The organism is Paenibacillus sp. TAF43_2 (assembly GCF_052113545.1).
Lineage (GTDB): Bacteria > Bacillota > Bacilli > Paenibacillales > Paenibacillaceae > Pristimantibacillus.
Map to the genome: position 1 here is coordinate 1 of NZ_JBFRDK010000020.1, position 54,174 is coordinate 54,174.

Genomic DNA, 54,174 nt, shown 5'->3' on the forward strand with positions numbered 1-54,174 from the left:
TACATGTACGATGCCATCACTTCACTGGAGCCATTTGGCCCACCATCTGTCATGACATAAATCAGATCAAAGTATTTAAGCGRTCCAACAATCGCCAGCACGATCGTTACTTTAATGACCTCCATCGCCAGCGGAAGCTTGATCTTGTAGGCGATTTGAAAGGCGTTCGCGCCGTCAATCTTCGCCGCTTCCTCAAGTGAAGCTGGGATGTTCTTAAGCGCAGCGTAATAAATTAAAATATAAAAGCCCGCATACTGCCAGAGGATTGGAATGAATAAAGCAAACAATACCAGTGAAGACTCAGCCAGCCATGCGGGAGGATTTGCAAACCCAATGGATTCGAGAAAGCTGTTCAGAATCCCATTCGTTGGATGATAAATTTTCAGCCAAAGCTGTGCAATCGCTACGGACGACAGCAGCATCGGAATCAAATATATTTTGCGAAAAAAATTGACGCCCTTTAGTTTGGCGGACAACACCATAGCAATAACTAAATAGAGAATGAGACTAAGTGTTGAAAAAACAGCTAACATAAGTGAGTGACCAGCGCTGTTCCAAAACATTTTATCCTTAATTAGAGCTTGATAATTATCCAAACCAATAAATTTCATCGCTCCAATGCCATTCCACTGGTTTAATCCATAATAGCCAGTCAGAACGATTGGAATGTATACAATAGCTAATATCAGAAGCAGAGAAGGCAGCACATACAGCGCAATGATTCTTTTGTTCGACATGACCTTATCCAAATTAGCCGACTCCTTTCTCATTCTCAAGCAGTAAGCGTTTACCCGGCATCCTTTGCCGGGCAAACGGCTTCCCTGCTCCCTATTCTAGAAGCTGTCAGTTTCCTTTGGAAATGGCCGCATCATGCTCTTCAGAGAATTTCTCTGGAGTCACTGCTTTGCCGAATAACGCTTGAATTTGGTTGAGATGCGTTTCTGCGGCATTTGCTTGCATTTGTACATCTGCAAACAAGGTAATGCTGCTAGCTTTGTTCATTTCATTGAACAAATCTACATATAGCTGAGGCAGCTCAAGCTTGGAAGTATCCACCTTCGTTGCTGGAATAACACCTGCTCCAGTAACGGATTGCTCGCCCCATTTTTCCACAAAATATTCTACGAAAGCTTTCGCTTCTGCTTTGACGTTTGAGCTTTCTGAAACGAACAATCCAACGCCTGGTCCGCCTACCCAGCTGTTGATATCGCCTTTGCCGCCTTCAACCGTTGGGAACTTGAAGAAACCAACGCTGTCGCGGAACTCTTTAGGAATATCTTCATTCGTTGTAAAGTTAGGAAGCTCCCACGTACCCATCATGTACATAGCTGCTTTGCTGTTCAGAAACTCTGATTTTGCTTCTTCGTTGGACAAGCCGTTAAAGCCTTTTACGAATGCGTTGCTGTCTACAAGCGTTTGAACCTCACTAGCCGCTTTTACTAGGTTTTCATCCTTGAAAGATCCTGAGCCGCTAATTGCTTTGGACAATGCTTCTTGTCCTGCAAAACGATCTGCAAGGTACATGTACCACAATGATCCTGTCCAACGATCCTTGTTGCCAAGGGCGATTGGCGCGACACCGTTTTCAGAGAGCGTTTTCACAACTTGCTTAAATTGCTCGTAGGTTTGAGGCACTTCCAGCTTGTATTTCTCAAAAAGCGCTTTATTGTAATATACCGGTGAAATATTGAATTCGAGCGGCAAACCATACGTTTTACCGTCTACAGCATAAGCCTCTGTTGTGCCGCTGACGAATTTGCCATTAAGATTTCCGCTTAGCAAATCATCCAGCGGTGTGAACAGCTTGCCCTCAACATACGGTTGAAGGAAGCCCGCTGCCCAAGTCACGCCTACATCCGGCAGTTGGTTTGATGCTGAAAGCACTTTCAATTTATTTTTATATTGTTCGTTATCCAGCACTTCTTGTTTGATCGTAACGTTAGGGTTCTCTTTTTGATATTCAGAAATAATTTGATTCACAATTTTGTTTTGTCCAGCCGATACACCTTCAGGCCATAAGTGCATAAAGTTAACCGTTACTTTCTCGGAACCGCTTCCATTTGCACCATTCTTTGAACCCTCTTTACCGCCATTGTTCGAATTTTGACCGCAGCCTGCTGCAACAACTGCAAGACATAGAGTCAATAGGAGAATCGTCCATTTCTTTTTGAACACGTTTACAACCCCTTTTCTGCTGGTGATAGATTTGAATCTTACAAATCCATTTTATCAACACGATGTCAGCATCGTAAGGGTACATGAATTGGGGAAAATACTACTTTTATTGGATTGTCTCCTCGGAATGAGCGATCGTTCTTCGGTATTGACCCGGGCTAGTTCCTTCAAGCGAACGAAATACTTTCACAAAATATTTCGCCGTTTGATAACCAACTTGTTCAGCAATATCAGCAATCGCAAGTCTTGTCGTAGACAGTAATTCCTTAGCTCTTTGCACCCTTTTTCTCGTCAAATAATCGCTAAACGTAAGCCCCGTCTGCTCCTTAAAGAGCACGCTGAGATAGCTTGCATTCATATGCAAATGCTCTGCTGTATCGCGCATAGTGAGCGGCTTCTGCAAATTGTCTTTTAAATACTGAATCGCTTCTTGCACCTGCGGGCTGTAGCTGTCTTCTTCCTGCGCAATATCCAGCAGCTTCGGGTCCATTAGCTTCTCCATGCGCTCAATCCGGTGTTTGCTTTCTTCTCTCTTCATAGCAAGCTCTACCGCTTTAATAAGTTTAGTTTTATCCAAAGGCTTGAGCAGATATTCGACCACGCCAAACTGCAGCGCCTTCTGCGCGTAATCAAATTCAGGGTGACCCGAAATAATGATGACGACAGGAGGATGCAGCAGCTGCTCGTTTATTCGCTCCACTAAATCGAGCCCGCCGATTTCAGGCATGCGTATATCGGTGATTAGCAAATTCGCCTCGTTATGCTTCAGCCACTCCATCGCTTCTATCCCATTGGATGCGGTCTCTATCCGATATTGTCCAGCCGACCATGCTTCAAGTACTTTGCGTACGCCTTCCCTCGTTCTCGGTTCATCATCCACGATCAGTATGGTTTTCAATTGGAATTCCCCTTCCATGTTCATTCGGTATCTCAAAGGCGACGGTTGTGCCACTGCCGATCTCGCTCTTAATTTCCAAGCCTTTGGTTTCCAAATGATAATAAAGCAGCAATCTTCGTTCCACATTGCTTATGCCAACTCCAGTTCCTTTGGAGGAAGCTTGATGCTGACCCTTGTCCATTGCTGCGTATAACGCCCGAATTTTCTCCTCATCCATGCCTGGTCCATTATCCGTTACAGCGATGCGAGTATAACCCGTCCGCTCAGACGGCTCGACCCGAACAACAACGGTGCCTGCCCCAATTCGCTGCTCAACGCCATGCAGAATAGCATTTTCCACGAGCGGTTGAATAAGAAGCTTAGGAATCGGCACACTGCGGCAATTTTCATCTGATTCAACCTTCCATGTCAGCCTATCGATCATGCGCATATCCATTATTTTTAAATACCGCTGCGCATGCTCAAGCTCATCACCGATCGTTACCCATTCATCCTCATCCGCGTGTGAAATGACATATCGGAACAAACCAGACATTGCAATAACAACATCCGCCAGCTCCTCTTCGCCTTTCTCATCCAGTGCCCAATAAAAGGCTTCCAGTGTATTAAACAAGAAGTGCGGATTAATTTGCGCTTGCAGCGCCTTCAGCTCCGTCCGGCTTTGAACAATCTCCTTCTGATAGACAACATCAATGAGCTCATTCAAAGAGCCAACCATCTGATTGTACGTATTATTAAGCTCATTAATTTCCATCGTTTTGGACGTAACCGGTATCGGCTTCAAGGTTCCAAACTTCGCATTGCGCATCACTTTAATCAAATTCAATATTGGGCGAGTAATCATCGTTGATAAAATAAACGTTAAAATAAGAAATAACATGCCGCCTACTAAAATCGAAACAATAATAACGGTACGCAAAATCGAAATGCCTTCGGCAGCATACTTTATCGGCGTTAAAATAATAATTTTCCAGCCGGTCATTTCCGATTTTTTCTCAATGGCCATGAACCGTTCTCCGTCCAGCGTTACCGTCTCATCTCCTTTATTAAGCATCTTCTCAACGTCTACTTCCTTCGAAAAATCGGAGGTAATCGTCTGATTCTCGGCATCGAATAAACCCATCATTTCGCTGGAACCATTGTCAGCGTTTCCATTCGATTCGGTGAGCTCAAAATATTTTTTATCAATTTGCACCATCAAATACCCTGCATGCGAGAAGGAATGGTCAATAAGCCGAACATGGCGAATCGCAATGATGGAATCGGGGTACCTAGGGTCCATCCCGAACCAGACCAACCTGCCTCTTCCCTTGTCCACAAGGCTAAGCCAGTCCATAGATACCCGGTTGTCCAAGCTTATATCCGTGAGAGGGAACAGCATCCGATAGTCCGTTGTGTACAGCTCCAATGAGCGAATCCCCGTTGCATAAGCTTCTTGCTTTCGTATCTCCTGCTGAAGGGATTGACGCTCTTCAAAGCTGATCTTTCGTCCTTGCACCTCTTGTGCCATCAACCGCTGGATCGTTGCGCTTGTTGCTACCTGCATCGTGAACGTATCGATCTGCCGCAGCAGCACATCCAGCTTGCCTGTCGCTTGAACAGCCGTTTGTTGAATATGTTTTTCCGCATTGTTGCGCAGCAGAACCGAAACTTGATCATACGTAAAAAAGCCGACCGCCCCCAGCACGATAACCATAACGAGCATGAAGCCAAGGAAAATTTGATTACGCAATGTATTCATTTGTCCGAAACGATTCATGCCTACACTCCTTGTCCCATTCATTTCGTTTTTACTATACACAATTAAGATAATAAAAAGAAAGCCCTATCATTTCCACTGCTAATATATTAATTAATTAGATTAATAATCCATTGTTCACTGTAATCAGATATAATGATCATAAGCTTATGGCTATCAGAGTATCTGCTTACTAATCATTTTAGAGAGGGGAATTCCGATGACCGTCGATTTCCTAGTACGCAATAACGTAAAGGTTTTAGGCAAAGGTGAACAAACGATTGTATTTGCTCATGGATTCGGCTGCGATCAAGATATGTGGCGCTACATCGTCCCGGCCTTTGAAGATGATTACCGCATCATCTTGTTTGATTATGTAGGTTCTGGAGAATCGCAAATCGATTATTATGATCCCGAAAAATATAGTAGTTTACATGGTTATGCGCAAGATGTCATTGAAATTATGGATACGCTGCATGTAAAGGATGCTATATTTGTTGGCCACTCCGTTAGCAGTATGATTGGGATGCTTGCATCCATTCGCAATACGGAATATTTTAAACACATCATTATGCTGGGTCCTTCTCCGCGTTATGTAAATGACCTTCCTGATTATTATGGAGGTTTCCATAGGCATGAAATTGATGAATTGCTTCATATGATGCAAATGAATTTTATTGGCTGGGCGAGCTACCTTGCGCCAATCGTTATGCAAAATCCAGAACGCAAGGAATTAACTAGCGAATTGGAAAAAAGCTTTTGCTCTAGAGATCCCCATATTGCAAGGCAATTTGCTGAGGTAACTTTTTTATCCGATTGTCGCGCTGATCTCAGCCATGCAACCGTCCCTGCCCTCATTCTTCAATGTTCTGACGACAGCATTGCTCCTATTGAGGTTGGCGACTATTTGCATGCTCATCTTAAAAACAGTACTCTTCAGCATATGCTCGCAAAAGGCCATTACCCGCACTTAAGTCATCCCGAAGAGACGACGCAGTTGATCAAACAATATCTATCGAGCAACTAGAACTTGAAGAGAGGCAGTCGTTACATGGATACCCAGTTAAATTATGCCCCCTGTGGATTTTTCACTATTTCAAGTACAGGGGTAATTCTAGAGTTCAATCAAACGCTGTTAAACATGCTTGGTTTTGACCGGCAAGAACTGCTGAACCGACATCTTGAAACCACTATGTCTCTTACGAACAAACTGTTTTTTCATACCTATTTTTATCCGTATATCCAGCTGTATGGGCATGTGAATGAAATGTATTTCTCGTTTAAAACGAGAGACCAGCTTGATGTGCCTGTACTGTTAAACGGTATTCGTCACGAACGGGATGGCGAAACTGTTATTGATTGTGTCGTTGTGGAAATGCGCAAACGCATTGAACATGAAAACGATATCCTGCAAACCAAAACAAAGCTGGAGGAGCTTTATCGGGCAACCAATGAAGCGAACAAAAAGCTTGAACTTCTGCATGAAGAATATGAAAGCAAACAATCGCAATTGCTAATTTTGAACCACCAGCTGGAAAAGCTAGCCTCAACCGATCCTTTAACAGGGCTCAAAAACCGAAGGTTTTTTCAAGAGAGCTTGCTCGCGTATATCGCATTATTTCAACAAACTGAGCTGCCATTTTCCCTTTTAATTATCGATATTGATCGTTTTAAAAGCATTAACGATACCTACGGGCATCCGGTCGGTGATTTGGTTCTTACAGAGCTGGCACAATTACTCGTATCCGCGTCAAGAGAAGACGACATTGTGGCTCGATTTGGAGGAGAGGAATTCGTCATTATTATTCCTAATACCAATCAGGAGAATGCCATATTAGCGGCCGAAAGGTATCGCAGCAAGACTGAAACAGCTCATTGGGGAGAATATCATGTGACGGTTAGTATTGGCGCAGCAACGATTACGCAGGAGGATACCGATCAATCCTTGCTTCAAAAAGCTGATCAAGCGCTCTACAACTCCAAAAAAAGCGGGAGAAACCGGGTTACACACTACTCCAATTTGGAGGAGGTCTAATCGCTTGTTCTCCATTTTAAAAATAGGAAATAGACCGAGAACCACATTATCGAATGGTTTCGGTCTATTTTGATTTCTAATTATTACAAAAAGTGATCATACTCAATTCGCATTCTATATAAATTCAAAATTCGAATTTGTTCCTCACTTAATTGTTCATGATTCCAATACATATGCATCAAGTTGTATTCAAACAGCTGTTTCAATTTCAAAAAAAGAGGCAATGTGTCAACCATCTCCGGAGATAGCTCGTGCTCTTCTCTATACCCATCAAGGAGAGCTGCCGTAATGGACTGTCGATAGTCCTTGATGTTCCCTCCGCCTGAGAATGAGTATTCCATAGCAGAATAGATGGGGACAGCTAAATCAAAAATATTAAAATGTTTTTCACAATCTTGGAAATCAATCATCGTAATTTCAGAGCCGTCCACTAAGATGTTTTCTAGCCATAAATCACCGTGGATCAGTCCGTAGTTTGAATTATTTTTAGGTAAACCCTTGATCTTTGTTAAAAGATGATCCGCCATTTCTCGTATCGCTGTTTCTTCCTTCGGGATATGTGTGAGAAAATCGTATTCCTTGTTTTCATACCAATCCTTAAGATGTGCCGTAGACTCACGATAGGACTCGGTTACACGATGCATCTTGCCTATTTGCTTTCCAACCTTTTTAAGTACGGATTTGTTCCACTCCGCCCGTGGCAAATGAATGCCCGCCGCAGCTTTATATACAACGGCCAGCTTTTCTTCATCCAGCATGATCTTTTCAATATATTGATGATTAGAAGAGTGGACAGCTTCAGAAGCGCCAACGCCTTGATGGCATAAAAAATTCGTCCAGCTCACTTCTTCTGACTGCTCGTGATAGGTTTTATAATTCGTTATTCGAACATAAAAGGTGCCCTGCTCTGCAAGACAACGATAGATTTCATTGGTTACCGTCTCCACCTTATAACAACCAATAGAATAAGCTTCCTTAAGAAATTTCAATATTTGTTCTTCCATATTTGTATCCGCCTCGTTATAGATAGTTATCTAAACCACTTCTTTAGTTTACCATTTATAAACTTCGGGCTCCGATAAAATACAATTATACTTGTTCTTGGCATGGCCGAACTTATTGCATCTATTTTCTATAATTTATAATGCGTGAGCGGCTAGAAGCAGGCGATTCGCAGGTGACTGCGCTTGTACGCCAAGCAGGTCAATATTTGGGCTACGCTTTAACTAACCTGCTTCATCTGTATAATCCAGATGTCATCATGGTTGGCGCTAGAGAGTGGATAAGGAAACTTAAACAATAACCATATTTGCGTAGCTTAATTTATTCATAAAGAACAGAAAAGCCGGACACCATTCGATTCAATGGTGTCCGGCTCTCTTAGAACTGCTCCTTATGCTCATTCCCGCTTCCAGGAGCAGCCTCTATGCCATTGTCCTTATTTCTTGAAAAACACTTCAGCTTCATCCAGTGCCATCTTGTTTCCAATGGCTGAGTAATCCAGCCAAGGCTGCTCACCGATGACGTAGACATGTCCGTTTTTAACAGCCTTCAATCCTTTCCAGATCGGACTGCTTTGCATCTCATCATAAATTTTCTTAGCGTCTGCCTCCACATTTACAACGACAAAGATTGCATCTGCATCGAAGTCAGGCAATACCTCTTGAGATATTACTTCGTAAGGAGCTGAGGTAATCTTCTCTACACCGTTTGCAGGCGTGAAGCCGAGATCATCGAATAAGATAGGTCCCATTGGACGAGGCGTACCAAATACGCGCAGTTCCTTCGCTGTTACTCGAATAGCCATTGCCTTCGGGTTATCGCCCAGTTCCGCTTGAACCAGACCTTTGACGCGCTTAAGCTGCTCTTCATAATCCGCAATAAATTTTTCAGCTTGCTGCTCGCGACCTAGATCAGCAGCCAGCAGCTTCAAATGATCTCTCCATGTGCCTTCATCCAGATCGAACATTTTGACCGGGGCAATCGCCTCTAGCTTAGCCATATCTTGACCAGCAAATTCTTTATCGGCATAAATAACTTCCGGCTCAAGCTGCAGCAATGCCTCCATGTCTACTTCCTTCGCTACGCCAAGCTTCGCTGTGTCTTTCAAGCGATCAGCGACATGTGAAAGAAAATCCTTCGCTTTTCCGCCCAAAACACCGCCAGCCGCTGTTACATCCAGAGCAAGCAAATTATTCGTAATATGGATCGATAACGAAGCGATTTTGGGCACCTCTGCCGTCTCAGGTGTATTCGTCGCTGTGTTTTGTTCTGGTGCAGCAGTTGAAGCCGTATTGGCTCCAGACTGATTATTATTTTTTTGACCGCAGGCAGAGAGCACAAGCACCAAAGCCATACAGATAAGCAGCAAAACATTCATTTTTTTAAACATCGTTATATTCAACCTCAATTCGTTTTGTTGGGTGCTGCCAGCAGTAAATAGAGGAAATAAGGTGCGCCGATAGCCGCAACCAATACGCCAGCAGGAATTAAACTTGGTAAAAATAAGGATCGGCCCGCTGTATCAGCCATGACTAGAATGACGAGTCCAAGCATCCCGGATATAGGAATGACGTATTGGTGCGAAGAACCAACCAGTCTTCTCGCCAAATGCGGCGCAACAAATCCGATAAAGCCGATCCCCCCCGCCATCGCAACGCTTGCGCTTGAGAGGGAGACTGCCGCTATAATGAGCCAAATCCTCTTACTATGAAGTGATACACCAATACTGACTGCGGTGTCGTCTCCTAATGCAAGAGCATTCAGCGTTTTAGCATGCAGCTGCGCAAATACACCAAAGCCAATAATCCAAGGAAACAACGCATACACATGAATCCAATCTCTGCCCCATACATTTCCGACAAGCCATCTCGCAGTAAATGTGTAGGTTTCGGAATCAAGCCTAAGCGATAAGAACAAAGATAATGCGCTGAACCCAGCAGCGATTGCGATACCCACAAGGATGACCCTGGCAGGCTGCAGCCGTTGACCCCGCTCATAGGATAACAAGCCAATAAGCAGAGCGGTAAGCATCGCCCCGCAGAAGGTGAATAACGGGATCAATAGCGCGGACATTTTCTCCAGCGTTTTAAAGAAGCTGACAAACACAATAAGCCCAACAGCCGAGCCTGCATTAAGCCCAACGACACCCGGATCAGCAAGCGGATTGCGAAATACACCCTGTAGAATGGCACCCGATATGCCAAGACCAATCCCAGCCAGCATCGTAATCAAGATCCGCGGCATGCGATAATCGAACAGCACGGTCGCTTCCTTCGTTGTGCCAAGCCCAATCAATGTTCTTAGAACCTGCATAGGAGACAGCTTAATCGTCCCTGTATTCAAACTTAAAATCAGAACCGCCATACATATAGCCATTAACACAAATCCGACGAAGAGCGCCCGCTTTGTCTGCTTGCTCTCGGAATGCAACGATTTCACTCCCATTATAAATTCCTCTTCTCTTTCCTAGCCAAATAGAGGAAGAAGGGAACTCCGAGAAGCGCTACCATAGCACTTAAAGCAAATTCTCTAGGCGGATTAACCATCCTTGCCGCCAAATCCGCAAGCACTAGCAATATCGCGCCGAGAATTGCAGAAAGCGGAATAATGCCCCGATAATCTACACCGATCAGCTTACGGACAATATGAGGAATGACAAGGCCGACGAATGAAATGGACCCAGCAGCAGATACGGATACACCAGCAAGTATGACGCCCGCAGTAATAGCCAATATTCTTGCACGTTTTATGCGGCCGCCTAGATTAACGGCGACCTCTTCCCCAAGTGAGAGCAAAGAAATTGTTCTGCTCAGCGCAAATGTAAGCAGCAGCGCCGCTATAATAATGGGAACAAGCAGCTTAAGGTGCAGCCACTTGATTCCTGCAACCCCGCCAGAAAACCAGAACGCCAAATCCTGACTAAGGTCATAATAGATCGCGATGCCTGTGCTGATCGCTCCAAGCATAGCTGCCACTACCGATCCGGCAATCGTCAGCCTCAGCGGCGTCATTCCTCCCGGCACCCTTGAGCCTATTGCAAAAATAAAGATGGTGCTAATCATAGCCCCTGCGAATGAGCATCCGATTAGTCCTAAGTAAGGCATATTTGGTGCAAAAGCAAAGCAAAGCGCTACAACGAAGGTGGCGCCTGCATTCACACCCAAAATACCTGTATCTGCAAGCGGGTTACGCGTAACCCCTTGCATAAGCGCTCCAGCCACTGCAAAAGCGGCACCAACCACAGCGGCTCCGATGACCCGCGGAAGGCGCAGCTCATGAATGACCTGATGGCTGGTTAATGTCGCATCATATTGAAATACGGCTGTCCATATTACAGAAATTGAAAGCTCCTTCGCTCCATACGATATCGCTAGAAACATAGCAGCAAGAAGAGCCAGCAGCGCTAAAATAAAGATAGCTATTCGCAATGACAGCTTGGCGCTCCACGTTCTTTCCCAGCTGTTTTTACCGATATCCATTTCACCTCGCCCGTATATTGATTATCATTATCAATTATATGAAGTGTCATAAAGACCGTCCATGGCTTATTTTAAGAGTTTCTATTTGGAATATTCTTAGATTCATGTATTATCGCTCACCTGTTAGTTTTTTAACCGCCTCGTCCAACTGACTCTGGACCGACGTAGGAGCATAGACGATCCACTTATCCCATTCCAGAAAATGAACCTGACCGCAGCGAACTGCTGCATGCTGAAGCCACGCTTCCTGTGACTCTAATTGACGCAAATACTCCATCGCTTTCACATCCGGACGAACAACGATAAATAAAAAATCCGAATCATATTCGATAAGCTGCTCCATCGCGATCGCTTTCCAATTGAAATGTTTAGGACCCGTGTGCTCTGCGATATTTTGCTGAAGCCGCTTAGACGGAATAAGCTCCAGTGATTGATAAAAGACATGGCCGATATTGCGTGTTCCGTAAATTCGCAGCCCAAAGTGCCCTATAACACAAATGGTCACTACAGCCTCTCCGATCGTTTCCTTCACCTGCTTACGTGCAGCTTGTACCTTACGAGCATGCTGCTCCAACCACTCGCTCGCTATTTCCATTTTGCCCACGATTCTCGCAACCTCATGAAACTGCTGGAACATATCTAGTGTCCCCCATGGAATCGTAATAATCGGAGCGAGGTCACCAATTAATTCTCTCGCCTTGGAGGTCACATTGTCCTTGCCTAATATCAGATCCGGTTTTGTCTCCAGAAACGTTTGCCGACTTACCTGCCATACATCCGATCCGTGAAAGGGAAGCGCCAGCGTCCGCGTTGTTTCTGGAATATCCTTGTACACTTGAGCAGCTACGGGTGTAATGCCAAGTGTCAGCAAATGATCCGTATAAGCATAAGACAAAGAGATAATATTCGGCTTTGGCTGTTGTTTGTACATCGTCGGTGCATAGCCGGCATATTCCTTGAAACGGCGGCTGAAATAAAATGAATCCTGATAGCCTACACGCCTTGCTACCTCGCTCATTTTGCGATTCGTTAACAGCAGCTCTTCCTTGGCACGATTCATTCGAATGTGCGTGAGAAATGTAATAGGCGACATATTCAGCTCCTGCTTAAACATTTGCGAATAATATGAGGGGTGCATCCCTGCCAGCTCAGCCAGCTTCTCTAGTGTAAGGTCAGAGTCATAAGCCTGATGCATATATGGAATGGTCATTTGTATAGCTCGCTTTTCTCCCCCAGGCAACACGGCAGGAGTACTACCCAGCAGCAGCTCAAGCAATTCATACATATATAATTGAGTCCGTTTTTTCCCTATACTGCCTGAATGTACATTCCGATAGGCTTCCTTTTCTTCCTCTGCAATCGCAAGGACAAGCCTTTGAATTTGATACTGATCCTGCTGTATATTACCCGTTATTGGAAAAAACAGCAGCTGATCAAACACTTTTCGCAGCGCGGTTGCTTCCGACAATTGATATAAATCAAAGGTAATCCTATAGAGCTTTGTATCCTGTCCGCTCACACTTTTAGCTTCTATTGTCATGCCTGGCTCAAGCATAAATGAGCTCTTGCGATTCAACTGAATGGGAACCCCATTTAATACAAAGGTACCTTGGATTTTCTCAAAATATATAAAGGTGAACTTCTTGATCGTTTGTGACTCCAAATGCCATTCATCGGAATCTGAAAAATAGTTAACATCCACAATTTCAATAATAGTATTCGTTAAATCCAGCTGCTGTTTATGATCCAGCTCCATAACCTGCCTCCTTAAGGAGATATTCCGCCGCTTTATTTCTATTATAAACTAATTTACTTGTGATACACCTGAGACAAGCAGTCTCAGCTAGATTTAGCTGTTCAATACATGTACATTAAACATCGCAAAACGCAAAAGAAGGGGCTGTCCCATAAGCATCAAGCTCGCTGAGGAATAGCTCGCTTTGAACGGGAGTATTGGCAGCAGTACAGGAGAGCTATTCCTGTACTGCTATTTTTCTATTCTGGTCTATGCTTGCTTCATAGGATTATGGGCAAGCGAAAGCCACCCGACCTCCAGACTTACCTTAGTTACCTTAGGTAAGCTGCGAAGCAGAAACGCCGGAATCCTTGGTTAATCTTTATCTGCCCTAAAACACTTTCGGGTTCAATCATTCGTCTTACCGACAGCGAATATCCTTCCTCGCAGCTCAGTTTTTCCCTTGCTTGCTGCTTGTAGCGCATAATAACTCAGACTGACTATATCCAGCATCAGCGATGATCGTCGTATGATTGTAATGTGCGCGAACCGATAGGGAGAGTAAATAAGTGTAAAAGTGCACCTGTTTTTAACAAACAAGATTGGAATGTTGCAAATAGGTGTACTAATACCTCTAATTGATCAGATTTGAAGAAAATTTGATTAAATAAGTGCATTTCTGCACTTAGATGAAGATGCTGCAGGCGCTGCCGCAAAAGTCTTTGCATGACAGGAGAACATCCCCGTTTTCAAATGAAAGGACTTCAAATTCTACTGAATAGTGGAGCTTGAGGTCCTTTTTCTCGATGAAAATAAGTTCTAAGTAGTGCTCAAAAAATCGCAAAATGACTTTTGAGACAGCCTCTTCTCATTCAAAATACACTCTTATAATGTCGAGGCGACTTGACCGACTAACGATGTCAGTTGATCATAATCAACTGTATTCCCCTGTTTAAGTTTAATGGTTTTCCGTTCAGGAGGACCGTCAAACAATGGCTCCGGAAACGATAGTTCACTTGCGTTAAAGATCGTAAAGCTCACCGCATCCTATTTCTCCTTTGTAATTGAAATTCTACCTGACTCTATCATTACGTCGAACGAGGATCAACAAAATCGACAGCTTCATTAAAAAAAATCAACTTTTATTTAGGATGCCAATTTGGTCTCTCAAATCCGCTTCCAGTGCCATCATTCTTGAGCCTTGCAGCAATTTCATATCTTCAAGAAGCAGGCGGAGTCGATTTCGCCCGCAGCATTTACCCATGCTTTGAAGCGTGACGATTGAATCTCCATTAAAGCAACCAAACCATGCACTTCAGGCTCGGCGGGTGCAATTTCCGCAAGGATACGCCCGCCCTAGCCTTAACGCTTCCTTGCAGAGCATCGGTCGAAACCAACTGCCGCCGGAAGTCGCCAAATACCCCTCATTAAACATTAAATAGATAACTTCGAGTACAGTAGTGAGCCGTTTCTTGAGTTCATCGCCTACAGGAACCTCGAAACCAACTCGCAAGCTGCTTAACGTACGTTTCGCTCGAACAATCCGCTGTGCAATAGTCGACTCTGCTACAAGATAAGCATGTGCGATTTCATCCGTGGTCAATCCTCCAAGCAAACGCAGCGTCAAAGCTACTCTCGCGTCCTGAGATAAAGCAGGATGACATGTTGTGAAAATTAAGCGAAGGAGGTCATCTCCAAGCTCTCCGTCTATCGCAATATGAATATCTTCCTCGGTGTATAAGACAGTTCCCCGTCCAAACTCCTCGTATTTCTGGTCGCGCAGCTTGCTCCTTCTAATCATATCTATCGCTCGACGTTTCGCTGCAGTCATAGCCTCTATGTCCGCCGCCTTCTGCAAAAGAGAAGGAGCGAGGCAAATAGAGGCTCTCGTGTCCGTTAACATATGTAATTTTATGCTTTTAACAATTAATCACATCAACAGTTTAAGTGGATGCTTTGCTTTTCATCTCGCTTAAATGAATGCCTTTATTTCACGCAGCATCCCACCTGCAAATGCCTCTAAAAGCTCACGATCAAACGATTGTTTCCCTGTAACTCCGGCGTATTCGTCTAGGCACTTTCCAATCAAGTCCCGATACTCTTTTGGAAGAGCTTTGACGCCCCATTCCCCTCCTTCTTTTTTGGACGATATATTCCCTTCTCTCAGGTAGAACAGCACTCTACACAGGTTCAAGGTAACATACATCGGTTGATCCATAATGTCTTCCGAAGCCCCTTTAATATCATGATAAATGGACGCTAGAAAATACGTTTTATCGATAGGCTCATACAACTCGTTAAGCGGCTTGCMATATAAGGCAATTCCGCGATAATAAGCGACAGCCAGCTGCGATGCAAAATCATGATCCTCGTACCCGCCGCAAACATAGTTTTCGTCTGAACGATATCTCTCCTTGTGGAAGTCAGAATAATGCATTTCACAGGGCGTAGGATAGGCGAAGGAAATCAGGTGCGATTCCAGAACCATACTAAACTCCATACCTCTAGCATTTGGCATTTCATCATCCAGTGCCAGCACTAACCTAGCCGTCCTCTTTTTGTTTTCCTCGGTCAAACTCTCTTTGATCACAACGATAAAATCGATATCGCTTCTTTGGGGATGGAAGCATCCCATAGCGAGTGAACCGTGTAAATAAATGCCCGACAAATTGTCGCCGAGCTCCCCTTTAAACAAAGAAACGATTTTATCCAAGTACAGCTGCATGCTTTTGCCTCCCCCAACTCATCTGTCCGCATTATTAAATCTAAACACCTTTTATGACCGTCAAATGTCATGCCAACCGCTTCTTCAAAATGGTTTTTTGTGTAGCTTGATACTGTTTTTCTCCAAAATTTTTGCCCTGTTATATTTTGCTCCATCGGGCTTTAATTTCAAAAGAAGCTATATTTCAAACTTATACCAGCATGTAGCTGCACGCAAGGTACAGTTTGATTGTAACTAAACTGCACGTTTTTTCGGTGCTGCCTCTTCTAGAAACAAAAAAAGGTTCAGCAAAGACTAAAATCATCTTCGCTGAACCGGAACATATTAAATTTAGAGCTGTACCGTTGCTTTCGTTTCACTTGCCTTAATAATAGCATCTAAAATCTCTTGATTGCGGTAGCCATCCATAAAGCCAGCAATGCCATCCGGAATGCTTCCCTCAAGCAATGCCGTAAAATCAGCATACTGCGTCACTTTACAACTTGCAGGAACTTCGACAACCACTCTCGCAAGCTGACCAGGAGCTTCCTCACGAATCCAAATCAACTCATTCGGATTTAGCGTTGAAGCATGAAGCGTGCCTAAATCTCCATATATGGATACTTCGTGCTGATTGCCCGATCCAATCGCATTGCGAGTCGTTTGGAAGACGCCCATAATACCACCCTCCATACGAGCCTGGAAGCTTGCAAAGTCATCCACCTCGATGGTAACCATGTTGCCGCTCGCTGAATCTTGCCGCTGCGGAATAATGGTATGCAGCTGTGCCGACAGCTCTTCGAATTCCCCAAAGAGAAAACGCGCCATATCGATCATATGCGAGCCCAAATCGCCAAGCGTCCCCGTGCCGGTAATATCTTTGTTAAAACGCCAGATATAAGGGACATTATTTGGCGCTGCGCCCCATCCCTGCAAATATTGGACACTAAAGCTGCGAACCGATCCGATTTTACCCTCGCGCACAAGCTGCCGTACGTAACGGAATGCAGGTGTATAGCGATAGGTGAACGCCATCATTGCTGGAATGGGCTGCTGTTCATACAGCTGGAGCAATGACTCAGCTTCCTCAAACATGCGGGTAAAAGGTTTCTCCGCCATGAATGGCTTTCGTGCTTGCAGGCAAGCTCGGATAATGTCCGCATGGACGTTGTTCGGCGTAACGGACACTACGGCATCCACATCCGCATCTTCAATCAGATGGTTGTAGTCCAAGTAACGCTTGCCCTCAGCAACATCAAGCTGGTCGCCCACCTTGGCTAACGCTTCTTCATACACATCGCTTACCGCAATAATGTCAAAGCGGCCTTCCGCTTTCATCCACCGAATATGCTCCTGAGCCATTCCGCCCAAACCAATCAAGCCGATACGAAATTTTCTCATATTTCGGTTACCTCTCTCGAGTGCGGCTTGGATTTAATAGGCTCCAGCGGAGCTGCATTGCCATATACAGGCTCAGCCGTTTGACTTGGCACTGCCCATCGCACGCCGTTCTCGATTACCTTCTGGATTTCTTTATTGTAATAGGTCGGATAAGTCTCATGCCCCGGACGGAAGTAAAAGACTTTCCCTTGTCCGCGGTGGTAAGTAACGCCGCTGCGGAATACTTCTCCGCCTTCAAACCAAGAAACAAACACCAGCTGGTCTGGAGTCGGAATATTAAAATGCTCACCGTACATCTCTTCCTGCTGCAGCTCGATGTATTCGCCAAGCCCAGAAGCAATTGGATGAGCCGGGTCAATGACCCAAATCCGCTCCTTTTCATCCGCCTCGCGCCATTTCAGCTGTCCTGTCGGTGTGCCAAGCAGCTTGCTGAAAATTTTCGAAGCATGCCCTGAATGCAGAACGATAAGCCCCATTCCTTTCAGCACCCGCTGGTACACCTTGTCAACGATACTGTCCTCGACCTCATGATGCGCCAAATGCCCCCACCAAATTAATACATCCGTCTGATTTAATACCTGCTCAGTTAGTCCATGCTCCGGCTCATCGAGCGTAGCTGTTCCGACTTCAAAGCCTGCTTTCGTCAGGAAGTCTGCAATAGCGCCATGAATCCCATTCGGGTAAATGCCGCCTACAACCGGATTGTTTTTCTCATGACGATTTTCATTCCATACCGTTACTCTCACCATTACGTACGAGCTCCTTTACAACAGTTACTTAACACTTGTGTAGCGTTTATAGGCATCACTGCGAATCTCAACCAAACGTTCTAGTCCCATGCCGTTCAGCTGTTTAATATACGCGTCCCATTCTTGATCGATGTTTCCTTTTATAATCCATTTTGCACGGTTCGTTTTGACGTAGCTGTCGATATCCGTAGTAAGCGTTGGAAGCTCCTTGAATTCTTCTACGTTGTACATAACATTCGGGAATGGCGTCGTTACATATTCACTTACGAGCTTGTCGATTGCAAGCTTCAGCCCGTCGCCTGTCGTTTCATCCAAAATGATATTTTTCTCAAAGCTTGGGCTTACATATTTTGGACCAAAATCACGCACCGATTGATCCCAGTACCAAGCATCCGCGCTTGTGCCTTCTGGAGGATTCATCAGCGCATAGCTGCCATCGCCTTTTTTATCAATAACGGTACCGATTGCGCCCCAGAAATTTTGAATGCTTGCTTCATTCGTGTAGAACTGATCCGCCCAGCGCGCAGCGACTTCTGGATTTTCACTGAATGTCGTAATCAGCATTTCATTGCGTCTTAAGCTTAGTCCAACAGGATCGCCGGTTTGATAACGTTTGCCATCTGGTCCAGCAATGGACGGAATAGCTGCATATTCATCCTTCCACTTTCCAAAGACAGCATCCGGTATCCATTGATTCGAGAAGCCGATCATAGCCGCATCCGGATTTTGCTGTTTAGCAGAAGACATGGTATTGTCCTGAGTGAACAGCTCCTGATCGATCAAACCTTCTGAATACAATTTATGCGTCCATTTCAGCGCTTCTTTATATTCGTTTGAAGTCGGATAGAAAACGGGCTCACCGTCCTTGAGCATCATGCTGTTGCCGTTCAAATCCGTTATGCCAAATGGATTTAGAAAATCCATGCTAATATCTACCGAGCCGCTAAAAGGAATTTCATCCGCTTTCCCGTTTTGGTTCGGGTCCTTTTCTTTGAATGCTTTGAACACATTATACAAATCTTCAATGTTATTAGGAACTTCAAGGCCGAGACGATCGAGCCATGCTTTATTGATTACAGGCTGCATCGTCGATAGAGGACGTGAAGGCAGCCTAGCAGGCAAAGAGTAAATTTTGCCGTCTGGGAATGTGCTGATTTGCTTCAGCTCTGGCGTTTCGTCCATTGCCGCTTTCAAGTTCGGCATATATTTGTCGATATAGTCATCGAGCGGGCGGAAATAGCTTAGGTTGTTGACGATATCGGAATCCGAGAAGGCATTGTCTCCAAAAATAATATCAGGAAGCTTGCCGCTCGCCAGCATGATCGATTTTTGCTCGCCCCAGTCATTGGAGGACATGACCTGCCAGTTTATTTTAACGTTCGTTGCTTTTTCAAGGTCCTGCAGCCATTTATTATTTTTGAATGTATCTCCCATATTGCCCCAGCGCACAGTCAACACGTCCAGTGTGATTGGCGCCGTTACGATCGGCAGCCCTTCTGAGCTGAATTCGGAGCCTGCTTGGGCAGGTTCTTTCTCCGTTTTGCCAGAAGCGCAGCCTATAAGACTGATTAACATGCTTAAGCTTAGAACTAGTGCAATGAACAATTTTTTCTTCATTTGAAAGTTCCCCCTAGTACTTATTGTGAATGGCAAATGGCTAAATTACTTCACAGCGCCAATCATCACCCCCTGATTGAAATACTTTTGAACAAATGGATACATACACATGATTGGAAGCGTCGAGACGATAATAACCGAATAGCGCATTAGGTTCGCTAAGCGCAGGGCAATAAGCGCCGCTTCGCCTGTTCCCATGCTTGACTGCATTTGGTTCGTAATTAATATGTTCCTAAGCACAAGCTGCAAGGGATACAAATCCTGATCCTTTAAGTAAATAAGTGCATTAAAATAGGAATTCCAGTAGCCAACGGCCGTCCATAAGGCTAAAACAGACAAAATGGCTTTTGACAGCGGCAGCACGATTTGCACATAATACTTCAGGTTGCCGCAGCCATCAAGCTGTGCGGCTTCCCACAAATCGCCAGGTATGCTGGACTGGAAAAACGTACGCGCCACAATGATATTAAACACGGCAACAGAGAAAGGCAGTACCATAACTAGAAAAGTATCATACAAATGAAAGTCGCGGATCGTCAAAAATGTAGGAATGAGACCACCATTAAAAAACATCGTGAATATAAAAAATATATTGATGCTCTTGCGGCCTACAAGATCTTTTCTGGAAAGCGCATAGGCTGCCGAAACATTGATCGCCAAGCTAATGATCGTCCCTATTACGGTATACAGGACCGTATTTCGGTAGCCGATCCATATGTTTGAATGATGCAATAATTCCTTATAACCATCGAGCGTAAAGCCTTTTGGCAGAACCCACATTTGACCGTTAGCGACGGCGGCGGGATCACTAAATGATGCGATGACGATAAAATAAATCGGATAAACGATTAGGATCAGCATCACAATCGCAAACAAATAGAGCAACCATTCCATGGCGTCGAAGGAACGCCTTTTTTGTTTATGCAAAGCCGGTTTTGCTGCGGTTTCCATTGTGCCCATCCGTATCCTTCCTTTCTGTTACCACAGGCTGTTTTCGCTGTATTTTTTGGCTGCCTGATTAACTAGAATTAGCAAAATAAAGCTAATGATCGTATTAAACAGGTTGATCGCCGAGGAGAAGCTGTACTGGCTGCTCAGCATCCCGATTTTATATACATAGGTAGCAATAACCTCACTGGAGGAAATGTTCAAATTATTTTGCATCAAATAAACCTTTTCAAATCCGACACCTAGCAGTCCGCCAATTCGAAGGATCAGCAATGTGATGGCCGTCGGGAGCAGCATCGGAATATCAATGAAACGAATTTTTTGCCAGCGGCTTGCCCCATCCACCTTCGCTGCTTCATAAAGGCTTGGATCAACAGCGGATAATGCCGCAATGAAGATAATGCTGTCCCAGCCAGCGTGCTGCCAAACATCCGTCCATACATAAACGCTGGTAAACCATTCCGCTGAGCCCATCAAGTTAGGAGCTTCAGCCCCAAACAAACGAAAGATATTGCCCATTAGCCCGGTGCTCGGTGAGGATAATATGAGGATCAGGCCCACCATAACGACGGTTGAAATAAAATGCGGCATATAGGTCACTGTCTGAAACACTTGCTTAAACCGGTTCACTCGCATTTGATTGATCATCAGCGCGAGCATAATCGGTATTGGAAAAGTAGCTATGCTATAGAAGCTAATAATCAACGTGTTTTTAATTGTGCTGGAAAATTGATAGGAGTTGAAAAACTTCTCAAAGTACTTGAACCCTGCCCAAGGACTGTCCATAATTCCGAGAGCAGGACTGTAATCTTTAAAAGCAATCAGCACCCCATACATCGGCTTATAAGAAAAAAGCAGAAGCAGCACAACTGCTGGCAGCAGCAAAACATACAAGCCCCAATTCTTTCTTATCCGGCCAATCGTTTGCTGCATATTCATGTTTAATTGGCTGGTCTTCAATGAAATTCCCCCATCCTTCATTCGTCTGCGTCCATGTTGTTTCGTCACACTCTCTCTTGCCTCTTTATTATAGAGGCTGCTTTGAGAACAATTCGGACTATTCTAAATCGCTATTCGGACTTTTCATCCCATTCATCTAACGGTTTGGCAGCAGGATGCTAGAAATAAAAAAAAGACTGACACTATCCAGACTTTCTTGCGTTTTTTTCGGACTTTCATGTGAAAACGGGCTAGACCCGCCTCTCATTCTACTGCGTTTGCATTATAATTGGTTTTACTAGCAGACAGAAAGCCCGAAAAGAGAGGAAGCTAATGAGACCTATGACAAAACGCAAACCCGGCAAATCCTATCCGATTAGGCACTACGTAAAAGTGATGCTCTTGATTTTAGTCTCTGTATTAGTACTGGATTGCATTATTAGTATCGTCGCTATTTCCATGGTCAAGCAGCAAACGACACGGTATTTGCAAAACACCGCGAATATGTACATTAATCAAATCAATCTTGATTTCTCCAATATTAATCAATACATGGGCTGGACGCTTGCAAACGATGAAAACGTAAAAAAGATGAAGCAATTTCGCTCCACCGATAACGAATTTATTAAAGCAAATACAGAACTGTACAGGCGTTTCTCCGAGCTCCAAAAAAATTACGAGAAAAAGTATAATTTTTTCATCTATTTAGAAGATCAAAAATACTTTTTAAATTCCTCACCAACCAATGTGTTGTACCCTGATTATTTATCATTAAAAAAACAAATTGCAGCCTATGTACAAGATAAAAATTCGCTTGAAACCTATTATTCCAACTGGTCGCTTATCCAGCTGAATGCGAAATATTTTATCATTAATATCGTTCCGTTTCATGAAAGCTACCTCATTTGTCTCATTTCGGCTGATGAACTGATTGGTCCGCTTCAGCAAATGGATCTTGGCGGCAACGGGTTCGTATCCTTAATCGATCATACAGGCAATGTCATCAATAATCTGTCGACGGATAAGGGCACTGAGGTCCGTAACAACGAGCAAAAGAAAACGCTGCTAGGCATGATCCAGACCACAACAACCGTCAGCAAACCATTTGCAAACGCAACCTTTGGCGTTAAAATGTTCATCAAGTTTGGCGCGTTTGAGAAAATTATGATTGCCCAGCTGCTCATTATGCTCCTTGCTGCAATTGTTGCCTGTGCCCTATGCGGCATCATGGTTTATTTCAATATTTTGATTCTAAGGCCGCTCAAAAACTTTTCATTCAGCCTGACGCAGTTTAATGAAGACAGCAAACCGCTCGATCTCAAGATGAACAAAATTGTTGAGCTGGAATATGCCAATAAGCTGTTCAAAAACCTGCTGGAGCAAATTCGAATTTTCAAAATCGATATTTATGAGCATGAAATTGAAAAACAAAAGATTCAGCTCGATTATATGAAGTTACAGATCAAGCCTCACTTTTTTTTGAACTGCTTAACCAATATTCACAGCATGGCTCAAATGCAAATGTTCGAGGAAATTCAAAGCATGGCCATTTCAACGTCCAATTATTTTCGTTATATTTTTCAAAATGGGGAGGATTTCGTGAAGCTGGACGATGAGATTGATCATGTTCGCATTTATTTGGAAATTCAAAAACATCGTTACAGAAATGCCTTCTCCTATCATATTCATCAAGGCCAAGACACAGGCAAGATGAGAATTCCGCCGCTTGTGCTTCAGACCTTCATCGAAAATTCAGTGAAATATGCGGTTTCTCGTGTACAAGAGGTTCAAATTAGGCTGGATGTTGATATGGAGAGGGAATCCGAGGAGGAGGTTGCTGTTATTCGTATATCCGATACCGGCCCTGGTTTTGACCCGGATATATTGGAAAGGCTTGAAAGTGGACAGCCGCTTGATCAAGCAGACGGAAATCACATCGGCATTATGAACACGATACAGCGTTTGGAATACTTATATCACCGCRAGGCTAAAATTCATTTTTCCAATATTGATGCTGGAGGGGCTTGCGTGACGATATACCTTCCTCATCCTACGCAGGATACACCGTGAAAGGAGTAACAACAAATGAATGTACTGCTTGTAGACGACGACTATTTTGTTGTGACCGCACTAGAGAAAAAGGTCAATTGGCAGGCATTGTCGATTGATCATGTCTATACTGCTTTTAATATCGCCCACGCGCAGGAGCTGCTCAGGCAGCATTCTATTCACATTTTACTTTGCGACATCGAAATGCCGCAGGGCAGCGGGCTTGAGCTGCTCGCTTGGATTCGTGAAGAGAAATACAATATTCAGACCATATTTCTGACCAATTATGCTGATTTCAACTACGCGCAAAAAGCGATTGAACTGCAGAGCTTTGATTATTTTCTAAAACCAATTGAATTCGACAAGCTGACGCTAATTATTCAGAAAGCCATCTTCAAAGCTAACGAACAGCAGGGTGTCGCCAAGGCGGTTCAAGAAGGCTACTACTGGCAAAAAAATCAAAAAAACGTACAAGAGCATTTCTGGCGCAAGCTCGTGACGGGGAAAACAACCTATTCTACCCCCTCCAACATTTCCTATTTGATTGCCGAGCAGAATCTCCCTTACGCCTTAACAGACTTGGTACTGCCTGTCCTTATTCATGTCTTTCCTCATGAGGAAAGCCTAGAAAAAAAAGACAAGGATCTATTTGATTTTGCGCTTATGAATGTACTGCATGAGCTGTTCCAGAATAAACGTTTTACAGTCGAATCGATATTGGAGTTCAAGGAGTCCAATTGGATGGCGATACTGAAATGGAAGGAYATTCCCGACAGCGGAATTATAGAAAGCATTTGCGCTACCTTCATCCAAAGAGCAAGTACATTTCTCAAATGTGATGCAAGCTGCAATATAGCAAGCACCGGAAAACTGGAGGCCATCCATCACGTCATGAAGGAACTGCTTAGCATGAATGAGAAGATCATTAAATATCGAAATCAAACCTTTTTGCTGGAGCATTTCAATCAGCAAGAAACTTCTTATATACCGCCTAACTTAACGCTTTTGGAGCAGCTGCTGGAGCAAAATAACCCAAGCTCCTTCCTTGCGGAAACGAGCTCATATTTGCACAATATCACCCAAAAGCAAATGCTGAATGCTTCTGTGCTGAGTTTGTTTCGGCTGGATATCGTTCAGCTTGTTTATGCGTATCTCAAGAGCAAAGAAATTCAAGCACATAAAATGTATACGGGAAGAACCAACGACCAAATGTTTATGCAATCGTTGAACTCCATAGAGGATATGGAGAACTATCTTCAATATCTAGTGAATACGGCGACAGAGTACCGGAATTTCACGGAGCAGCCCAAGTCCGTCGTAGAAGAAATCAAGCAGCATATTCACAGCCATTGCGGAGATGAGCTGTCCAGAACGAGCCTGGCGGAAACCGTCTATCTTAATCCTGATTATTTGGCTCGATTGTTTAAGAAAGAAACGGGCATTTCATTAGGGAATTATATTATTCAAGTGCGTATCAAGGCCGCCAAGCATTTGCTCGAAACCACACAGTTATCGGTCAATACCATTGCCAGCAAAACCGGATACACGAACTACTCTTATTTTACCAAGCTGTTCAAGCAGGAGATCGGCTGTACGCCTAATGAGTTTAGGAAAATGCAAAATGAAAATAGATCTACAAAATAGGAAAAAAATAAATCTAAAATATAGATCTATTTTCGCCAAATGAGTCTTACTTGCAAAAATAGATCTAGATAATAGATTTATCAGCTTAAACCATCCAATGAGAGCTTTATATCATTAAAGTGGCCGATATACTCATGTTAAGAAACTCTGAATCTTCTCAAGCAGCCTATTCCATTCGATAGGCTTTGTATCAAAATCATCGCAGCCCGCTTCAAAGGCCTTCTCACGATCACTTGCCATCGCATGGGCGGTCAAGGCGATAATTGGAATATGACTTGTCCCCTCAGCTGCCTTCAGTTCCGTTGTAGCATCCCAGCCGTCAATAACGGGCAAACTCATATCCATTAAGATGAGATTAGGCGTTTCCGACTTTGCCATCTCTATCCCTTGCAGGCCATCGGATGCCATGACCACTTGATAACCTTTGCGGATCAAGCGGCGCGACAGCATATCCCGGTTCATCTCGTTGTCTTCAACCAACAAAATTTTATACATGTTCTCCCCCCTCTGCGAGCGAGAGCGCAATCAAATGGCGTACCTCATGCAAGAGGGCCTTGCGATCCAGATGCCCCTTTTGCACAATGTTCTCTACGCAGCCATTAAGCCTCCGTCGATCTTCTTCCGTTATGCTCTTTGCTGTCACAACGACGACCGGGATCGCTCGCCATTCCTCGTGCTCACGCATCGCCGCAACAAACTCAAAGCCATCCATTTCCGGCATCATGAGATCTAATAAAATTAAATGAGGCGCTTCCTCTTGCATGCGCTGCAGTGCGTGATGCCCATTGCCTGCCCTTGTCACGCGGTAGCCTTCCCGCTTCAGCAGCTTAGTCATCATATCACTTGTCACCGCATCGTCTTCGATGACCAATACAGAATGCGACTGGCGCTCAGGTATATACTTATCTAATGTGGAGATCAATCGCTCCCGATAAATGGGCTTGGTTAGAAATTCTGACGCGCCAAGCGCATAAGCCAAATGCTGCTCGTCCATCATGGAAATCATCACAACAGGAATGTGCGCAAGCTCAGAATCATTCTTTAGTGCTGCCAGTACGTTCCAACCGTCCATTCCAGGCATGAGCACATCAAGCGCAATGACTGCCGGCTTCAGCGTCTTCGCTAAGCGGACACCCTCTTGCCCTGATGGGGCGAGCTGTACGTTCCATTCCTCATTCCCCAAATAATGCTGCATTAGGCGAAGCATAGCTGGATCATCGTCGATGACGAGAATCGTTCTAGCCCCTTCCATGGGAAAGCTTCCATCACTATGTATTAAGGCACTTAGTTGTTCTGAATCCGCATTCTCCAGCAGTGGAAGCCAGATGGTGAAGGTTGTGCCCTCTCCTACTACGCTGCTCGCGCTTATGTTGCCCCCCATCATATAGCATAGGCTTTGGCTAATCGAGAGCCCCAATCCAGTACCGCCATATTTTTTCGTTGTCGACGAGTCCGCTTGTTTAAACGCTTGGAAAATTTGATCCATCTGCTCCGCGGTCATCCCGATTCCAGTATCTTGTACCCGGAATACAATGCCAGGCAGCCCCGCCTCACTCTCAAATTCCACTTGCAGCGTTACCGTTCCATCCTTCGTGAACTTGCTTGCGTTGCTGAGCAGATTAAATAGTATTTGACGGAGCTTTGTTATGTCGGTTTTGATCGAGCCTTCCGTGCATTCTACCTTGATTTGATTCTTATTCACTTCCATCAGCGGATGTACGGTCGTTACAATATCATGAATAATGCTTGGAATATCACATTGCTCCAAGTACAATTCCATCTTGCCTGCTTCGATTTTGGACAAGTCGAGTATATCGTTTATGAGTGTGAGCAAATGCCTGCCGGCATTATTAATCTTGTTAAGATCTTCGGCAAAAGCAGGTTCGCCCATCTCTTCCATGTCTTCCTTCAGCATTTCGCTATAACCGATAATCGCGTTCAGAGGAGTCCGCAATTCATGGCTCATGCTCGCAAGAAATTGGCTTTTGATTTGATTGGCTTCAACCGCTTCATCGCGGGCTTTGGACAGCTCTAGCGTCCGTTCTTTTACAAGCTCCTCGAGCTGATCATTTAATTGCCTCAGCTCTTGATTCACATAATAGATTTCACGAGTTTTTTCCTCGGCAATCTTCTCGGCAGCTTGGCGAGCCTTCTTCTCCCGTTCAAGCTGCCTGCGGACCACATCTATATCATTCATGGCATGGCTCACCCCACTTGGGTTAATTCAAAACGGGCAGACGTTCCATCTGCCAAATCGATTCTTTTCACATCTATTGCTTCTCCATAGTGCGCCACGCAGCCTAAAATAAGTCCTTCAGCCAAATCAGCGAATGGCCGTGAGGAGTTGTACGTCATAATCAAAGTACCCGCTATAGAGGTGTCATATTGAAACGCAGGAAGCTCCGCTCCTGGATAAAGCTTGCGCACTTCTACATGGATATAGCTGTCGACCTTCTGCAAAAACTCAAATACAGTGCTATTTTCCACCATAAAGTCAGGATGCATATCTAGCAGCTGGCCAAATAAATATTCGCCAAATGTTCGAATGAGGTCAGGCACAGGGATCTGGGTTCGAGCGTTAAGCTCCACGATCAATTTAATCATTTCATGGTGGTCATAAGTGCCAACCGTTGTGTAGCTTCCTCCTGAAGGCAGCTCCGCTGCTTCAATAATTTCATCTACCAGCTTTAGGGAAAACTTGTTTTCTACCATTTCCAAAAAAGAAGTGAACACCATACCTTTCACAACTGAACACCCTCTCGTTCTCTCTCATCTTCACCGTTGCTTTCTATTACACGCAAGAAGGCCTCAACGACCCTAGGATCGAAATGGACTCCACTCTGAAGCTTAATTTCAGCAATCGCTTCCTCTTGTGTCCATGCCCGTTTGTACGGACGCTCATGCGTCAGTGCATCGTAAAAGTCAGCGATCGCTACGATTCTGCCGGCAAGTGGAATATCTTCTCCGCCAAGCCCATTCGGATAACCTGCCCCATTCCATTTCTCATGATGAGACAGCGCAATGCTTTTAGCTAATTGCAGAACCGGGAACTGGCTTCCCTCCAAAATGCTTGCGCCAATTTCCGTATGCTGCTTCATCATTTCAAATTCCTCCGGCAAAAACCTTCCCGGCTTCAGCAGAATGCTGTCTGAAATTCCGATTTTTCCGATATCATGCAAAGGTGCTGCCCGTCTAATAAGATCAGCTTCCTCTGCCGGCAACCCTAGGTCGCAAGCAAGTCTTCCGGCCAAATCACCGACTCGCTGCGTATGCTGCCCGGTCTCATCATCACGATATTCCGCAGTACGACCCAGTACGTTCAAAATTTCATTTTTGGCCCGTTCGATCTCTTTGGTCCGTTCGCGAACTCGCTGCTCCAAATTGTAGTTCTGCTCTTGAAGCTTCAAATGGTAATAGCGTGTCTTCAAAAAGTTCTGAATGCGCAGGATTACTTCCATTCTATCAAATGGTTTTGTAATAAAATCGTTGGCACCTTCATGCAGAACCCGCGTTCTGGCCTCGGGTGTCACATCCGCTGTTAGGACAAGAACCGGCAAATATTCGCCTTCTTGCTTCCATTTTCGCAAATGCTGCAGTGCCGATAAACCATCCATAACAGGCATATGTAAATCTAACAAAATAATATCGGGTTGATTGGCCCGGTACAGCGTCTCCAGCTGCGTGGCATCTGTGGTCGTGAACAAATTTGTATAACCCGCTCGTGACAATATACGCTCTAGGAGACTGATATTATATTCCTGATCATCTACAATCAGAAACTTTGCGGATTTCATCCATAGCTCATCCATAATTTATCCTCATTTGTTCGTCTGTTATTAGATAATCTTTCCATACTTGCTATCATTATAGTTCATCATTCGACATTAATCGAGAGACTTCTTAAGAGCCATTTTATTTTGAAAATAGAATAAGGAAGGGGAACTCTCATATTTTGTCGAAATGTAATCATTGCCATAATGAACCGAGTAGGAGTTGGTTAGCAAATGAATCATGCTCATGGAACATACGACATCGTATTGGTTATCTTTTCATATCTTGTAGCCGTCGTTGCTTCTTATACGGTGCTTGACTTGGTCGGGCGAATTAGTACTACGCATGAACGAAAACGATGGTTATGGCTCCTGTTTGGCGCTTGTGCTATGGGTATGGGCATTTGGTCGATGCATTTTGTTGGGATGCTCGCTTTTTCGCTGCCTGTCCCCATCGCATATCATATGCCAACCGTTATTCTTTCGGTCGTTGTAGCCATAGTGGCCTCTTTTTTGGCCCTTCATATCGTCGGTAGAAATCAGCTTTCGCTGCCTCAACTGCTGAGCGGGGGAATATTGCTGGCAAGCGGTATTGTGACGATGCATTACATTGGCATGGAAGCTATGATGATTGAGATCACATACGATCCTATCTACTTCTCGTTATCTATTATTATTGCTGTTGTGGCCTCAGTTGCGGCCTTGTGGCTTTCATTTTATTTTCGCAAAAGCAGTGAGAACAAGCGCGGACATATGTGGAAGAAGCTGAGCAGTGGATTGTTAATGGGAGCTGCAGTCGTTGGCATGCATTATATTGGCATGATGGCTGCGCATTTTGATATAGAGAATATCCATTTACACAGGGCGGATTCTGGGATGATTCTGAATCAGCAGTGGCTCGCTTATATCATTTCCGGAGGAACGCTGTTTACATTAGGAATGTCGCTTATTGGTATCTATATTTCCAATAAATTCTCGGTTAAAGACTCTGAAATACAAGATAAGTCTGATGAAATTCTAAAAATTAACCATGAACTGCGGCAGCTTAATGAGCACTTGGAGCAGATGGTTAAGGAGCGGACAGCACAGCTGGAGAAAGCCCATGATGAAGCGATCAAAGCCAATCGAATCAAGAGCCAATTTCTTGCAAATATGAGCCATGAGCTTCGGACGCCGCTGAACGCCATCATCGGTTATAGCGAGATGCTGATCGAGGAGGCAGAGGAGCTCGGTGAGCAGACGTTTGTAGAGGATTTAGGCAAAATCGGAAAAAGCGGAAGGCATCTGCTCTCTCTGATTAACGATATTTTGGACATTTCAAAAATTGAAGAAGGCAAGATGGATATACATGATGAGATATTCGAGGTTCACGACGTGGTTCAAGATGTAATTACAACGATAAAGCCGCTTATTGAAAGCAATGGCAACCAGCTGCAGACGCAATATGTACGAGGTGAAATGATGGCTGATGTTACAAAGCTGCGCCAGATTCTATTAAATTTGCTTAGCAATGCTAGTAAGTTCACCCATAATGGAGCGATTCAATTCAACGTCTATGCAGAAGATAAGGAAGGACAACCAGGCTTTAGCTTTTTTATCAAAGATTCCGGCATCGGCATGAGCCCTGAGCAGCTGGACAAATTATTTCAGCCGTTTACCCAAGCCGATGCTTCCACCACTCGCAAATATGGCGGTACTGGGCTTGGACTTGCCATAAGCAGCCGATTCTGTTCCGTAATGGGCGGACATATTTCCGTTGAGAGCGAGCCTGGGGTGGGAAGCATCTTCATTTGCTGGATTCCAATCTCGCGAGCCTAGAATTCGTGAAAGCTCAATTACAGAAGAGAAATTTAAGCTCGTCGTAAAAGGCTTGATCTAGGGCTAGAGACAGGGTCAAACAAAACAAGTTTAATAGCCGTTCTCCCTCCAGTATTCACTGGATGGCGAGCGGCTTTTTTTTCTATTCATTCCACTGAATCGTATGTTTAGATCTTGTATAGAAGCATAGTGTAAAATAACCATTGTTGTATGTATTTTGCCATTTAAACTGGTCTTTTTGAGCTACGTTCTATTAAATACTTCATTTTTTGGCGCTATGCACAAATTGGCAGTATATGCGAGTTGCATCCGGAGCATTTTGCATACTGTTGAAATGGCTGTTTAGTCCCATTCCACATGTTGGAACTTGTCGGATAAAATAGAATCAAGTTGAGAATAAAGGGGAAAACGTGCTTGAATCAGAAAATTACACGCAGCAATAACCGTCAAAAAGGCAGCTTTGTATCTTTGAAAAAAACGACTCTCATCATCTACTTGGCAATAGTCATTATTCTCATTGGAGTCTGCGGCGTTCTGTACGGCAAATATTTGAGTGTGCTTGATTTCAACCTGCAATCCGCTGTTGCTAATAAGCTAGAGCAATCAAATGAGCAAGCGCTCAATAATGAAACTGCTAACTCGAATTCAAGCAAAAATGCAAATGGCGGGCTTGAAACGATTACAGACGAACTTATCCCCGCAGGATCTGTAGACGAGGAAGAAAAACAAGAGTCAGCTGAAGAGAAGCAGGATACCAATACGGGTTCCAAACCTGTTGAGACTAATAATCCAAATCCACCGGTCAAAGAGACCGTTAAAACACCTGACACTTCTAAGCCCGTTGTGACAGAAAAACCAGACAAGGTTGAAAAACCTGTACAAGAGCCGAAGGAGAGCGACAAGCCCACAGGCTCCTCCAATGAAACGATAAAGCTTCCAACTACCTATATCGTCCAAAAAGGCGACACCTTAAGCTCAATATCCGAGAAATTTTATCAATCGAAAGACCACTATGCACTGCTTGCAGAGCATAACCATATTTTGTTTATTAATGATATGAAAGCTGGAGATAAGCTAACTATTCCTGCATTATCCTCTGGCACTGGATCAACAGGCGGCAGCTCGCAAGGGTCAAAGGATTATTCCAAAATCACCCTGCCAGCAACCTATTTGGTACAGGCTGGCGATACCCTCTCCAGCATATCCAAAATGTTTTATAAATCCGCGGAATATGTAAGTTACATTGCGCAGGAAAACAAAATTGACAAAAACGCCGGATTGAAAGCAGGCAGCAATCTCATCATTCCTTCTCTTAAAAATTACAAGAAAGAGGAAGATGACAGCTCATGGGGCGTTTCTCCAGGTTTTGAGACAGTAGATCATACCGTTAAAAACGGTGAATCGCTTTACAGCATTTCCAAAACCTATTATGGCTCTAACAAATACGCAATGTTTATTGCCGACTTCAATCAAATCGTAGATATTGATAATGTAAAAGCCGGCACGGTATTGAAAATCCCTAAATGATTAGCTAAAAGAAAAACGACGCCCTCTTTCGCGAGAGGCGTCGTTTTTTTGTCGATTTCTTCCTTCCATATTGCTTGGCATAAGATGTAATGCGTCGATACATGCTTTTGTCCTTTAAATGCTTCAGCGGATAGAACTGCGGTCTCGTATTTACCTCTAGAATCCAAGCATTTCCGGTTTTGTCCAAGGCGACGTCGAGGCCCAGCTCACGAAATCTACTTCCATGTCTATCAAATATACGTCCAACTGATCTGCCAAGCCTCTTCAGTTCTGCTTCCTTTCTTTTTACTCTAGCATAACTGAACCCTGCTTGAGAAAGTGTATTCTTGAAATATCCGATCTGGCCGCCTTGGTGATAGTTTGTTGTAACTTTCCCCCGCTTGCCTATTTTCGTGAAGAGCGCACTGCTCTTCCATATGCCGTTGTTCGTCTTTTGAACCATGACCCTTATGTCGAAAGAGTTGCCATTCACAGTGGCAAGATGAATACCTTTTTGCAGCAAATAAGAACGTTTCCTCGCATGCTTTTTCAATTTTCCATAAAGGGCGTCGAGCGTGGAGCAGTGATTTTTTTCGGAGTTGTGTTGGATCTGATAACCATTTCCCTGCTTCTTTATCCGTATAATATTAAAGCCGCCTGAACCAGTGGTCGGCTTGAAATAGACAGTAGGATATTGAGAAAGGATCATACTAAGATTCCTTCGGTTAAAGCGCAGCGTCTTAGGAACGTACGCTCTTACATCTGCATTCTTAAGCAGCCATTTCGTTTTTGTCCACTTGCTCTTTATCGTGGTACTCTTGTAGTTCATAATGTACATTCCCTCCTTATCCCTAACATATGAGGAGGTATGATTGTCTGATCGTGCTCTTGTCTAGTTGGTGATATTATCTATGCAGCTCACGAAGAAAATCTACCCGCTTTAACTTGTTCAAGCACTGTAAAAAATGCGATACATGCGTTTAAAGGATGAGGCTTGTATGGCATATCATGCGGCTGATACTCATAATCCTATAGTAAACAACTAAGAATCAGCGCACATGCATCAGGCTTTTCAACAAAAAAGTTAGGAAACCCCATTAAGGAGGTTATTTCTGATGAAGGCACTTAACGTAATTAGTCTTATTCTGATCATCCTAGGCGGCTTAAATTGGTTATCCGTGGGCTTATTCAATTATGACGTCGTCAGTGAGGTTTTTGGGGGAACAGAAGAGGTTGGATCACGAATTGTATATATCGTCGTCGGTGTCGCTGCGCTTTACGCTCTATCCCTTTTTGGAAAGGTAACAAGCGAGGACTAACAAACAACGGCAGTAACCACAGGCCACGCCTGGCTAAGCTAGGCGTGGCCTGTCGTTGTTTACTATACTCTTGTGACGATGTAGGAGATACTTGCACTTTTTTAAAAATTCGTTCTGCAAGCAAGAGCATCATCGTTCTTATCTCACTCGAAACGTTCTCGGCCCGTACCTGCGGACAAGCACTGGCGCAGCAGCTAAGTATATCAGCGTCAAAGCAGCTATACTCACCGTAAATGGCACTATCGGAATTCGCAAAAAGATACATGYCCCGCTAGCTGCTGATATCCCCATATTCACTATATAATATAGCGGGTCTTTCACATTCAGCTCTGTAGAATACGGTTGAAAAATATAATACATAAACAAATGATGTATGGTGAAAAACACGGAAAGCGAAATAACACAGATCCAAAGCATGAACAGTTCTCTGTTTAGCCACTCCCCGCCCGCTGCTGCGATAATTGCTGTTAGTGACACCCCAAAAGCAGCGGCAATACTCAGGTTCAAGCCCATCATTTTTTTTAGCCGAATGAGGAAATGACCAAATGCCGAGCCGCGATAGAAGCTATAACGCATTAGGCTAAGATCGCAGTTGTAGAACATGGCCTTGCAAATGTTTTCTCCAACGGACATGTAATACATAATTAGAACTAAGAACGGAAATACCGTTCCCACAGTCCATTTTAGACTCTGCAGCTGCTCTCGGAATAGGAAGGTAAGCAGAATACCCACCACACCAAAAGCACCAACGATAACTAATCGTTTGTTAACCGGGCTGCTGATTAGGCTGCGATGCCGGAGAAAAAATATAGCGTTCAAATAAGCATAACCTTTTTTGCCGTCTAACTTGCCTTGCTCATTTACGTCTATGATATAATCGCTATCCTTTGATTTGACGCTCTTCTTCTGTGACTCTGTCACCATACGACCCAGATCGAGCAAAGGGTCATCCCTCTTAGTTGCCGCATCAACTACTCCACTGTAACCGGTATAACGGGCCAGTTGAAATACAGCAAACAAGCCTACAGCTATAATGACAATACTAACCGGCAGACTTAGAAGAAACGTACCTGTAAACGGAACTTTGCCGAGCAGCAGTGGGAGATACGCGCCGGCATAACCAATTAAAATAATCATCCATACCAGAGCTGTTTGTTTAATCAGTACAATCCCTGTTTTCTCAAAAAGCTTGAGATGTGCATACTCCGCAAGAACTCGCCACATTGTGACCATAATGGTTAGCAAAACCCCTTGCAAAATGGAGACTCCCGCGAGTGATCCGAACAAAAGCATGGYTGGCAGCAGATATAACAAAAAGGTTGTATAACGATAGGCAAGTGACGCCTGCATATATCTTTTTCCAGACAACCTCATCAGCTTCACCGCTACGTACTTCTCTCGCTTTGGTTCGAGTACAGTCGCGCTGCTGATCGCTGCCACTACAAAGCTAATGATTGCAAAAATATGTACAAATTGCTGGTGCTTTTCTTCCTCAGACAATCCCACAACGATTTCCGCTATAGGCAAGTAGATAAGTATCCCCAAATACGCGAATCGGAGTATGAATCCCCACAGCTGGGTAATGATGAGCGCTATAATAGAAACGGCCTTCTTGAGCCCCAAATTGGCGTAGAAGCTATTGTGCACCAGCTTGCCGAGCAGCGGCAGCTTCTGAATATAATAAATGAGCATGTTTGCCGTAATGGAGGTTCGAATGGCGAGCAGCGTATTAAGCGTTCTCAGCATGGGCTTCATCCTTCAGCAGGTTAATGACGGATTGCTCAAATTCCGCGCTATGCAGCAGCTCTGACGGTACGGCAGACAACTTCCCTTTGTTCAAAACAACCAGCTCATCGCATAGATCTGAAGCTAATTGCAAAATATGCGTAGAGAATATCAGAATGTGATCACTCTTCATCTCCCTCAGCATGTTCTTCATCTCCAGAGCAACAATAACATCGAAGGAGGTAAGCGGCTCATCGAGCAGTATAATTGGCGGTTTCGTTATGAGAAATAGCAGCATTTGCAGCTTATTCTTCATGCCGTGTGAGTAGCCTTTGATCAGCAGATGGCGATCCTCCTTTGTCATGCTCATCATGTCAAAATAATAATCAATGCTCTTATCCATTTGCAGCTTGCCTTTGTTAATATCCATAAAAAACTTCACGAACTCATAGCCCGTAAGAAACTCGGGAAGAATCGGCAGCGAGTACACATATCCGACATCCTGCTCGCTTAGCTTCCTCGTGTGGCCATCCACTTCCAACAGCACTTGCCCGCCATCCATGTCCTTCTCTCCGCTCAGACAGTCGAATAGCGTCGTCTTGCCTGCACCGTTTCGGCCAAGCAGACCATATATTTTTCCTTTCTCAAAAGTAAATCCGGCTCCCTGGAGCACTTGTTTATCCTCAAATCGCTTGACGATATCTTCAATAATCAGACGCAATTACAGCTCCTCCATTCATCCCGCATTTTTCATCTCCTATTTTGTACGATAATGAGAACGAAAGGTCTCGAATTGTAAGGCTGCTGAAGGAAAATTATATGTAAATACGTAGAATTACTTGCAGGGAGTAAGCACAAAAAGAGCAGCCAGCCTCCCTTCGACGGGAGAGCCGACTGCGCCTCATTGCAAATTATAAGCAGCTAATAATGATTGGTACCTGAACACCGCTAGGCAGCCCTTCCGCAAACCTATTGGCTCAGATGCATACATTATCGTCCATTCGCTACTTGCTGATTTTTTCCTTCAGTTCGCCAAGCTTCTCCTGTGCAGTACCTTTCAGCTTATCCAACTTGCCTTCCGCCTGCAGCTTCTTGTTATCTGTCGCTTTGCCATAGCTATCCTTCATTTCGCCTTTGCTTTGGTTCGCAATACCCTTCACTTTATCTTTCAGTCCGTTTGTATTCATCTTCATCATCTCCTCGATAATTGTATGCTTCTTCTTACCTCCAAGGGGTGATTTTGAAACAGGGCTATATTGGAAGACGGTAGTTTTACGGATGAATTACCCTTTATTTAGTCTATTAAACACTCAAGATAAAGCTCGTTTACAATGCCATTTTTGATATCGATATAGAGATTAGTGGTGTGCGTGAACCGATAGTCGAGTGTAAATAAGCGCAGAAGTGCACCTGTTTTTAACAAACGAGATGAAAATGATTCGAATAGGTGTATAAATGCATCTAGTTGAGCAAAATTGAAAAATATTTAGTTAAATAAGTGCATTTATGCTCTTAGATTCAGCTACTGCTGACTGATGTGCACATATAGCTAACCTGCTTTGCAGTGTTAAATTCATTAGACAGTGTCTTGGCAAGTTTTTTCATAAAGTGTAGTTGCTTATTTTCAACTGAAAACCTCTAATATATAGACCCCGTTTATCTAAACAATAATATTACACACGATAATCGTAGGAATGCATATTCAGCAAGCTGTGTAACTGATTTATGCTAGTACTATAAGTTTGTTTGCAATATCGTTTGATCGTGCAGCATTATCCGCCTATTTTATAAACCAATATTAAATAAATATTGGTTTTATTGCATTGTGGTCTAGAATCATGATGACTTCACACATTTAAGGAGGTGATTAAGAAAGAATGAAATGATGTGCAAAAATGAAAGCGCATTAATTCGAGGTTAAAACATCTGACTAGGAGGTTTTTCATGTTATCAATGAACGAATTGGTAAAAAGAAATCCATTCGTCATCATGTCTTTGGCATTTGTTTTATTGCTGTCGCAGCTTACGCTGTACCCCTCCGTATCTTCAGCCGCCGGAGGCCCTAATCTTGCTCTGGGCAAAGTTGTATCAGCCAGCGGCTATGCCGATGTGTATGTAGCGAGCAATGTTAATGACAACAACCAGGGTACCTATTGGGAGAGCGTAAACAATGCATTTCCACAATGGCTCCAAATCGATCTTGGTGCGAATACGAGCATTGATCAAGTTAAACTAAAGCTGCCTGCGGGCTGGGAAACACGTTCACAAACCTTAGCTGTACAAGGCAGCACAAACGGCACAACGTTCTCTAATATTGTTGGTTCTGCATCCTACACATTCAATCCAGCAGTGAGCAGCAACACCGTAACAATCAACTTTACAGCAACCAGCACCCGTTATGTTCGCTTAAACTTTACGGCTAACACGGGTTGGCAAGCTGGACAAATTTCTGAATTCGAAATCTACGGTTCCACAGTAACGCCAACACCTACTCCTATACCAACAGCTACTCCAACCCCTACACCTGTGCCTACACAAACGCCAACTCCTACACCGACGATTACACCTACACCTACACCGATGCCTACAATTACACCAACGCCACCTGCTGGCGGCAACTTAGCTCTAGGTAAATCAATCACTTCCAGTTCTACCGTCCACACATTCGTAGCAACGAACGGCAACGACGGCAATACGGCTACATACTGGGAAGGCGGCAGCAATCCTAGCCAATTAACCGTCGATCTCGGTTCCAATCACAACATCACATCGGTTGTTGTGAAGCTAAACCCGTCTAGCGAATGGGGTACGCGAACCCAAACGATCCAAGTGTTAGGCAACACCCAGAACTCTTCCACATTCAGCAGCTTGGTTTCCGCGGCATCTTACACGTTTAACCCCGCTAACGGCAACTCGGTAACGATTCCGGTAACCGCTACGGCGAAACAGGTCCAATTGAACATAACGAACAACTCCGGCGCTCCTGCTGGCCAAGTAGCCGAATTTGAAATCTATGGCGCTCCAGCTCCAAATCCGGATCTTACGATTACAGGAATAACTTGGACGCCTACAGCTCCAGTAGAGACGAATGCGATTACCCTTAACGCAACCGTTAAAAATATCGGCACTGCAAACGCCCCTGCGTCTACAGTCAATTTTTATCTCGGCAACGAGCTAGCAGGATCTGCTCCAGTAGCCGCATTGACGGCTGGCGCTTCAGCTGCCGTATCGCTGAATGCCGGAGCAAAAAATGCTGGAACCTACGCCGTTAGCGCCAAGGTCGACGAGAGCAATGCGATTATTGAGCAGAACGAGACTAACAACAGCTATAGCAGCCCGGCTGCATTAACCGTAGCTGCCGTGTCCAGCTCCGATCTAATCGCAACCGCCTCTTGGAATCCAAGCAATCCAAGTGCAGGCAATACAGTAACCTTTACCGTAAATCTTAAAAACCAAGGAAACATTGCTTCCGCTGGTGGTGCTCATGCCATAACACTAGTTCTTAAAAATGCTGCTGGTGCAACCATTCAAACCTTAAATGGTTCCTATAATGGCTCATTAGCAGTAGACCAATCCGTCAATGTCAGCCTGGGGACTTGGACCGCTGTCAATGGCAGCTATACAGTAACTTCCACTGTTGCAGCTGACACAAACGAAGTACTCATTAAGCAAGCTAACAACTCAAATACAACAAGCCTTTATTCCGGCCGCGGCGCTAATATGCCGTTTACCATTATTGAAGCAGAGTCCTCTTCCAATACAACGAACGGAACAAAATTAGCTCCTAACTTCAAGCCTGGCGATTATGCGGGTGAAGCTTCTGGACGCTCCGCCGTGCATCTTGATGCAACTGGCGAATATGTAGAGTTTACGCTAACTTCTTCTGCTAACGCTTTTGTCCTTCGCAACGCAGTTGCAGAAAATACGACCGGAACGATTAGTATTTATGCTAACGGTGTGAGTAAAGGCAAATTCACGGTAACCTCCAAGTTCTCTTACGTATATGCAACACCAAGTACGCTTGGCCGCCTGGGTTACGACAATGCGCCTGGGGCAGGATTAACTGCTTACTGGCTTTATGAAGATTCTCAGTTGCTGCTTGATCAAGTGTATCCAGCAGGAACGAAGATCAAAATTCAAAAGGATGCTGGTGACGTTTCGGCAATCTATGTTGACATGATTGAAACCGAAAATGTCGCTCCTCCAGCCGCCAACCCTGACACGACTAAATATATTTCGGTTTCCTCCTCCAAATCCATAGAGCAGGCGCTTAATGAATTTAGACAGGATTCCACGAAAAAGGGGATTTACATCCCTGCAGGCGAATGGGTGATCAACAGTAAAATATTCCTTTATGGACGTGCAACCGAAATCATTGGTGCTGGTCCATGGCATACCAAATTGGTTGCGCCACAGAACCAATCCAATACGGATGTAGGCTTTAATATTGGCTCTACCGCTAACGGTTCAACGATTAAAGACCTGTCTGCATGGGGCAACTATGTATACAGAACTGACGGTCCTGGTAAATTCATCGATGGCAACGGCATGCAGAATGTAACCGTTCAGAACGTCTGGGTTGAACACTTCATCTGCTTGTATTGGGGCGTGAATTCCTCCAACAACACGTTCAAAGACAATCGTATCAAAAACACATTCGCAGATGGAATTAATATGACCAACGGCTCATCCTATAACGTGATTGACAACAACTACTCAAGAGGCGCCGGTGACGATGCCTTCGCCTTATTCAGTGCAGTTGATGCAGGCGGTTCCTACAATGTAGGCAACAAATACACGAATCTTACAGCAACCTGTGTAAGACGCGCAGCAGCTTTCGCCGTATACGGCGGCTCGGATAACCTATATCAAAACCTCTATGGTGCAGATACGTTGACTTATCCAGGCATTACCATCAGCAGCTTAAGCTTTGGTTATAACACATTAGGATTTGGCGATAAGGATACTGTAATTGATGGCGTAACATTAGACCGTACGGGTGGAGATTTCTGGACCAGCGTAGGCGCTGATGACAAAATTAATGAATATCAAAACTTTGGCGCTATCTGGTTCTTCGGAGGAGACAGAACCTTCAAAAACATTCTCGTAAAAAATGTGGACATTAATAATCCCGTGTACTTCGGTCTAATGTTCCAGACAAAATCGCCAGAGAACCTTGCTATGCAAAACGTTCGCGTAGAGAACGTTAACATCAACAACCCTTCCCGCTACGGCATCAAGCTCGTGGTCAGAGGAGAACAAGGCCAAGGGCCAGCTGTCGGCGGAGCAAGCTTTACGAATGTCAAAGTGAATAATCCAGGTGTCGCAGCCATTTATGGTGAAAGCGGCAGCCCGAACTTTACAGTGACAAGAGTATCCGGAAACAACTGGTAATCTAGCGCAATGAAGAAGGAAACAGCGTACTTGGGTAACTGAGTACGCTGTTTTTTTCTAGTAATATACGATTCGAATGATAGCTGCGGCTGACGGAATGTAAAAACATTTTCAACAGAGTACACTACAGCATGTTTATTCATTGAATTCAGTGCATCGGAGCTATCGGATAGAAATACGCATCTTCTTCCGCTCCCGCATAACAAGGAAAACAATTAAGCATAAGCTAACCGCTATAACGCTGAAGCTAGTCCACTGACCGGCTGTCCAATTAAACAAGTATCGCGGCGAATCTCCCCGCAGCCATTCCAAGTTAAAACGTCCGAATGAATACAGGATATTGTAAGTTAAGAATAATACCCCGGCTCCCCACTTCCTGCTTTTCAATAAGATTAGCAAGACGAATACGATGAGATCCCACTGTCCCTCCCATATTTCCGCAGGCCACAACGGTTGTGAGCCGTAAACGTCGTAAGCCATCGTTCCTTCTGGATAAACAATACCGAAGCCCGAGCTAGTTGGCGAACCATACGCATCTCCATTCAGAAAACAGGCAATTCTGCCAATCGACTGCCCCAAGACGATTGCTGGAGCCATTATGTCGGCCAGCTCCCAAAAGGATAAACGATGCTTCCTCGTATAGACGATCAAAGCCACGAAGCTGCCAATCAATGCTCCTTGAATCGAAATTCCGCCATGCCATATGTATATGATTTCGATAAGATGCTTCGAGTAATACTCCCATTGAAAAAAGAAAACATGCCAGATTCGCGCAGACAAGATTGCACCAACGAATAGATATGGAACCATGTTCAGTATATGCTCCTGATACAAAGTACCGGCAGCCAAATGACGAGCCATCCCCAGCGCTAGCAAAACCGCCAAAGCCACCACTAMTCCGTAAGAATGTATTTGGAACTCTCCAATTGAAAATAAAATAACTCTCATTCACTTATCCTCCCTAGGTTCATATCACCATGACCTGTCGCCTTCCACAATACTACAATGTGTAGTATGATTGCGTAAAAAAATTTATGAATCTCCGCCCAACATAAATAGCAGCAGCAACGATAAAGAGGCAAGCAGTGGTCTGCGCAAGGCTATCTTTACCTTCACTGTTTTGTCAGGCTCTAGAACTTGCATGATGCGATAATGCATCGTTGTATTTGCAAAATGAACAGATGCCGCATGCTGCTTCATTCCCCCCAGCTTTGACAACTTCAATAGTACACTAGCCAAATGCAGCTCCGAACCCATTTGGCGGATCGCAAAGCGGTCGGCGAGCAGCTCGGTCCATGTTTGATAATAGCGATATATCGGCTTCATAATGGGCCAATACGCAAAAGCTTCCGTCAGCATGGTCATCAGAAACAGCTTGAAATTATCACGATTGAGACAATGATGCCATTCATGCAGCAATATCGCCTTTACCTCATCATCACTGAATATATCAAGAACCGCTGTTGAGACCACAATTTTCGGCCGTCGCATGCCGATCGCCAGCGCGACAAAAGCATCATCCTTCACCACGATGATTTCTGTTTTTAAGCTGCGATACTTATAGTTAAAGCGTTTCGTTAGTCTGTCATGTTTAATGGCATAAAACAGCTTTAGCCATTTCCTCGAAAAATACGTCTGCGTTATCATTCGCCAGATTACCCTTATGAGTGTATACAAGGCGACCATGATAAGCAGGACAAATGTCAAAGTAAAACCATGTAGCTTCTCGTCTCCCATTTGGCGTGCAACAAAAATCCCCATCTGCATGCTAAACAAAGCCATGCAGATGATCATTAATGCAAAGATCCATTTCAGCTTAACCGGAGGGTTCATTCTTTTTTTCCTCTCTTGATTTCGCTTAGTTTGCGTTCCAGCTTCGCGATCGTTTCCTGATCAACGTCATCCAGCGCATCGATCATATGGTTCACGACTAAACTGCCATACTCCTGTATAAGTCCCTGTGATACTGCTTTCGTCTGTTCCGATAAAAATTGTTCCCTTGACTGCACAGTGCTGAACTGTGCAGCTTGGTTTCTCCCCGTTCCAGTCTGCCTCTTCGTAAGATGGCCTTTGTCCAGCAATCGGTTCATCACTGTCATCACTGCGTTAACAGAAATCGGATTCTCCTGATTTAAAATTGCCTGTACCTCTTTGATACTCAAACCATCGAAAGACCATAGAATATCCATAATTTTAGCTTCAAGCGACCCAAAAAATCGATTCAGTCCCTCACCGCTCACGTTCAGTCTTTTTATTTGCATGCGATCACGTCCTAACATACTACATAGTGTAGTATGTTAGGACGTTTGTGTCAATATTTGTATCTTTATTCAAGGAGTATTCGGAGCAATGTAGTATTAGATCACTGATTCCATCTCGTTTATTTCTCCATAACTAAGAGGCGCAGAATGAACCTAGGTTCATTCTGCGCCTTTATACCTTAATTGCTTTGTTGCAGCTTTTCTAGATGAACATCCAAGTTTTCAAACGTTTGCGTTATGCCTGGAATCATTCCCATATCAATCACCGTTTGCAAAGCTTCTGGCGATGCATATTTCGCGGTGTTAACTAGCTTCGTCTTGCCATCTTGCTCAATAAAATCGAGTGTAACCATCATTTGCGGCATATTTTCCGCAATATTGCCTTCCGCATCCGAGAAACAATCTCTATAGACGATCTGCTCCGGTGCTGTAATCTCCTGATAGAATGCTTTACCCCACGATTCCATACCGTAGAAATCGCCTTGGTTCTTATCTTCACACTTCATGCAATAATGCCAAGTTCCACCTGGACGGAAGTCGACGTTGCATACAGGTAAAGTCCAGCCTTTTGGTCCCCACCAATGTTTTAAATGCTCTGCCTCCGAAAAAGCTTTAAATACAAGCTCACGCGGTGCTTGAAACACACGCTCCAATATAAGTGTACTTCCTTCCACTTTCGATACCAATTGATTAGTTAGGTTAGGGTTATTCATATTAAACTTCCTCCTCATATTTGTATTTATATCATTAATCCGTTTATGTCTTATTGCTAATCTTACTTATCTGTTTCCTTGTTTTGCAGCTCCAGTAAATAATCATCCAGCCGATCGTAGCGCTCCTCCCACATACGTCGGTATGATTCAAGCCAAGCGTCTAATTCCTTAAACGGATCAGGACGCAGCTTGTAAATACGACGGTTAGCAATCGCCTGCACCTCAACAATACCGGCCTCGCTAAGGACGCGCAAATGCTTGGAAGCTTGGGGCTGGCGTAGGCCAAGCCTTTCAGCAATCTCCCCAACCGTTAGAGGACTCGCTCGCAATAGGTCAACAATCTGCAGGCGGTTAGGCTCAGCCAAGGCACTCATAACGTTAGCATTCATAAGAAAAACATCCATTCACTTGATTTAATTAAATAAGCCTTCTCTAAAGCAATCATTACTTTATTGAATCCTTTAAGCCCTCCCTCCTTGTATTTCCTTTTGTTGAATCAAATATACCACAACGGGAATATTCCTGTAAAGGAATATTCAAATTATTTTTAAAGCTTGCTTATGTTCCATGAAATCAACCTAGCAGCGGATTTAAGAACCATCGATATCATCGATGTTCTTTTTCATCCTACATCGCCTCATCTAATTCAGTTTAAAGAAAATAAATCAAATCGCCGTTTTCACTCGCAGCTATCAGTTAAAATACTATACTTTCCGATATAACATTAGGAAGTTTTTAACAATATAAAAAACGGTACTTATTTGGATTCGGAAGGATGAATTTTATGTTTAAGATTAAGCGTATAGTCACATGTCTGATCATCGTATCTTCATTATTTTGGTTAACAACAACAGCAACTTTGCATGCTCAGGATCAAAAAGATGACGGAAAATACGATTTTCTCATTATCAAGCCCTATGGAATGAAAGGACACTGGGCTGAGCGTTTGTTTCAATGGGCTATGGCACAAAATATTATAAATGGATACCCTGACAGCAGCTTAAAGCCTGACGAGCCAATAACTGAAGCAGAGTTTTTAAAAGCTCTTTATAGAGCCTTGGGTATGGCTTTGCCATCCGCAAGTTCCCCTGAGGGTAATGATGATTGGACAGGCGGCCCCTATCGCCTGGCAGAGAGCTTTAATCATCCTACATCTGGCGCTTCGAACCATAAGCTGCGAATGGAGCCAATCACGAAGTCACGAGCTTCAGAAATCATTTGTGCCGTGCAAGGGGTTCATTTTGAAGGCGAAGACGCCGTTGTTTACCTTATTGGAAACGGTATGGCTAACAGTGAAGCTATAACGCCAGAGCAATTCAATGGACAGGACTCTTTTTCACGAGCAGAAGCCATTCAGTGGATTAGACAGCTCACCTTTAAAGGAGTACTGGATATAGAAAAAAGGCCAACCGCTCCATCGGATCGAACACTTCTACCGTCTTTACCATCTGCAGCCGTCCAGCGTATTCCAGATTTCAGCGCCGAACCCGTCACGAGAAATGACTTCAATTTATTTGGAAATAGTCCTTTTACTGAGGTGAAGATAGGAGACTCAAAAAAAACAATAGAGGAGCTATACGAGGTTTCGGATGAAAAGGATGTCTTTAATAATAACATTTACCCTTTATTCTCAGCACACTACAACAAAGATGGGCTGATTGATTCTTGGAAAATAGATCAAGACACTATTGAACCTGCCAATACAAATCCGTCATTACGTACATATAAGGGGATTGTCCTTGGAGAAAGCACCATGTTCGATGTCCTTCGCCTATATGGAACTTTTGGTTTTAATGCAGATCAAGCTACCTATTTCTACGAGAAGACGAGCGACGGAAATTTCCGCGACATTTCCATTCATGATAAGCTTAACAACCCTGATAATATGTATTCAATATCGTTCATATTCGATAAGGAGAGCCATGCTGTTGTGTATGTCTCGACTTCTTGGTTCCCCTATTCTTATTTTGGATGGGAAGATGTTTAAGGTTATACAACAAACCCAGTACCGATGCGGTACTGGGTTCGTTGTATAGGTATAACATTCGTTCCAGAACCCTAAACGAAGAGCATTTTTAAAAAAAGCATCCTTCTTATAGGTCACAATTCTGTTCACCGAAACCATAATCATAAATTATTCCTTTTTTAATTCCAGCCAACCCTTATGCTCTAACAGGTGCCACCTTATACGCTGCTCTACCGTCTGAATCTCGCTCTCCCTCATGAGGGGATACTCCCCAGCCGAATGAAAGGACGGAAGCGAGGCGCTGTGCTTCAGCTTCTGACAAATGGGCGATGACCGCTTCGTTCTCCGGCTCCAGAATAAGCTCTGCTTCTTGCTTCAGTGCGACAAGTATCCAGCTGTGAATGCCGCGTATCGTGTTGTACTTGATTTGATAGCCGCTTGTTACAGCTTGTACGAAAGTATCTTGTTCCTCATTCGCCAAAGCGGTTAAAGCGGTGTATTCGAAATGGAACTTGCTTTCATCTGTCGGCAAATTGCCAGCCTGCACTTTGCTAATCAGTTCATCATTTGGCCAGCCGTAAGCCTTCAGCGATTCCAGCATCAAGGCATCCCATTGTGAAAGCTTCGTTTCGGGCTTCAGTGTGTCAGCCATTCGTATTCTCTCCTTTGCGCTCGCATGTGAGCAGTCCTATGTGAAAGAGACTGCCCCGGTCATCATGGATAACCGGAGGCAGTCTCTTGCCAATATTAAAAGTTACTTGCTTGCTTTGTAGGCGTTTAGGAATTCTTTCGCTTTCGCCGGATCAGCTTTCAGCTCCATGCCTGTATTCACAAGCGGGCTAAGCGTGGAAACGGCTTTGAACTTGTTGCCATTGTAGAAAGCCAAGATCTCATCCTGGTTGATGGAGTATAGAACTGCTTTCCGCAGGTCTGCGCTTTCCGCAACTGGACGGTTTTTTGTATTGAACAGCAAGTAAGAAACAGCATTGCTTTGTACGGTTTGAAGCGCCAGCTTGCTGTCGCCMTTCACAACGTCAAATTTCGTCTCGGATACGCCGTAGTAGATGTGAATCTCACCACTGCGGAGCGCGGACAAGCTGCTGTCTGCGTCTTTGATAAAACGGATTTTAATATTAGCGATATTCGGCTCATTTTCTGTACCCTTCATATACGCAGGGTTTTTGTAGAAAATAGCTTCGTAATCATTTTTGGAGGACAGGATGTATGGACCGCTTGTAAACAATGTGTTGTTATACGCGCTGCCTTCTGTTACCGTATTTTGGTCGCCGTAAGGAATATCTTTGTTCACATCGAATTTAGCTACATCGTACGTGTTGATGCTCTCTACTTGTTTCTTGGACACGATACCTGCCGATTGGTGAGCCAAGTAGTTCAGTACTTGCGGGAAAGGCTCAGTCGTCGTAAGCTTAACGACTTGGTATTTACCCTCTTTGTTGTTCGCTTGCTTCTTATCCGATACGAGAGCGGAAATTTTTGAACCAAGACCTTTTTCAAGAGCTGCTTTTACTGTGTCGCTGCCACCGGAAACCTTAACAGCATCTAGTGCTGCAGCATCCGTTACAAGCTCCACGTTATTGATATGCTCGTGAAGAGTAAACGTACGGTGGTCAGGTACAGAGTTTTTGTCTTTCGCGCGGTTCAGCGAGAAGATTACATCGTCAGCACCAACACGTTCGCCAGTATCTACTGCGAGCTTGTTTTTGATTTGAGCAAAATTGATATCGTCTCTTAGGATAAAGTAGTAATCGGAATTGCCATCAGCAATCGCATGATTCAACGACAGGGAACCTTCGGAAGTGATTTTATCATCATCTGTTAGATTCACTAGACGCACATACATATTCGTATTAATAATGTTGATGGAGCCGTCGTTGCCTTTGATTGGATCAAGCGACGTCAGCGTCGGCATAGTCGATTGAAGTACTAGCGCATCTTTTGCACGCTTTGAAGTGTCTTTAAAATCAACATCTTCCCAAGGAAGGGAACGTGACTTCGAGATGCGTACGGAATCCTTGTTCAGTACGTCTTGATTCAAGGCCTGTGCTTTCAATGAGTTGTATAGCGGCGCGATATAAGCCTTGTCAAAGACAAGCTGCTGCTCGAATTGCTTGTACGTTTCTGTGTACTCTTCTGGCGTTTGAGCACCAGCCGCATCAATCAATTTATCGATTTCTGGATCAGCAAGGATGCTGTAGTCTCCGCCTGTTTTGAAGAGCGAGCGTACTGCATAGTCGGGGTTACCTGTAACGGTAGTCCAGTTGGACAATGCGATGTCATAGTTGCCAGCGTCCTGCTGCGATTTGAAGCTGCCGTAATCAGCTTGTAGATTCAATTTCACTTTAAAGCCGTTTTTTGTAAGCTGATCGCGAACAATGTTAAGGTCAGCCTCGTTTGAGCTCATGCCAAGCAATTCTATATCTACTGGGTTACTGTCAACGACTGCCTCTGTTCCTTGCGTTGGTGCTGGTGATTCCTTCACGTCGTTCTTTGTTGTTAATTTGCAGCCACTGAGCATAATCGAAAGACTGATTAGCAACAATGCGGCGAATTTGCCTTTGTTCTTCATGATAGTAGTCTCCTCCTGTTTTATCTTTATCTTGTATGTTAACTCACATTCAGTTATCGGCCATTCCGGTCTCGTAACGTAGAAGTCGATGGAATATGAATGAGGTTATGAAGAAACGACTTCGTCGTCCTTGTTTAAGGACAAGAAGTTTCTCGCAAAATATAGGCGGAGTACAAATGTGAAGCTTATACTTTCCTATATTTTAAAAAAGGGATGAAATCTTTAATCCAGCTTCGGATCCAGCGCATCGCGCAAGCCGTCGCCAAGAAAGTTGAATGAGAGTACAAGCGCGATAATCGCAAGTCCCGGATAAACAGCCGTATAGGCATGCGTTTCCAGATATGCGCTTCCGAGTTTTAATATATTTCCCCACTCCGGAATATGCGGTTCGACGCCAAGCCCCAAATAACTCAAGCTGCTGGTCGAGATGACCGCAGTACCAATCGTCAGCGTAGATTTTACAATCATCGGCGCGATGGAGTTAGGTACGATATGCTTGAACAAAATAGTTCGGTCACTGGAGCCGAAAGCTCTAGCAGCCTGTACATATTCCAGCGTAGATACGAGCATGACATTGGCTCTCATTGTCCGGGCATAAGTTGGAATCGCACCTACGCTTAATGCCAAAATGAGATTGACCGTACTTGCGCCAAATGCCGCAATAATTGCAATGGCAAGCAGAATGCCAGGAATCGCATAGAGGATATCTAATATCCTCATAATAATATTGTCCGTATGCCGCCCGTAATAGCCAGAGACTGCACCTAGAACGCCCCCAATCAAGACGGGGATGAGCGTTGACAACAAGCCGACAGCCAAAGAGATTCGTGCGCCGAAGACGATACGCGAGAACAGATCTCTTCCGAAATTATCCGTTCCTAGCGGGTAAGCCAGCTCAGGAGATTGAAGAATTAAGCTGTAGTTGTTCTCAACCGCAAGGCCGTAATCAAAGGTCAGGTAACTGGTTATGGCCAGCGTGAGCAGGAACAGGATAAAGAGCAGTCCCAGCATGGAAGTCGAGCTCCTCGACAGACGCTCCACAACTTCTCCAAGCTTAGAGCCGGATGAATACCCCTTGTCCCGCAGCTTCGCAATCAATAATAACCCTAGAAATAATGCGAACAAGTTGCCGGATACCGAAGTTAAAATAAGGATGCCAGCAACGATTCCCATCCAGCGAGGCATCGCTGCTTGATCTGCATACTTAGCGACCAGCAGCAATGCTGCGAGCTGCAGGAGCGCGGCAACAATCAACAGAAACATACCGATCATAAACCCGTTAGCCACATAAGGCTTAAACAAGTTAAGGGCTGATACTGCGAATACGAGCAGAGTCGTAAGGAGCGAATAAACAGCCAACGTATACGCCGCGCTTTTTTTCTGCTTGATGAGCTGGAACGCCGTGGTTGCCACGAATACATTCGCTGTTAAAAGGCTTAACAGCAGTACATAACCAAGCATCCTTGTGGAACGTCTGATTGCGCCAAAGCGGATAAGATCGCTTCGAATGAGCGCCCATACCGCCAGCTCGAGCAAAGCGAAGGCAAAATATGCAATGCTTGCAATGAGTACTGCAGGCTTAAATGACCCGTCACCGGGAACATAACTGTTTAGCAGAAGAACAAGACCAAGCGCCAGGGATACGATGCCAGCGAAGCTTGCCTGACTGTATTCTTGGCTCGATTTCAGCCTGAACTTGACTTCTTGCTTGCTGATAGTAGGATTCGTCAAGAGTAGCACCTGCTTTAGTATTGTTTCATTTTCGAGCGGATTCTAGGATCAAAAAACGCATACATCAAATCGACGATAACATTCACGATCGAGATGGTAATGGCTGTATAGACGACCCCGCCCATCACGCTAGGAATGTCGGGAATGAACTGCTTATCAACGATATAACTGCCGATACCGCTAATATTGAATACTTTCTCTGTGACCGCCGCTCCCCCGAGCATACCGCCGAACTGCAAGCCAATGACAGTAATAATTGGGATAAGCGCGTTGCCAACGGCATGCTTCCAAATGACGCTTTTGCGGGCAAGCCCTTTGGCCCTTGCGGTTGTAATGTAATCCTCATGAATAACTTCTAACGTCGATGAGCGGGTCATTCGGGCTACGGCAGCCGTTAGCCCTGTGCCTAGAACGACAATCGGCATAATCGCAGACAGCCAGTTCTCAGGGTTATACGTTGCAGGCAGCCATGGAAGCTTAATTGAGAAATTCAAAATAAAAATAAGCGCCTGCCAGAAGTTCGGAATCGACAATCCGAGCAAAGCAATGAACATAAAGGTATAATCAAAAAAGGAATTCGGTCTCGTAGCCGAAATAATGCCGATTGGCAAAGCAATCAATACTGCGATCAGCGTCGAGATAACCGTTAACGTGAGCGTCACCGGAAATTTATTCGCGATAGCTGCAGTAACATTCTCGTTGCCTGCAAATGACTTGCCGAGATCGAATGTAAATATACCTCTAATTGTGTCCCATAACTGGACAAGATAAGGTTGATCCAATCCGTACAAATGGTTGAAGGCTGCGATCTGCTCTGCAGTCGCTGTCTCTCCTAATAAGTTAGCCGCTGGATTCATTGGCGATATATACAGGATTGTAAAAACGAGAAAAGCGACGCCCAAAATAACGAATACTGACATCACGATTCGTTCCGCAACGTATTTCAAGTAAGGCATCGAGTAAATGGCCATCAACACATACATTGGAAAACCGATAATGAGTGATAAGATGAAGAAAGCCGGATTCAAGGCTAACGCATGATACGTATCGCCAAATGAAAACTTCAGCCCGCTCTCGCTGGCAAGCCGTTTGTCCAGCTCATGGTTGAACGACTCGTTAAATTTGATTTCAGCCAACCGCTTTGCTTCTAGTTCGGTCTGCTCTGCACTGACGGTTTGCCCGAAGAAACGATGCTTGCGGACAAGCTGTTCTTTAGCCTCGATACGCAGCTTATCGAGGTGCCCGGTTGCAAGCAGCTTGCTCCTCGTCTCCTCGGCGATTGCTTTGTAGCCGTACTTAGACTTACGATATTGATGAACGCCATACACGATGGCAGATACAGGAGCTCCTAACAGCAATATAAGCAGACTGTAGGCTGGATGTAATAACATTTTGCGGTAGATGGCGGCGATATGATCAACAAAGCCATTACCCGTAGCAGTTGCGTGCCCTTTCAAGCTAGTCCGCTTCCTTTCCATCTAGTAATTTTAAATTGCATTATTCCGATCAATATAGTAGATTTTATTTTATGGACTGGAATATGTCAATAACTTATAACTTTGTTACTTACTTTTTTTCATTATACATGATATAAGGAATATCAGGTATAAATAAGAATCTCTCTTTAAATTACCCTATTCTCAATTGGAAAACCACAGAATTGCAGGTGCATATATGGATACATTATTACAAGTTAACGATTTATCGGTTTCTTTTTTCGCCCGTAACAAAGAAATAGAAGCGGTACGTCACGTCAGCTTTGAGGTCCGTAAAGGCGAAACGCTCGGCATTGTAGGCGAATCCGGCAGCGGAAAGAGCGTTACTGCGCGTACAATTATGAGGCTTCTGCCCTCTCCCCCTTCCATGGTGAAGAACGGTGAGGTGCTTTTTCAAGGTCAAAATTTAGCCTTTAAAACCGATAAAGAAATGGAAGCCATACGCGGAAGAGATATTGGGATGATCTTTCAAGATCCCATGTCATCGCTCAATCCGACCATGCGGATCGGCAACCAAATTGAAGAAAGCTTGATCAAGCATCAAAAGCTGGACAAGAAGCAAGCCCGTACTGAAGCGATCGAGATGCTGAAGCTCGTAGGCATTCCGAACAGCGAAGCCCGCTATCATCAGTACCCTCATGAATTCTCTGGCGGGATGCGTCAGCGGGTCATGATCGCCATTGCGCTGGCATGCCGTCCTTCGCTGCTAATCGCAGATGAGCCGACAACGTCGCTTGACGTTACCATACAGGCACAGATCCTTAACCAGATGAAGGATATACAGAAGCAGCTGGGAACCTCCATTATTTTAATTACGCATGACCTAGGTGTCGTAGCCGGCATGTGTGATCGCGTCGTCGTCATGAAGGACGGAGAAATCGTCGAGACAGGAACAACGGAGCAAATCTTTGCTAGTCCCCAGCATCCTTACACTGTTAAGCTTCTCCATGCATTGCCTCGTTTAGACGAGAAGAAAAAACCGAAGCCCATCCCTGCGATTATTCAGCGGGAAGATGGCGTGCCTTTGCTGCAGGTCCGTTCATTGAAGCAATATTTTGATATGGGCAAAGGGCAAATTGTTAAGGCCGTTAATGATATCAGCTTCGATATACAGGCAGGTGAAACTCTCGGAGTTGTCGGTGAATCGGGCAGCGGAAAGTCAACGACCGGCCGCACAATTCTTCGCTTAAATGAGGCGACGGGCGGCGAAGTGCTTTTCAAAGGAATACCGCTTCAGCAATTAAATCGCTCGGAGATGAAGACGATGAGACGCCATATGGGCATGATCTTCCAGGACCCGTACGCCTCACTAAATCCACGGCTTCGCATCATTGATATTATTGGCGAAGCGCTTGACGTACACGAAATAACGGCCTCCAAACGGGATCGTCAGAAACGTGTCGAGGAGCTGCTTGAGATGGTTGGGCTAGATCCATCTCATGCCATGCGCTACCCGCATGAGTTTTCCGGCGGCCAACGGCAGCGGATCGGCATTGCACGGACGCTTGCTGTAGAGCCTGAATTTATCGTCTGCGACGAGCCATTGTCCGCACTCGACGTTTCCATTCAAGCTCAGATTGTGAAGCTGCTCGAGGAGCTCCAGCAAAGGCTTGGTCTGACATACCTGTTCATCGCCCATGATTTATCGATGGTGAAGCATATTAGCGACCGCGTCGCGGTCATGTATAAAGGGAAGATCGTTGAGCTTGCCGAAAGCGAGGAGCTTTACGCGAATCCGATCCATGCTTATACGAAGTCGCTTTTGGCAGCAATCCCAGTACCCGATCCCAAGGTTGAATCGCAGAAGAAGCTGGTAGTGCATGAGGAAGCTGCCAAAGCTGATCCCTACGAGCTAGAGCACTCCGAATTCGTTGAAGTGAAAAAAGGCCACTGGGTGGCCGTTGCAACCAGCTAAGCTGGCGACATTAAAGAATCGTGCCCCGTTAGATGAATGATCTTTCGGGGCACGGTTCTTTTTATTTTAGCCATTTTACCCTTAAGAAGGATACTTTGAAAAAAGCACACCTCTTGTGGGTCAGTTAAGGGCTATAGTATTGGACTTATTCTACAAGATAATGGTTTAATATAAGCTGGTTAGGTAATATGAGGATGAACAATTCGAGGAGGAATGGCAAATGCCAACGGTTCAAGTAGAAGGAAGAAACGCCATTCAGGCAGTTGAGGGCACAAAGCTTGTGCTAATGTTAGAGGATAATGGAGTCGACGTCCTGCACCGATGCGGCGGGAACGTTAAGTGTACGACATGCGCTGTAGAAGTGATCTCTGGAGATGCAGGCGAGATGAGCGAGGCAGAAGCGACAGTTCTTCGCAGCAAAGGAATCGAGGATGCAGCTATTCGGCTATCCTGCCAAATTCGGCTGCATAACGACCTATCGGTTCGGCTTATTAAGACAGCGACTTCTACTGGCCTAGAACCCGGCACTCGTCCCCAAGATTAATCATTTTCCCGCATTATATGGTGATGGAAAAGCAAGCTTCGATCATAACAATAAGAGAACTAACTCCATCTGGGTCATATCTACGGCAATAAGGGCTTCTAGCCCTTTTTTGTTTTTATTGGTAGGAATACCGAAAAAACCGTGATACCCAAACAAGCAAATGAACACGGCCTTCTTGCTAACAGTACGGTTGTTATATCCAGTGCGTACACACATTTAGCTTATGTTTTTCTGCATTTCCACGACTGTTTTCTCTTACACTTTCTATTGACTTTAACACCTAACTCTACAGCCGTTATAGAAGTTATTTTAATAT

At 44.4% G+C, this 54,174-nt stretch carries 44 protein-coding genes and 3 pseudogenes; 12 read left to right on the top strand and 35 right to left on the bottom strand.

The genetic code is table 11. The features are described from left to right. The 4 genes from AB4Z17_RS06740 to AB4Z17_RS06755 all read right to left on the bottom strand — a co-directional run. Nucleotides 1–749: carbohydrate ABC transporter permease (locus AB4Z17_RS06740; RefSeq protein WP_441958916.1), on the bottom strand; the 749-nt coding region annotated here is incomplete at its 3' end. A 94-nt stretch (nucleotides 750–843) separates the two neighbouring features. Then, entirely contained in the window at nucleotides 844–2,175 is a 1,332-nt protein-coding gene (locus AB4Z17_RS06745; protein ID WP_441958868.1) for an extracellular solute-binding protein, read from the bottom strand. A gap of 106 nt (nucleotides 2,176–2,281) precedes the next feature. Then, nucleotides 2,282–3,073 (bottom strand): response regulator transcription factor, encoded by a 792-nt coding sequence (locus AB4Z17_RS06750; RefSeq protein WP_441908123.1) that lies wholly within the window; start codon nucleotides 3,071–3,073, stop codon nucleotides 2,282–2,284. Then, nucleotides 3,048–4,832 carry a sensor histidine kinase gene (locus AB4Z17_RS06755; protein ID WP_441958870.1) on the bottom strand — a complete coding sequence of 595 codons (1,785 nt, stop codon included), beginning with the start codon at nucleotides 4,830–4,832 and terminating at the stop codon, nucleotides 3,048–3,050. The genes AB4Z17_RS06750 and AB4Z17_RS06755 overlap by 26 nt, the downstream gene beginning before the upstream one ends. A 199-nt stretch (nucleotides 4,833–5,031) precedes the next feature. Between AB4Z17_RS06755 and AB4Z17_RS06760 the strand changes: the two genes are divergently transcribed. Both AB4Z17_RS06760 and AB4Z17_RS06765 read left to right on the top strand, forming a co-directional pair. Next, nucleotides 5,032–5,838: an alpha/beta fold hydrolase gene (locus AB4Z17_RS06760; RefSeq protein WP_441908125.1), complete on the top strand. Its 807-nt coding sequence runs from the start codon at nucleotides 5,032–5,034 to the stop codon at nucleotides 5,836–5,838. Between the two features lie 24 nt (nucleotides 5,839–5,862). After that, nucleotides 5,863–6,846: a sensor domain-containing diguanylate cyclase gene (locus AB4Z17_RS06765; RefSeq protein WP_441908126.1), complete on the top strand. Its 984-nt coding sequence runs from the start codon at nucleotides 5,863–5,865 to the stop codon at nucleotides 6,844–6,846. 83 nt (nucleotides 6,847–6,929) lie between these two features. Here the strand turns inward: AB4Z17_RS06765 and AB4Z17_RS06770 are convergent, their stop codons facing one another. Beyond that, nucleotides 6,930–7,850: a phosphotransferase enzyme family protein gene (locus AB4Z17_RS06770; RefSeq protein WP_441908127.1), complete on the bottom strand. Its 921-nt coding sequence runs from the start codon at nucleotides 7,848–7,850 to the stop codon at nucleotides 6,930–6,932. Between the two features lie 140 nt (nucleotides 7,851–7,990). On the opposite strand from AB4Z17_RS06770, the gene AB4Z17_RS06775 reads away from it, so the two are divergent. Beyond that, nucleotides 7,991–8,149 (top strand): hypothetical protein, encoded by a 159-nt coding sequence (locus tag AB4Z17_RS06775; RefSeq protein WP_441958872.1) that lies wholly within the window; start codon nucleotides 7,991–7,993, stop codon nucleotides 8,147–8,149. Between the two features lie 135 nt (nucleotides 8,150–8,284). Here AB4Z17_RS06775 and AB4Z17_RS06780 read toward each other — a convergent pair whose 3' ends face one another. The 13 genes and pseudogenes from AB4Z17_RS06780 to AB4Z17_RS06840 form a co-directional block, all read right to left on the bottom strand. Then, nucleotides 8,285–9,238 carry an ABC transporter substrate-binding protein gene (locus tag AB4Z17_RS06780; RefSeq protein WP_441958874.1) on the bottom strand — a complete coding sequence of 318 codons (954 nt, stop codon included), beginning with the start codon at nucleotides 9,236–9,238 and terminating at the stop codon, nucleotides 8,285–8,287. A gap of 14 nt (nucleotides 9,239–9,252) precedes the next feature. Then, nucleotides 9,253–10,293: a FecCD family ABC transporter permease gene (locus AB4Z17_RS06785; RefSeq protein WP_441958876.1), complete on the bottom strand. Its 1,041-nt coding sequence runs from the start codon at nucleotides 10,291–10,293 to the stop codon at nucleotides 9,253–9,255. Continuing rightward, the gene (locus tag AB4Z17_RS06790; protein WP_083682102.1) at nucleotides 10,293–11,327 is read right to left on the bottom strand and encodes a FecCD family ABC transporter permease; all 1,035 of its coding nucleotides are present in this window, start codon (nucleotides 11,325–11,327) and stop codon (nucleotides 10,293–10,295) included. Before AB4Z17_RS06790 ends, AB4Z17_RS06785 begins: the two co-directional genes overlap by 1 nt. Before the next feature lie 109 nt (nucleotides 11,328–11,436). Further along, nucleotides 11,437–13,083, bottom strand: coding sequence for a helix-turn-helix domain-containing protein (locus tag AB4Z17_RS06795; protein WP_441958878.1), 1,647 nt, complete (start codon nucleotides 13,081–13,083; stop codon nucleotides 11,437–11,439). 249 nt (nucleotides 13,084–13,332) lie between these two features. Continuing rightward, a pseudogene (locus tag AB4Z17_RS06800) lies at nucleotides 13,333–13,547 on the bottom strand (transposase); the annotation flags it as partial. A gap of 400 nt (nucleotides 13,548–13,947) precedes the next feature. Further along, a pseudogene (locus AB4Z17_RS06805) lies at nucleotides 13,948–14,109 on the bottom strand (DUF1801 domain-containing protein); the annotation flags it as partial. Between the two features lie 195 nt (nucleotides 14,110–14,304). Next, a pseudogene (locus tag AB4Z17_RS06810) lies at nucleotides 14,305–14,893 on the bottom strand (DUF6596 domain-containing protein); the annotation flags it as partial. A 141-nt stretch (nucleotides 14,894–15,034) separates the two neighbouring features. Beyond that, nucleotides 15,035–15,787 (bottom strand): aminoglycoside adenylyltransferase domain-containing protein, encoded by a 753-nt coding sequence (locus AB4Z17_RS06815; RefSeq protein ID WP_441958880.1) that lies wholly within the window; start codon nucleotides 15,785–15,787, stop codon nucleotides 15,035–15,037. 330 nt (nucleotides 15,788–16,117) lie between these two features. Further along, nucleotides 16,118–17,167, bottom strand: coding sequence for a Gfo/Idh/MocA family protein (locus AB4Z17_RS06820; protein WP_441908134.1), 1,050 nt, complete (start codon nucleotides 17,165–17,167; stop codon nucleotides 16,118–16,120). Next, nucleotides 17,164–17,916: a ThuA domain-containing protein gene (locus AB4Z17_RS06825; protein WP_076268716.1), complete on the bottom strand. Its 753-nt coding sequence runs from the start codon at nucleotides 17,914–17,916 to the stop codon at nucleotides 17,164–17,166. The genes AB4Z17_RS06820 and AB4Z17_RS06825 overlap by 4 nt, the downstream gene beginning before the upstream one ends. 24 nt (nucleotides 17,917–17,940) lie before the next feature. Continuing rightward, on the bottom strand, nucleotides 17,941–19,533 hold the full coding sequence (locus AB4Z17_RS06830; RefSeq protein WP_441958882.1) for an extracellular solute-binding protein: 1,593 nt from the start codon (nucleotides 19,531–19,533) through the stop codon (nucleotides 17,941–17,943). Nucleotides 19,534–19,578: 45 nt separating this feature from the next. After that, a complete protein-coding gene (locus AB4Z17_RS06835; protein WP_441958884.1) occupies nucleotides 19,579–20,493 on the bottom strand; it encodes a carbohydrate ABC transporter permease in 915 nt (304 codons plus the stop codon). An 18-nt stretch (nucleotides 20,494–20,511) separates the two neighbouring features. After that, on the bottom strand, nucleotides 20,512–21,420 hold the full coding sequence (locus tag AB4Z17_RS06840) for an ABC transporter permease (protein WP_441958918.1): 909 nt from the start codon (nucleotides 21,418–21,420) through the stop codon (nucleotides 20,512–20,514). A 342-nt stretch (nucleotides 21,421–21,762) separates the two neighbouring features. Between AB4Z17_RS06840 and AB4Z17_RS06845 the strand changes: the two genes are divergently transcribed. Further along, nucleotides 21,763–23,490 (top strand): sensor histidine kinase, encoded by a 1,728-nt coding sequence (locus tag AB4Z17_RS06845; RefSeq protein WP_441958886.1) that lies wholly within the window; start codon nucleotides 21,763–21,765, stop codon nucleotides 23,488–23,490. 15 nt (nucleotides 23,491–23,505) lie between these two features. Continuing rightward, on the top strand, nucleotides 23,506–25,113 hold the full coding sequence (locus AB4Z17_RS06850; protein ID WP_441958888.1) for a response regulator transcription factor: 1,608 nt from the start codon (nucleotides 23,506–23,508) through the stop codon (nucleotides 25,111–25,113). Nucleotides 25,114–25,245: 132 nt separating this feature from the next. Here the strand turns inward: AB4Z17_RS06850 and AB4Z17_RS06855 are convergent, their stop codons facing one another. From AB4Z17_RS06855 to AB4Z17_RS06870, 4 genes are read right to left on the bottom strand one after another with little or no spacing between them, the layout of a single operon-like run. Then, the gene (locus AB4Z17_RS06855; RefSeq protein WP_441908139.1) at nucleotides 25,246–25,608 is read right to left on the bottom strand and encodes a response regulator; all 363 of its coding nucleotides are present in this window, start codon (nucleotides 25,606–25,608) and stop codon (nucleotides 25,246–25,248) included. Continuing rightward, nucleotides 25,601–27,310, bottom strand: coding sequence for an ATP-binding response regulator (locus tag AB4Z17_RS06860; protein ID WP_441908140.1), 1,710 nt, complete (start codon nucleotides 27,308–27,310; stop codon nucleotides 25,601–25,603). Before AB4Z17_RS06860 ends, AB4Z17_RS06855 begins: the two co-directional genes overlap by 8 nt. 8 nt (nucleotides 27,311–27,318) lie before the next feature. Next, the gene (locus AB4Z17_RS06865) at nucleotides 27,319–27,849 is read right to left on the bottom strand and encodes a heme NO-binding domain-containing protein (protein ID WP_441908246.1); all 531 of its coding nucleotides are present in this window, start codon (nucleotides 27,847–27,849) and stop codon (nucleotides 27,319–27,321) included. 5 nt (nucleotides 27,850–27,854) lie between these two features. After that, nucleotides 27,855–28,922 carry an HD-GYP domain-containing protein gene (locus tag AB4Z17_RS06870; protein ID WP_441958890.1) on the bottom strand — a complete coding sequence of 356 codons (1,068 nt, stop codon included), beginning with the start codon at nucleotides 28,920–28,922 and terminating at the stop codon, nucleotides 27,855–27,857. A gap of 195 nt (nucleotides 28,923–29,117) precedes the next feature. Here AB4Z17_RS06870 and AB4Z17_RS06875 point away from each other — a divergent pair, with 195 nt between their 5' ends. Beyond that, nucleotides 29,118–30,701, top strand: a complete 1,584-nt coding sequence (locus tag AB4Z17_RS06875; protein WP_441908142.1) for a sensor histidine kinase — start codon at nucleotides 29,118–29,120, stop codon at nucleotides 30,699–30,701. 414 nt (nucleotides 30,702–31,115) lie between these two features. Then, entirely contained in the window at nucleotides 31,116–32,228 is a 1,113-nt protein-coding gene (locus tag AB4Z17_RS06880) for a LysM peptidoglycan-binding domain-containing protein (RefSeq protein WP_441958892.1), read from the top strand. 4 nt (nucleotides 32,229–32,232) lie between these two features. Here AB4Z17_RS06880 and AB4Z17_RS06885 read toward each other — a convergent pair whose 3' ends face one another. After that, a complete protein-coding gene (locus AB4Z17_RS06885; protein WP_441958894.1) occupies nucleotides 32,233–33,036 on the bottom strand; it encodes a YheC/YheD family protein in 804 nt (267 codons plus the stop codon). A 286-nt stretch (nucleotides 33,037–33,322) separates the two neighbouring features. Between AB4Z17_RS06885 and AB4Z17_RS06890 the strand changes: the two genes are divergently transcribed. Further along, nucleotides 33,323–33,526: a DUF378 domain-containing protein gene (locus AB4Z17_RS06890; protein ID WP_339206614.1), complete on the top strand. Its 204-nt coding sequence runs from the start codon at nucleotides 33,323–33,325 to the stop codon at nucleotides 33,524–33,526. A 138-nt stretch (nucleotides 33,527–33,664) separates the two neighbouring features. Here the strand turns inward: AB4Z17_RS06890 and AB4Z17_RS06895 are convergent, their stop codons facing one another. The 3 genes from AB4Z17_RS06895 to AB4Z17_RS06905 form a co-directional block, all read right to left on the bottom strand. After that, nucleotides 33,665–35,272 (bottom strand): hypothetical protein, encoded by a 1,608-nt coding sequence (locus AB4Z17_RS06895; RefSeq protein ID WP_441958896.1) that lies wholly within the window; start codon nucleotides 35,270–35,272, stop codon nucleotides 33,665–33,667. Next, the gene (locus AB4Z17_RS06900; protein ID WP_441908147.1) at nucleotides 35,256–35,972 is read right to left on the bottom strand and encodes an ABC transporter ATP-binding protein; all 717 of its coding nucleotides are present in this window, start codon (nucleotides 35,970–35,972) and stop codon (nucleotides 35,256–35,258) included. Before AB4Z17_RS06900 ends, AB4Z17_RS06895 begins: the two co-directional genes overlap by 17 nt. A 283-nt stretch (nucleotides 35,973–36,255) precedes the next feature. Continuing rightward, nucleotides 36,256–36,444 carry a CsbD family protein gene (locus AB4Z17_RS06905; protein WP_339209488.1) on the bottom strand — a complete coding sequence of 63 codons (189 nt, stop codon included), beginning with the start codon at nucleotides 36,442–36,444 and terminating at the stop codon, nucleotides 36,256–36,258. 751 nt (nucleotides 36,445–37,195) lie between these two features. Here AB4Z17_RS06905 and AB4Z17_RS06910 point away from each other — a divergent pair. After that, on the top strand, nucleotides 37,196–40,645 hold the full coding sequence (locus AB4Z17_RS06910; protein WP_441958898.1) for a discoidin domain-containing protein: 3,450 nt from the start codon (nucleotides 37,196–37,198) through the stop codon (nucleotides 40,643–40,645). Nucleotides 40,646–40,807: 162 nt separating this feature from the next. On the opposite strand, the gene lgt is transcribed toward AB4Z17_RS06910, so the two are convergent. The 5 genes from lgt to AB4Z17_RS06935 form a co-directional block, all read right to left on the bottom strand. Next, complete coding sequence (lgt, locus tag AB4Z17_RS06915) at nucleotides 40,808–41,593, bottom strand: prolipoprotein diacylglyceryl transferase (RefSeq protein ID WP_441958900.1); 786 nt, start codon at nucleotides 41,591–41,593, stop codon at nucleotides 40,808–40,810. A gap of 84 nt (nucleotides 41,594–41,677) precedes the next feature. Further along, nucleotides 41,678–42,478, bottom strand: a complete 801-nt coding sequence (locus AB4Z17_RS06920) for a M56 family metallopeptidase (protein WP_441958902.1) — start codon at nucleotides 42,476–42,478, stop codon at nucleotides 41,678–41,680. After that, entirely contained in the window at nucleotides 42,475–42,906 is a 432-nt protein-coding gene (locus AB4Z17_RS06925) for a BlaI/MecI/CopY family transcriptional regulator (protein WP_441908151.1), read from the bottom strand. The genes AB4Z17_RS06920 and AB4Z17_RS06925 overlap by 4 nt, the downstream gene beginning before the upstream one ends. Nucleotides 42,907–43,085: 179 nt before the next feature. Then, complete coding sequence (locus AB4Z17_RS06930) at nucleotides 43,086–43,619, bottom strand: SRPBCC domain-containing protein (protein WP_441958904.1); 534 nt, start codon at nucleotides 43,617–43,619, stop codon at nucleotides 43,086–43,088. A 62-nt stretch (nucleotides 43,620–43,681) separates the two neighbouring features. Then, nucleotides 43,682–44,008, bottom strand: a complete 327-nt coding sequence (locus AB4Z17_RS06935; RefSeq protein WP_144376785.1) for an ArsR/SmtB family transcription factor — start codon at nucleotides 44,006–44,008, stop codon at nucleotides 43,682–43,684. Between the two features lie 395 nt (nucleotides 44,009–44,403). Here AB4Z17_RS06935 and AB4Z17_RS06940 point away from each other — a divergent pair, with 395 nt between their 5' ends. Then, complete coding sequence (locus AB4Z17_RS06940) at nucleotides 44,404–45,606, top strand: S-layer homology domain-containing protein (protein WP_441958906.1); 1,203 nt, start codon at nucleotides 44,404–44,406, stop codon at nucleotides 45,604–45,606. Between the two features lie 175 nt (nucleotides 45,607–45,781). Here AB4Z17_RS06940 and AB4Z17_RS06945 read toward each other — a convergent pair whose 3' ends face one another. The 4 genes from AB4Z17_RS06945 to AB4Z17_RS06960 form a co-directional block, all read right to left on the bottom strand. Continuing rightward, nucleotides 45,782–46,237, bottom strand: a complete 456-nt coding sequence (locus AB4Z17_RS06945) for a hypothetical protein (RefSeq protein WP_441908154.1) — start codon at nucleotides 46,235–46,237, stop codon at nucleotides 45,782–45,784. 102 nt (nucleotides 46,238–46,339) lie between these two features. Then, entirely contained in the window at nucleotides 46,340–48,172 is a 1,833-nt protein-coding gene (locus tag AB4Z17_RS06950; protein WP_441958908.1) for an ABC transporter substrate-binding protein, read from the bottom strand. 222 nt (nucleotides 48,173–48,394) lie between these two features. Beyond that, nucleotides 48,395–49,903, bottom strand: coding sequence for an ABC transporter permease (locus AB4Z17_RS06955; RefSeq protein WP_441878819.1), 1,509 nt, complete (start codon nucleotides 49,901–49,903; stop codon nucleotides 48,395–48,397). A gap of 14 nt (nucleotides 49,904–49,917) precedes the next feature. Further along, nucleotides 49,918–51,360, bottom strand: a complete 1,443-nt coding sequence (locus AB4Z17_RS06960; RefSeq protein ID WP_441958910.1) for an ABC transporter permease — start codon at nucleotides 51,358–51,360, stop codon at nucleotides 49,918–49,920. 217 nt (nucleotides 51,361–51,577) lie between these two features. Between AB4Z17_RS06960 and AB4Z17_RS06965 the strand changes: the two genes are divergently transcribed. Continuing rightward, nucleotides 51,578–53,314 (top strand): ABC transporter ATP-binding protein, encoded by a 1,737-nt coding sequence (locus AB4Z17_RS06965; protein WP_441958912.1) that lies wholly within the window; start codon nucleotides 51,578–51,580, stop codon nucleotides 53,312–53,314. A gap of 220 nt (nucleotides 53,315–53,534) precedes the next feature. Then, nucleotides 53,535–53,858: a 2Fe-2S iron-sulfur cluster-binding protein gene (locus AB4Z17_RS06970; RefSeq protein ID WP_441958914.1), complete on the top strand. Its 324-nt coding sequence runs from the start codon at nucleotides 53,535–53,537 to the stop codon at nucleotides 53,856–53,858. The last annotated feature ends 316 nt before the right edge of the window (nucleotides 53,859–54,174 follow it).

Bases quoted from the DNA above. Each gene is read 5' to 3' on its own strand.
- AB4Z17_RS06920 (WP_441958902.1), bottom strand. From the start codon at position 42,478: ATGAACCCTCCGGTTAAGCTGAAATGGATCTTTGCATTAATGATCATC.
- AB4Z17_RS06935 (WP_144376785.1), bottom strand. From the start codon at position 44,008: ATGAATGCTAACGTTATGAGTGCCTTGGCTGAGCCTAACCGCCTGCAG.
- AB4Z17_RS06885 (WP_441958894.1), bottom strand. From the start codon at position 33,036: ATGAACTACAAGAGTACCACGATAAAGAGCAAGTGGACAAAAACGAAA.
- AB4Z17_RS06905 (WP_339209488.1), bottom strand. From the start codon at position 36,444: ATGAAGATGAATACAAACGGACTGAAAGATAAAGTGAAGGGTATTGCG.
- AB4Z17_RS06965 (WP_441958912.1), top strand. From the start codon at position 51,578: ATGGATACATTATTACAAGTTAACGATTTATCGGTTTCTTTTTTCGCC.
- AB4Z17_RS06865 (WP_441908246.1), bottom strand. From the start codon at position 27,849: ATGGTGTTCACTTCTTTTTTGGAAATGGTAGAAAACAAGTTTTCCCTA.
- AB4Z17_RS06940 (WP_441958906.1), top strand. From the start codon at position 44,404: ATGTTTAAGATTAAGCGTATAGTCACATGTCTGATCATCGTATCTTCA.
- AB4Z17_RS06795 (WP_441958878.1), bottom strand. From the start codon at position 13,083: ATGGAGCTGGATCATAAACAGCAGCTGGATTTAACGAATACTATTATT.
- AB4Z17_RS06830 (WP_441958882.1), bottom strand. From the start codon at position 19,533: ATGAAGAAAAAATTGTTCATTGCACTAGTTCTAAGCTTAAGCATGTTA.
- AB4Z17_RS06970 (WP_441958914.1), top strand. From the start codon at position 53,535: ATGCCAACGGTTCAAGTAGAAGGAAGAAACGCCATTCAGGCAGTTGAG.
- AB4Z17_RS06835 (WP_441958884.1), bottom strand. From the start codon at position 20,493: ATGGGCACAATGGAAACCGCAGCAAAACCGGCTTTGCATAAACAAAAA.
- AB4Z17_RS06945 (WP_441908154.1), bottom strand. From the start codon at position 46,237: ATGGCTGACACACTGAAGCCCGAAACGAAGCTTTCACAATGGGATGCC.
- AB4Z17_RS06765 (WP_441908126.1), top strand. From the start codon at position 5,863: ATGGATACCCAGTTAAATTATGCCCCCTGTGGATTTTTCACTATTTCA.
- AB4Z17_RS06930 (WP_441958904.1), bottom strand. From the start codon at position 43,619: ATGAATAACCCTAACCTAACTAATCAATTGGTATCGAAAGTGGAAGGA.
- AB4Z17_RS06785 (WP_441958876.1), bottom strand. From the start codon at position 10,293: ATGGGAGTGAAATCGTTGCATTCCGAGAGCAAGCAGACAAAGCGGGCG.
- AB4Z17_RS06875 (WP_441908142.1), top strand. From the start codon at position 29,118: ATGAATCATGCTCATGGAACATACGACATCGTATTGGTTATCTTTTCA.
- AB4Z17_RS06860 (WP_441908140.1), bottom strand. From the start codon at position 27,310: ATGAATGATATAGATGTGGTCCGCAGGCAGCTTGAACGGGAGAAGAAG.
- AB4Z17_RS06820 (WP_441908134.1), bottom strand. From the start codon at position 17,167: ATGAGAAAATTTCGTATCGGCTTGATTGGTTTGGGCGGAATGGCTCAG.
- AB4Z17_RS06760 (WP_441908125.1), top strand. From the start codon at position 5,032: ATGACCGTCGATTTCCTAGTACGCAATAACGTAAAGGTTTTAGGCAAA.
- AB4Z17_RS06890 (WP_339206614.1), top strand. From the start codon at position 33,323: ATGAAGGCACTTAACGTAATTAGTCTTATTCTGATCATCCTAGGCGGC.
- AB4Z17_RS06755 (WP_441958870.1), bottom strand. From the start codon at position 4,832: ATGAATCGTTTCGGACAAATGAATACATTGCGTAATCAAATTTTCCTT.
- AB4Z17_RS06870 (WP_441958890.1), bottom strand. From the start codon at position 28,922: ATGGATGAGCTATGGATGAAATCCGCAAAGTTTCTGATTGTAGATGAT.
- AB4Z17_RS06855 (WP_441908139.1), bottom strand. From the start codon at position 25,608: ATGTATAAAATTTTGTTGGTTGAAGACAACGAGATGAACCGGGATATG.
- AB4Z17_RS06825 (WP_076268716.1), bottom strand. From the start codon at position 17,916: ATGGTGAGAGTAACGGTATGGAATGAAAATCGTCATGAGAAAAACAAT.
- AB4Z17_RS06780 (WP_441958874.1), bottom strand. From the start codon at position 9,238: ATGTTTAAAAAAATGAATGTTTTGCTGCTTATCTGTATGGCTTTGGTG.
- AB4Z17_RS06840 (WP_441958918.1), bottom strand. From the start codon at position 21,420: ATGAATATGCAGCAAACGATTGGCCGGATAAGAAAGAATTGGGGCTTG.
- AB4Z17_RS06770 (WP_441908127.1), bottom strand. From the start codon at position 7,850: ATGGAAGAACAAATATTGAAATTTCTTAAGGAAGCTTATTCTATTGGT.
- AB4Z17_RS06925 (WP_441908151.1), bottom strand. From the start codon at position 42,906: ATGCAAATAAAAAGACTGAACGTGAGCGGTGAGGGACTGAATCGATTT.
- AB4Z17_RS06775 (WP_441958872.1), top strand. From the start codon at position 7,991: ATGCGTGAGCGGCTAGAAGCAGGCGATTCGCAGGTGACTGCGCTTGTA.
- AB4Z17_RS06790 (WP_083682102.1), bottom strand. From the start codon at position 11,327: ATGGATATCGGTAAAAACAGCTGGGAAAGAACGTGGAGCGCCAAGCTG.
- AB4Z17_RS06910 (WP_441958898.1), top strand. From the start codon at position 37,196: ATGTTATCAATGAACGAATTGGTAAAAAGAAATCCATTCGTCATCATG.